This window comes from Paenibacillus anseongensis (assembly GCF_009757995.1).
In the GTDB taxonomy this organism is placed as follows: domain Bacteria; phylum Bacillota; class Bacilli; order Paenibacillales; family NBRC-103111; genus Paenibacillus_E; species Paenibacillus_E chondroitinus.
Map to the genome: position 1 here is coordinate 57,672 of NZ_WSEM01000012.1, position 57,671 is coordinate 115,342.

52 protein-coding genes (1 of these 52 only partly in view) are annotated in these 57,671 nt (G+C 46.9%); 10 read left to right on the forward strand and 42 right to left on the reverse strand.

Going from position 1 to position 57,671, the window contains the following annotated elements:
* The 3 genes in view from GON05_RS12665 to GON05_RS12675 are tightly spaced (at most 52 nt apart) and all read left to right on the forward strand, a layout consistent with a single transcriptional unit that may run on beyond the window.
* Positions 1-1,362 carry the 3' portion of a response regulator gene (locus GON05_RS12665; RefSeq protein ID WP_157319490.1) on the forward strand. It extends 267 nt beyond the left edge of the window, so 1,362 of the gene's 1,629 nt are visible here — the last part of the coding sequence; the start codon falls outside the window, past its left edge; the stop codon is at positions 1,360-1,362.
* Positions 1,363-1,414: 52 nt separating this feature from the next.
* On the forward strand, positions 1,415-1,846 hold the full coding sequence (locus GON05_RS12670) for a hypothetical protein (RefSeq protein WP_157319491.1): 432 nt from the start codon (positions 1,415-1,417) through the stop codon (positions 1,844-1,846).
* Entirely contained in the window at positions 1,846-2,913 is a 1,068-nt protein-coding gene (locus GON05_RS12675; RefSeq protein ID WP_157319492.1) for a phosphodiester glycosidase family protein, read from the forward strand. Before GON05_RS12670 ends, GON05_RS12675 begins: the two co-directional genes overlap by 1 nt.
* Positions 2,914-3,233: 320 nt before the next feature.
* On the opposite strand, the gene GON05_RS12680 is transcribed toward GON05_RS12675, so the two are convergent.
* Together GON05_RS12680 and trmL are read right to left on the reverse strand one after the other, a co-directional pair.
* Positions 3,234-3,488: an AbrB/MazE/SpoVT family DNA-binding domain-containing protein gene (locus GON05_RS12680; RefSeq protein ID WP_127457616.1), complete on the reverse strand. Its 255-nt coding sequence runs from the start codon at positions 3,486-3,488 to the stop codon at positions 3,234-3,236.
* A gap of 193 nt (positions 3,489-3,681) precedes the next feature.
* Positions 3,682-4,146: a tRNA (uridine(34)/cytosine(34)/5-carboxymethylaminomethyluridine(34)-2'-O)-methyltransferase TrmL gene (gene trmL / locus GON05_RS12685; RefSeq protein ID WP_157319747.1), complete on the reverse strand. Its 465-nt coding sequence runs from the start codon at positions 4,144-4,146 to the stop codon at positions 3,682-3,684.
* A 144-nt stretch (positions 4,147-4,290) separates the two neighbouring features.
* Here trmL and GON05_RS12690 point away from each other — a divergent pair, with 144 nt between their 5' ends.
* On the forward strand, positions 4,291-5,007 hold the full coding sequence (locus tag GON05_RS12690) for a response regulator transcription factor (RefSeq protein WP_127457576.1): 717 nt from the start codon (positions 4,291-4,293) through the stop codon (positions 5,005-5,007).
* A 46-nt stretch (positions 5,008-5,053) separates the two neighbouring features.
* Here the strand turns inward: GON05_RS12690 and GON05_RS12695 are convergent, their stop codons facing one another.
* The 8 genes from GON05_RS12695 to GON05_RS12730 all read right to left on the reverse strand — a co-directional run bounded on the left by GON05_RS12695 (position 5,054) and on the right by GON05_RS12730 (position 15,007).
* Positions 5,054-5,524 (reverse strand): RpiB/LacA/LacB family sugar-phosphate isomerase, encoded by a 471-nt coding sequence (locus GON05_RS12695; RefSeq protein WP_157319493.1) that lies wholly within the window; start codon positions 5,522-5,524, stop codon positions 5,054-5,056.
* Positions 5,525-5,565: 41 nt separating this feature from the next.
* Positions 5,566-6,651, reverse strand: coding sequence for a Gfo/Idh/MocA family protein (locus GON05_RS12700; protein WP_157319494.1), 1,086 nt, complete (start codon positions 6,649-6,651; stop codon positions 5,566-5,568).
* 15 nt (positions 6,652-6,666) lie between these two features.
* Positions 6,667-7,782, reverse strand: a complete 1,116-nt coding sequence (locus GON05_RS12705) for an ADP-ribosylglycohydrolase family protein (protein WP_157319495.1) — start codon at positions 7,780-7,782, stop codon at positions 6,667-6,669.
* A gap of 40 nt (positions 7,783-7,822) precedes the next feature.
* Entirely contained in the window at positions 7,823-8,890 is a 1,068-nt protein-coding gene (locus GON05_RS12710) for an ADP-ribosylglycohydrolase family protein (RefSeq protein WP_157319496.1), read from the reverse strand.
* Positions 8,891-9,064: 174 nt separating this feature from the next.
* Positions 9,065-11,521, reverse strand: coding sequence for a GH116 family glycosyl-hydrolase (locus tag GON05_RS12715; RefSeq protein WP_157319497.1), 2,457 nt, complete (start codon positions 11,519-11,521; stop codon positions 9,065-9,067).
* An 11-nt stretch (positions 11,522-11,532) separates the two neighbouring features.
* Positions 11,533-13,041: an extracellular solute-binding protein gene (locus tag GON05_RS12720; protein WP_157319498.1), complete on the reverse strand. Its 1,509-nt coding sequence runs from the start codon at positions 13,039-13,041 to the stop codon at positions 11,533-11,535.
* Between the two features lie 86 nt (positions 13,042-13,127).
* Entirely contained in the window at positions 13,128-14,051 is a 924-nt protein-coding gene (locus GON05_RS12725) for a carbohydrate ABC transporter permease (RefSeq protein ID WP_157319499.1), read from the reverse strand.
* Positions 14,051-15,007, reverse strand: coding sequence for an ABC transporter permease (locus GON05_RS12730; protein ID WP_246239077.1), 957 nt, complete (start codon positions 15,005-15,007; stop codon positions 14,051-14,053). Before GON05_RS12730 ends, GON05_RS12725 begins: the two co-directional genes overlap by 1 nt.
* Positions 15,008-15,318: 311 nt before the next feature.
* Between GON05_RS12730 and GON05_RS12735 the strand changes: the two genes are divergently transcribed.
* Both GON05_RS12735 and GON05_RS12740 read left to right on the forward strand, forming a co-directional pair.
* Positions 15,319-16,257, forward strand: coding sequence for a nucleoside hydrolase (locus GON05_RS12735; protein ID WP_157319500.1), 939 nt, complete (start codon positions 15,319-15,321; stop codon positions 16,255-16,257).
* Positions 16,258-16,319: 62 nt separating this feature from the next.
* Positions 16,320-17,360: a LacI family DNA-binding transcriptional regulator gene (locus tag GON05_RS12740; RefSeq protein ID WP_309491832.1), complete on the forward strand. Its 1,041-nt coding sequence runs from the start codon at positions 16,320-16,322 to the stop codon at positions 17,358-17,360.
* A gap of 86 nt (positions 17,361-17,446) precedes the next feature.
* On the opposite strand, the gene GON05_RS12745 is transcribed toward GON05_RS12740, so the two are convergent.
* Together GON05_RS12745 and GON05_RS12750 are read right to left on the reverse strand one after the other, a co-directional pair.
* Entirely contained in the window at positions 17,447-18,811 is a 1,365-nt protein-coding gene (locus tag GON05_RS12745; protein WP_157319502.1) for a hypothetical protein, read from the reverse strand.
* A gap of 43 nt (positions 18,812-18,854) precedes the next feature.
* A complete protein-coding gene (locus GON05_RS12750) occupies positions 18,855-19,670 on the reverse strand; it encodes a helix-turn-helix transcriptional regulator (protein ID WP_221435227.1) in 816 nt (271 codons plus the stop codon).
* Between the two features lie 275 nt (positions 19,671-19,945).
* Between GON05_RS12750 and GON05_RS12755 the strand changes: the two genes are divergently transcribed.
* Entirely contained in the window at positions 19,946-20,962 is a 1,017-nt protein-coding gene (locus GON05_RS12755) for a LacI family DNA-binding transcriptional regulator (RefSeq protein ID WP_309491834.1), read from the forward strand.
* A gap of 405 nt (positions 20,963-21,367) precedes the next feature.
* Here the strand turns inward: GON05_RS12755 and nrdF are convergent, their stop codons facing one another.
* The 4 genes from nrdF to serC form a co-directional block, all read right to left on the reverse strand.
* Positions 21,368-22,354: a class 1b ribonucleoside-diphosphate reductase subunit beta gene (nrdF, locus tag GON05_RS12760; protein ID WP_127457574.1), complete on the reverse strand. Its 987-nt coding sequence runs from the start codon at positions 22,352-22,354 to the stop codon at positions 21,368-21,370.
* Positions 22,355-22,376: 22 nt separating this feature from the next.
* Complete coding sequence (gene nrdE, locus GON05_RS12765; RefSeq protein ID WP_157319505.1) at positions 22,377-24,461, reverse strand: class 1b ribonucleoside-diphosphate reductase subunit alpha; 2,085 nt, start codon at positions 24,459-24,461, stop codon at positions 22,377-22,379.
* On the reverse strand, positions 24,448-24,807 hold the full coding sequence (gene nrdI, locus GON05_RS12770; RefSeq protein WP_127457572.1) for a class Ib ribonucleoside-diphosphate reductase assembly flavoprotein NrdI: 360 nt from the start codon (positions 24,805-24,807) through the stop codon (positions 24,448-24,450). Before nrdI ends, nrdE begins: the two co-directional genes overlap by 14 nt.
* A 649-nt stretch (positions 24,808-25,456) precedes the next feature.
* Positions 25,457-26,545, reverse strand: a complete 1,089-nt coding sequence (gene serC, locus GON05_RS12775) for a 3-phosphoserine/phosphohydroxythreonine transaminase (protein WP_127457571.1) — start codon at positions 26,543-26,545, stop codon at positions 25,457-25,459.
* 150 nt (positions 26,546-26,695) lie between these two features.
* Between serC and thpR the strand changes: the two genes are divergently transcribed.
* Both thpR and GON05_RS12785 read left to right on the forward strand, forming a co-directional pair.
* Positions 26,696-27,304, forward strand: a complete 609-nt coding sequence (gene thpR / locus GON05_RS12780; protein ID WP_157319506.1) for an RNA 2',3'-cyclic phosphodiesterase — start codon at positions 26,696-26,698, stop codon at positions 27,302-27,304.
* Between the two features lie 67 nt (positions 27,305-27,371).
* Positions 27,372-28,232, forward strand: a complete 861-nt coding sequence (locus GON05_RS12785) for a DUF421 domain-containing protein (RefSeq protein ID WP_157319507.1) — start codon at positions 27,372-27,374, stop codon at positions 28,230-28,232.
* Between the two features lie 47 nt (positions 28,233-28,279).
* On the opposite strand, the gene GON05_RS12790 is transcribed toward GON05_RS12785, so the two are convergent.
* The 22 genes from GON05_RS12790 to liaF all read right to left on the reverse strand — a co-directional run bounded on the left by GON05_RS12790 (position 28,280) and on the right by liaF (position 50,847).
* A complete protein-coding gene (locus GON05_RS12790) occupies positions 28,280-28,900 on the reverse strand; it encodes an NUDIX hydrolase (RefSeq protein ID WP_157319508.1) in 621 nt (206 codons plus the stop codon).
* Entirely contained in the window at positions 28,897-29,418 is a 522-nt protein-coding gene (locus GON05_RS12795) for a mismatch-specific DNA-glycosylase (RefSeq protein ID WP_181646405.1), read from the reverse strand. The genes GON05_RS12790 and GON05_RS12795 overlap by 4 nt, the downstream gene beginning before the upstream one ends.
* Before the next feature lie 82 nt (positions 29,419-29,500).
* Positions 29,501-30,733 carry a DUF1501 domain-containing protein gene (locus tag GON05_RS12800; protein ID WP_157319510.1) on the reverse strand — a complete coding sequence of 411 codons (1,233 nt, stop codon included), beginning with the start codon at positions 30,731-30,733 and terminating at the stop codon, positions 29,501-29,503.
* A 14-nt stretch (positions 30,734-30,747) separates the two neighbouring features.
* Positions 30,748-32,055 carry a DUF1800 domain-containing protein gene (locus tag GON05_RS12805; RefSeq protein WP_157319511.1) on the reverse strand — a complete coding sequence of 436 codons (1,308 nt, stop codon included), beginning with the start codon at positions 32,053-32,055 and terminating at the stop codon, positions 30,748-30,750.
* Positions 32,056-32,134: 79 nt separating this feature from the next.
* The gene (bioC, locus tag GON05_RS12810; RefSeq protein ID WP_157319512.1) at positions 32,135-33,010 is read right to left on the reverse strand and encodes a malonyl-ACP O-methyltransferase BioC; all 876 of its coding nucleotides are present in this window, start codon (positions 33,008-33,010) and stop codon (positions 32,135-32,137) included.
* A complete protein-coding gene (locus GON05_RS12815) occupies positions 32,988-33,740 on the reverse strand; it encodes an alpha/beta fold hydrolase (protein ID WP_246239078.1) in 753 nt (250 codons plus the stop codon). Before GON05_RS12815 ends, bioC begins: the two co-directional genes overlap by 23 nt.
* A complete protein-coding gene (gene bioF, locus GON05_RS12820) occupies positions 33,737-34,948 on the reverse strand; it encodes an 8-amino-7-oxononanoate synthase (RefSeq protein ID WP_246239079.1) in 1,212 nt (403 codons plus the stop codon). Before bioF ends, GON05_RS12815 begins: the two co-directional genes overlap by 4 nt.
* A gap of 13 nt (positions 34,949-34,961) precedes the next feature.
* Positions 34,962-35,960 carry a biotin synthase BioB gene (bioB, locus tag GON05_RS12825; protein WP_157319513.1) on the reverse strand — a complete coding sequence of 333 codons (999 nt, stop codon included), beginning with the start codon at positions 35,958-35,960 and terminating at the stop codon, positions 34,962-34,964.
* Complete coding sequence (gene bioD / locus GON05_RS12830) at positions 35,938-36,720, reverse strand: dethiobiotin synthase (protein WP_157319514.1); 783 nt, start codon at positions 36,718-36,720, stop codon at positions 35,938-35,940. Before bioD ends, bioB begins: the two co-directional genes overlap by 23 nt.
* 8 nt (positions 36,721-36,728) lie before the next feature.
* Positions 36,729-38,078: an adenosylmethionine--8-amino-7-oxononanoate transaminase gene (gene bioA, locus GON05_RS12835; protein WP_181646385.1), complete on the reverse strand. Its 1,350-nt coding sequence runs from the start codon at positions 38,076-38,078 to the stop codon at positions 36,729-36,731.
* 215 nt (positions 38,079-38,293) lie between these two features.
* Complete coding sequence (locus GON05_RS12840; protein WP_157319515.1) at positions 38,294-38,845, reverse strand: NADPH-dependent FMN reductase; 552 nt, start codon at positions 38,843-38,845, stop codon at positions 38,294-38,296.
* 202 nt (positions 38,846-39,047) lie between these two features.
* Complete coding sequence (gene glnA, locus GON05_RS12845) at positions 39,048-40,472, reverse strand: type I glutamate--ammonia ligase (protein ID WP_157319516.1); 1,425 nt, start codon at positions 40,470-40,472, stop codon at positions 39,048-39,050.
* Positions 40,473-40,708: 236 nt separating this feature from the next.
* A complete protein-coding gene (aroF, locus tag GON05_RS12850; RefSeq protein ID WP_157319517.1) occupies positions 40,709-41,752 on the reverse strand; it encodes a 3-deoxy-7-phosphoheptulonate synthase in 1,044 nt (347 codons plus the stop codon).
* A 130-nt stretch (positions 41,753-41,882) separates the two neighbouring features.
* The gene (locus GON05_RS12855) at positions 41,883-42,395 is read right to left on the reverse strand and encodes a DUF2062 domain-containing protein (RefSeq protein WP_246239081.1); all 513 of its coding nucleotides are present in this window, start codon (positions 42,393-42,395) and stop codon (positions 41,883-41,885) included.
* 63 nt (positions 42,396-42,458) lie between these two features.
* Positions 42,459-43,415: a 4-hydroxy-3-methylbut-2-enyl diphosphate reductase gene (locus GON05_RS12860; RefSeq protein WP_157319518.1), complete on the reverse strand. Its 957-nt coding sequence runs from the start codon at positions 43,413-43,415 to the stop codon at positions 42,459-42,461.
* A gap of 46 nt (positions 43,416-43,461) precedes the next feature.
* Positions 43,462-44,931 carry a sensor histidine kinase gene (locus GON05_RS12865; RefSeq protein ID WP_157319519.1) on the reverse strand — a complete coding sequence of 490 codons (1,470 nt, stop codon included), beginning with the start codon at positions 44,929-44,931 and terminating at the stop codon, positions 43,462-43,464.
* Position 44,932: 1 nt separating this feature from the next.
* Entirely contained in the window at positions 44,933-45,622 is a 690-nt protein-coding gene (locus tag GON05_RS12870) for a response regulator transcription factor (protein ID WP_157319520.1), read from the reverse strand.
* Positions 45,623-45,768: 146 nt separating this feature from the next.
* Complete coding sequence (locus GON05_RS12875) at positions 45,769-47,364, reverse strand: S1C family serine protease (protein WP_157319521.1); 1,596 nt, start codon at positions 47,362-47,364, stop codon at positions 45,769-45,771.
* Between the two features lie 145 nt (positions 47,365-47,509).
* On the reverse strand, positions 47,510-47,923 hold the full coding sequence (locus GON05_RS12880; RefSeq protein WP_157319522.1) for a YugN family protein: 414 nt from the start codon (positions 47,921-47,923) through the stop codon (positions 47,510-47,512).
* Positions 47,924-48,011: 88 nt separating this feature from the next.
* Positions 48,012-48,659 (reverse strand): response regulator, encoded by a 648-nt coding sequence (locus GON05_RS12885; RefSeq protein ID WP_127457786.1) that lies wholly within the window; start codon positions 48,657-48,659, stop codon positions 48,012-48,014.
* Positions 48,652-49,716, reverse strand: coding sequence for a sensor histidine kinase (locus tag GON05_RS12890; protein ID WP_157319523.1), 1,065 nt, complete (start codon positions 49,714-49,716; stop codon positions 48,652-48,654). Before GON05_RS12890 ends, GON05_RS12885 begins: the two co-directional genes overlap by 8 nt.
* A 9-nt stretch (positions 49,717-49,725) precedes the next feature.
* Entirely contained in the window at positions 49,726-50,847 is a 1,122-nt protein-coding gene (gene liaF / locus GON05_RS12895; protein ID WP_157319524.1) for a cell wall-active antibiotics response protein LiaF, read from the reverse strand.
* 271 nt (positions 50,848-51,118) lie between these two features.
* Here liaF and GON05_RS12900 point away from each other — a divergent pair, with 271 nt between their 5' ends.
* Positions 51,119-52,405, forward strand: coding sequence for an ammonium transporter (locus GON05_RS12900; protein WP_157319525.1), 1,287 nt, complete (start codon positions 51,119-51,121; stop codon positions 52,403-52,405).
* 46 nt (positions 52,406-52,451) lie between these two features.
* Here GON05_RS12900 and GON05_RS12905 read toward each other — a convergent pair whose 3' ends face one another.
* The 4 genes from GON05_RS12905 to thrS form a co-directional block, all read right to left on the reverse strand.
* Positions 52,452-52,835 carry a hypothetical protein gene (locus GON05_RS12905; protein ID WP_338114059.1) on the reverse strand — a complete coding sequence of 128 codons (384 nt, stop codon included), beginning with the start codon at positions 52,833-52,835 and terminating at the stop codon, positions 52,452-52,454.
* A 73-nt stretch (positions 52,836-52,908) separates the two neighbouring features.
* Complete coding sequence (locus tag GON05_RS12910) at positions 52,909-54,429, reverse strand: methyl-accepting chemotaxis protein (RefSeq protein ID WP_246239115.1); 1,521 nt, start codon at positions 54,427-54,429, stop codon at positions 52,909-52,911.
* Positions 54,430-54,755: 326 nt separating this feature from the next.
* The gene (locus GON05_RS12915) at positions 54,756-55,391 is read right to left on the reverse strand and encodes a 3D domain-containing protein (protein ID WP_276509498.1); all 636 of its coding nucleotides are present in this window, start codon (positions 55,389-55,391) and stop codon (positions 54,756-54,758) included.
* A gap of 179 nt (positions 55,392-55,570) precedes the next feature.
* Positions 55,571-57,505 (reverse strand): threonine--tRNA ligase, encoded by a 1,935-nt coding sequence (gene thrS / locus GON05_RS12920; RefSeq protein WP_157319527.1) that lies wholly within the window; start codon positions 57,503-57,505, stop codon positions 55,571-55,573.
* Positions 57,506-57,671 lie beyond the last annotated feature (166 nt).

Consider the following 57,671-nt stretch of genomic DNA (forward strand, 5'->3'; position numbering starts at 1 on the left):
CTGCGCCATACCTTGAAATATGGAGGAACAGACTACATCCTGAAACCCATTGATCCGGATCAACTGAATGAAGCGCTGGATAAAGCAATCCAGGCTTGGTCCAAGGATGAAGAGCTTCGTCAAACCAATCGCGAACTGAATATTGAAATGAATACGATTAAGCCGATGTATTGGGACAAGCTTCTTTCCGGCATCATCGCGGAACCTTCCACGTATGAGAGCGCCGCTGAGCAGCTCGATAAAGAACTTCAGTTAACGCGGAACATTAACGAATGCCGGGTTGCCATTTTATCGCTAGATACCATGGAGCGCAGTGTCAAAAATAAGTTCAGCCAGAACATGGACCTTTTATTTTTCTCGCTCATCAATATTTGTAATGAATTTCTCACGACGGATGGCCGCGGCTACGCTTTCCGCCATTGGCACAGCGACACGGAAATTGTTCTTCTATTATGGAAGGATCTCCTCGGGGCTGAAGCGTTTTTGGAAAAAATTAATGAAGGCATGCGCACTACCCTGCACACACGCGTTGATTTTGGAATCGGCCGCTTGCATGTTTTCCCTGCTGATGTGACCTTATCCTATCAAGAAGCGCGCGATGCGCTTCGCAAACGCAACCTGAAAGCTAGGGACACCTGGATACACAGCATGTTGAAGCCTGCCAAAGCCCCTCAAGCTGCGCTAACCTTCACCCAATATGAGGAGAAAATCAATCTGGCTATCCGCAGCGGCAGCATAGAGCAGATTGAGGAAGCTATCCAGCAATGGATGGACACCGTCAAGCTAAGCGAGGTCATTACGCTGGAACAGCTCGATCTGTGGTGGCGGGAGTACACCGTCATGAAACGTCGCTGGGTGCAGCAGTTCTTCTCCGGCATTAGTGAGGACAAAGTCAAGGAGATGCTCTCGGATGAGCCAACGAGCTTCATTGTACCGCTTGACGAGCAGGGGATTCTGTCTCTTTCGCAGTGGCAGCAGGAGCTTACACGGAGTATCGTGCACATATCCAAGATGCTGCTTGAGAATCAGCACAAGGACAAAAATGTGATTTTCGAAATTGCCGAATACCTCCAAAATCATTATCACGAAGATGTGACCTTGCAGGAAATAGCGAGTCGTTTTTTCCTGAGCCGCGAATATATCTCCCGCAAATTCAAGCAGGAATTCGAGGTGAACCTCTCGGATTATTTAGGCCAGATCCGCATGAGCAAAGCGAAGGTTCTGCTGCGCAATCCGCATCTTCGGATTTCCCAAGTGGCCGAAATGGTCGGTTATCAGGATGAGAAATATTTCAGCAAAGTTTTCAAAAAATTAGAGGGGATTACCCCCAATGAATATCGAAAAACATCGAATTCCATCTAAATTTCTGTATAAAATAGGGAATATGCTATACTAGGAGACAGAGGTGATTATCATGAGTATGCAAATCGAGACAACAACAGCGAATTCCTTCCCTCGCGCGGCCAAAGCCACAAAAGCTGGAAGAAAAACGTACGTTTACTTGTTTCTTGGTTGGGTCATGCTGATCGCAATCGGAGTGGCAGCAGCCATGCTGTATACAGAGCATTTAAGACAACAAATCGCAACCGATATCGCACAGCAAACCCAGCAGCAATTGCAAGTCGTGCAGGAAGATTATCAGAAGCAAGTGACTGACTTGAAAGACAACGTTTCAACAGAGATGAAAGCTTTACAGACCAAGGTAGACTCCTTGAATGAATTGCTTGCCTTCACGAAGGACAGCGCCAACAGCAAGACCGATAACAGCAACCAGCTCTACACCCAGTTGGCTGATGTGAAGAAGAAGCTCGATGAGCTGCAAAAGAACCTGGATGTGTTGAAATAATGACAACCATTCAAGGTATCAATCGCGTCTTTCTACTGGCTTGCGCCCCGTTCGTGGGCATGTTGATTTGGCTGCTTTTCGTTACCGCGAGTATCCCTATTCATCCATGGTCAACTGCTCCTGCAGTTCCGGTCTCCTTTCAGCAAGAATCCTCTACGCTTGACAGCTTGCTGACCAAAGCAACGACGGATGCAGCACAAACCAAGACGATTATTCAGAAATATTTTGAACTGTATGAGAAAAGCACAGCCGAAGTCACCGCTGCCCTTCAAAGTGCCACAGCCCAAGTCACTAAGCCCGGCATCATCTATGATGCGCGGATTACCGCGAAGCTTGGCAGTCCCATTCGCCAAGCCTCATCGGGGAATATCGACTTGAAACTGTTTGCTTTAAGTGAAAATAACTACAAAGGTTATGCGCTTAAAGTAAACCTTAAAAGCGATAAAGCCATTAAGCTTGTTCTGGGCAAGGATAAAATGGGCTCCAGCGAGACCACTTTGGAAGCTGTGTCACGCTACGGGGCTATTGCCGGGGTGAACGCAGGAGGTTTTGCCGATGACAGCAAAGGCAAACGCTACCCGCTCGACACGACAGTGATGAACGGCAAGTACTTAAACGGCTTCTTCCCGACGAAAAACGATACGATTTTCATCGGCTTGAATAAAGACCGCCAGCTGATTGGCGGCAAGTTCAGCTCCCAAGCTGACCTGGACAAGCTGAATCCGCTGATGGGTTCGACCTTCGTTCCGACGCTCCTCAAGAACGGAGCCAAAGCGACCATCCCGTATCAGTGGCAGAGCTCGCCGGCGCGTGCGGCCCGAACCGTGATGGCCAATTACAAGAACGACCAGCTGCTGTTCATCGTGACTGACGGATATGATGAAAGCGGCAACTCAGGAGCAACGCTGGCTGAGCTTCAGGACAAGATGCAGCAGCTAGGCATTGTTGACGCCTATAACCTTGACGGAGGCGGTTCTACTACACTAGTCATGGGTGGAAGCGTCATTAATCGCCCGTCCGATGGAAAGCTGAGACCGCTGGCTACGAACTTTTTATTTTTCAAATAACCGCATTTATTCACATTTTATTCAATATTTTTTTTAGAATGTTTGGGGTATAATAAAGGTTAACTATATGCTTCTACGTTCTTTAACCTATAGGGGGTGCAGCAATGTTTGGCTTATCAGCAACATTTTGGCTCGTTAATTCCGTTTTTGTGCTATTTCTCGTCGCAATGATGACGGCTTCCTATAACGAGGACAAAACTAAGGGCCTGTAAGTTTACCAAAGACCATCGGAATTTCTCATTCTGGTGGTCTTTTTACGTTCGGCTGAACGAAAAAAAAGCACCGCTTTCCATGTAGGAAAGACGATGCTTTTTTCACTATTAGGCTCTCACTTTAAGTACATTCATTTCTGTTACACAAGTACTGCAAATGTAACGTTCTTTGAATTCACTCACGCTCTCCATACTGCCGCAAAATACGCATTTCGGGCGGTATCTCTCCAAAATGATATGATCACCCTGTACCAAAATCTCGACAGGATCCCCTTCATTCATCTGATATCGTTTACGTAACGATTTAGGTAGAACAATACGTCCCAATTGATCGACTTTACGAACGACTCCGGCTGGTTTCATCATAGGACTTCACCTCTCTTCCGCTATCATTTTCTATGCTCGCGTGTGGGCTTAGCATATCTATACGGACTGATAGGGAATACTATTCGCCGTTGGTCAAGAAACTCCTTCTAATTAAAAGCCGAAATTTCTTTTATTGTCAATTTTGTCGACACAGACCTAAATAACGTTGTCATCCTACTAACCGGCCAATCTAGTCAAGCCCCTCAAAACCGGTCTGCCGCAATGCCTCATAGAGTATAATGGCAACCGAATTGGATAAATTGAGCGACCGGACGTTATCCGACATCGGAAGTCGAAGCAGCGTTTCCGGATGCTGACGCAAAAGATCCTCCGGAAGGCCTTTCGTCTCTTTGCCAAAAACTAAAAAGTCGCCATCCTGAAATGTAAATTCTGTGTAACGCTTTTTGGCCTTCGTCGTTGCAAAAAAGAAGCGATGTCCTTTATACATCTCCAGCACTTCGTCAAATGAATCGTGATACTCGAGTTTTACGGAGTGCCAATAATCCAAGCCAGCGCGCTTCAGCGTTTTGTCATCTGTCTGGAAGCCAAGCGGCCTGACCAAATGGAGATGCGTGCCTGTTGCCGCGCATGTCCTTGATATGTTTCCTGTATTTGCAGGAATTTCGGGTTCTACTAGTACAATATGAAAAGCCATCTCTGTCAAATTCACCTCATTCTCTATCCTATTATATGCGCCCAAGGATTGCAATTTTACACAGGGTTAACTTTATCTTAATATGTCGATGATAGAGCCCCCTCATAATAGAGTTATCCTTCTCGATAAAAGGAGTCAACCTAAATGCTGAAAAAAAAGATCCTCGTTGTCGATGACGAACCTTCAATCTCCATGCTTATAGAGTTCAACCTGAAGCTCGTGGGCTTCGAAGTATATTGCGTATTCGATGGTGAAGCTGTATTTGATGCGATTCAAACTTTTCGACCTGACCTCATTGTTCTAGACCTAATGCTGCCGAAAATGGACGGCTTTCAAGTATGCCGCAAACTGAGAAACCAGAACAACCTCGTTCCGATTATTATGCTCACAGCCATGCAGGACCTTACGGATAAAATTGCGGGGCTCGATAACGGGGCCGACGATTACATGACGAAGCCGTTTTCGCCGCAAGAACTCATTTCCCGTATTCATGCGATTCACCGTCGGATTCAAACGTTGCCGTCTGCATCCGAAAACACGCCGATTACAATTGGCCAGATTTCAATCAAAGCTGACCAACGCGAAGTTACGATGAACGGCGCACCGATCGAACTCACACCCAAAGAATTTGAACTGCTGCTATTCCTATGCAAACACCGCGGTAAAGTGCTAAGCAGACAACAGCTGCTTCATGGCGTCTGGGACTATCACTTCCTGGGCGATACCCGAATCGTTGATGTGCACATTTCCCATTTGCGCGATAAAATCGAACAAAATGCCCGCAATCCGGAATATATCATGACAATTCGCAATGTTGGTTACAAACTGACTGAGCCTGTCGTGAAAGAATCGTTAGCTTAAAAATGACAAAATCGCCGCCCACGTAAGAAGCAGGGGCGGCGATTATTTATTTACCGTTCATTAATTCTCTGGCGCCTTCTAACTCCAAAATATGAAGCTTATTTACACGTCTCCGGAAATGTTCATCTGTCCGAAATTCGGCTTGCAAAAATGAACGGACTAAATCCTCTGCCAGCCAAGGCCCGATGATCTGCGCACCTAGGCACATGATATTTACATCATCATGCTCCACACATTGATGCGCCGAATGGATATCATGGCATACCGAAGCCCGAATGCCCGGAATCTTATTGGCTGCAATCGCGGCACCTACGCCTGTACCGCAAACCATGATTCCCCGCTGAAACTCCCCACCCCGCACGGCGTTGCACACGGTTCTGGCCACATCTGGAAAATCAACCGGCTCAACCGAATGACAACCAAAGTCGGTAACTTCAACGCCCAGTTTAGCAAATAGCGGCTTCAGAGCTACCTTCAATTCATAACCGCAATGATCGCTTCCCAAAGCAATCTTCAAATGCCTTCCCTCCCTTAATACCTTGCGAGATGCCGACAAAGCTAGCTGTTTGGCTCATTTCCCCTCATAGCTTCGATCAACATTTGGAATAGCCGCAAGTCCTCTTTGGCATCCTCTGGCGTTGTTTTCGGTGTTAAATCATTCACGACTACTTCGTAAAAATATTCAAATTGACAAGTGTACGCATCCTTAAAGGTAGGACGAACAACCGTTTCGTTATACGCTTCCCCATTGGTTTCGTTAACCTGCAGTGTTGTAGGAAGATGGCGCATGTACGGTGTATTGTACTGAACTTTCAGCGATTTGTTGTTGCCGTAAACTTCGATGTGCGCATCAAACCGTCTTATATTGTCTATTCCCGTTTCATAAGTAACATGAAATCCGTCATATTCCAGTATCGCGCTCATAAATCGGCCGTTATTCCATTGCCTAGCGGAAACCACCCTTTTGGGGAATCCGATCACTTCCCGCATCGCGGATAGATCATGGCTGCCTAGCCCGCAAAGTAAACGATAGGCTGAACGCAAATCCGCGGGGGCTTCGCCAATGGCGTCCTTTACCAATTTGGCCGCCCGATCTGCGCGGTCTGACTTAGCATGCTCACTGATATCATCAAAACGATGGACTTTACTCGATTGGTCGATAAACAAATGATTTCCACCAATAATATCACGGACCCTCACATAGTTGATTGTATCTAGCTTCTTCACTTCTTCAACCAGTTGCACGAATGCCGGGGCGTACCTTCTCATATAACCGACCATCACCTTCACGCCCATCTCATCCCGGACACGAATGATGTCATCGGCTTCTTGCAAGGTTAAGCACATCGGTTTTTCGATTAACACATGCTTTTTGTTCTGGAGAGCGGCAATTACACAATCCGCATGATATTCATCACTGTTGCAGATGAGAACGGCATCCAACTCTGGAAGGCTCGCCATTTCGGCAGCATCAACAAAGCGGTTCGGCACGTGATACCTATCCCCGATAACCTCTAATAGCTTAGGTGAAATGTCGCAGATGGCGGCGATTTCATACCTCTCGGACAAAGATTCCAATACGGGAAAATGGATAATTTGGGCGACCTCGCCAAGACCGATAATGCCAATTTTTAACCTGGTCAATGAAACTTTCCCCCTTTAAACAGCCAACATGGTTTCCGTAAATGTATTAATTTTTTGTAATCTTGCGTGAAAGGCTCGATACAAACCATCCGCTTGTTCCTGAATTGTTCTTTGATTATTTGTGTACGGATTCAAACTTGTTGCATAATCCACCTGCTTAATCAATTCGGCGGAGATGGATCCCGCTCCTTTCAGCGTGCCAGCCAGTCCACCAGCAATTGCAGCTACAGCCCCTGTATCTCTTCCCATATTTACACCGGCAAGGATAGCTTCATACGCGTTTCCATTTACTAATCTTAGAATGCAGATCGCCTTTGTTAATGCTTCGTTCGCAAAGCTATTGCAGTAGGGAACTCCACAACCGTAATAAATTTTGTCAAAGGCCTCTCTCAATTCGCCGAAGTCCTTGCAGTGTGCAGTACGTTTCAAGCCGGAGTCCAGCTCCTGTATGACATTATCGCGAAGGTAGCCGTACTTGTTGCCGTCAATTTTGAGCGCAAGATCGGTATAATCGCAATATCTGAAAATGTCGCCAATGACGCTATCTACGGTTGCACCTGGTTTGGTAGCCGAAGCAATCGCTGCGGCGGAAACGCCTGCCCAGCGGACAGCGTAGCTTTTGGACGTCTGGTACAGCTGTCCGATTTCAAAGGCATCCGCAACCGCATTGCGAACATCGCCGGCGTTAATTAAACCGATCGGCTGGCAGGAGCCAGACGCACTGCTTAATCCCGCATAATCGCAATACTTGCCGATATCCCGCGCAGGAATACCGCTTTTGGCAACCGCCAGCAGCGTATTTTCAAACGGTTCCGTGATCATTCCGCCTGCGTCCTGCTTAATGTCCTTCACCCAGATGGAGCGGATATCTTCCGCATTTACACGATCTTGCTTGGCAAGGATGGCTGTCGTCATAAGCTTTTGTCTTTCCACTCCGTCTTCTGTTGTGCCTGCCTCACGTATCCAACCGTTGTTATTGCGCTCATAGGGCAAAAATGTATTCAAAACACCGTATTTCGCTTCAATCTCTTGATGGCTCAATCCCTCGACAGGAGCGCCCATGGCAGCACCCACATAAGTTCCCGCGATACAACCATAAAATTTTTCCTTCAAACTAATAGTTTCGCTCATTGAAAGAACTCTCCTCACATAGTTAGATTATGCGCATTAGTTAAATTGCAGACATTTGTTCCGAATACGCTTTCAGCTTCAGTAGTCTTGAGTGATAAGCCTGGTACAATCCTTCCGAATGTTCTTTCATCGTTCTGTGCGAATTACTTACAACGTGCAGCGAAGTTGCGTAATCAACTTGTTTAATCCATTCCTCAGGAATGGAACTCGTTCCGCTCAACGCACCAGAAATCCCAGCAGCAACCGCTGTAACGCAGTCCGTATCACGGCCCATATTAACAGCGGTAATCAAAGCATCCTTGACGTTGGCATTGACCATTCTGAATATGCATATCGCTTTGGTTACAACTTCGTTCGCATAACTTACCTCATATGGAATCCCTCTAATGCTGTAAGACTGATACAAGATATTGCGCAGTTCGCGAATATCCGTAATGTTCTGAGTTCGTTTAAGCTCACGGTCAATTTCCTTTACAACAACATCGGGGTCACAATAGTTATAGATCGCTCCAATTACGCTATCTACGGTTGCATTGGTTTTCGTAGCGGTTGCAATCGCTGTTGCCGTTACAGCCGCCCATTTTAACCCTCGTCCATTGGATGTTTGATACAGCTGTCCGACTTCGTTCACATCGTTAATGGCATTTTCCACGTCACCGGCGTTAATGAGTCCAATCGGATGGCAGGAACGTGAGAAACTGTTCAGTCCGGCGTAATCGCAATATTTACCGATATCCCTGGCTGGAATACCGCTTTTTGCCATCGCTAGCAGTACAGCTTCGAATGGCTCCGAGATCATGCCTGCTGACTCCGGCTTAATTTTCGCTATCCACTGTCTGCGGACTTCCTCTGCCGTAACTCGATCCTGTTTCTCAATAATGGCGGAGATCATCAGTTTCTGTCTCTCGACACCGTCCTCCGTCGTGCCCGCCTCACGCACCCAGCCATTATTGAAGTGCTCGTAAGATACCAATTTATCCAGGATGCCATACGTTTCTTCCGTTCGCTCAAAATCCCAGCCCTCTACAGGCGCACCCATCGCGGACCCAATATGAACACCAGCTATACAACCGTAAAATTTGTCTTTTAAGCTCACTTTTTCACTCATAGATTGTTCTCTCCTCAATTGTTCTATGGATTATTTACTAATAAATAGATCAACATGATGTTTCGCCTTCTCTTAAAACGGGACAAATAAACGAGTACCCATCACCCCTTTCAAGCATTCATCCCGCTCAAATCCCCAAATGGTATCGTTGCCATTTTTAAAGACACGGAGAAATTAGAGAATGTATTCCTTACCGCAAGCCATTACACGAACTCCTGTCATATCACCATAGAGCACCTTGATTTCTACTTCGTAATCCCCAGCCTGATTCATCCGTTGAGAATACGTCCCCCATGCCTTGCCTGTGCTCCAAAATGAGGCGAACCTGTCTGCATCGATGGTGGGAGCAAATGCCATTGTGCCCTGAACCATGTCATATCTGAACCCGCTTAACGCGATAAGCAGGCCCCAGCTGGCCATGGAGCGGACATAATGATGACCGCATTCCACCTCGTTCCATGGATTACGCCGGATCCCATCGTGCCGATTCCGAACTGTTTTGACAAGCTTCAGGCCCTCTTCAAGAAAACCTTCGTAAATCAGATGTGTGGCTACCTGGTATTCAATGCCGGTCCAAACTTCATCTGAGTACACAAATGGCAGCTTCGGACGACCGCCTTGCGGCCAGGAGCAAAGCAGCATACCTTGTTCGTCGTTAAGCGCATAGACACGCTGGCAGTTGGCATGCTTGTTAAAACTGTCTCTAAAATTATGTTTAAACACTGCACTCAAGGCACTCTTCACCTTATCTGGTGGAAGTAAATACCCAAGCCCATACAAATGAGCAAATTGTTGTCCCAGCAACTGATCAGACAGGCACCCTAAACCAAGCTGGTGCTTATATTGATCTACATCCTCTACCATTTGTACGTAGTACTCGCCATTCCACATTAATTCCTCGAGCCGGATGAGGCTTTTTTCATAGATGTCCCGATATCCCCTTGCTTTGTCACCTTCACCGAGATAGGCTGCTATTTCCTCCGCCGCCCGTAAAGCTCCTAAGAACATCGTTCCAGTCAGCGGGTTAGGGCCATGGAAATCAATATCATATGTGTTATGCTGCTGCCCATCCAGTACATAATCGCCGTCTGTATCCCAGTGTTCCAAGCCGTATTGTAAGGCTTTCTGAACGGAAGGCCACAGTTCCTTAACGAATTCCTCGTCTCCGCTAAGCTTCCATTCCCTAAACACCCGCATAATGGCGCCCATCTGACCATCCGCAGCGCCCGGCGCTATGAGATTGCCTGGCCATACGAACTCTGATTCGAACACTTTCGTAGCACGGTAGTTCATTTTGCCGTCTTCGTGCATTTCCAGCAAAAACTCCGTTTGCCTCATGCTGCGCTCCAACGCTGGAAACAAAAATGCGGCAGTTTGTGCATAATTCCATACATGCGTACAAGTTCCTTCACAACTACCCAAGTGATTCAAGCTGCCCTCAAAACCAAAAAACTTGCCGTTTTTCAGCCAGAAGCAGGTTGTACTGCGAAGAACGGTAATATTCGCGGACATCGCGTCAAGTACGTAATCAGGCAATGTACTGTTAAATAAAGCGTCTTGGAATAGATACGTTTCCCTTTCCAATCTTTCAAAATGCTGCATGATGTAAGCTGCTGCCGACCATGAACTGTCAAACCGAGTAGCATAATAATTTCGGGTGATTTCTCTACCTTCTGCTCTGACACGGAACTGCTCGCTCCAGCCATTTATACGATTCGGGAAATACCAGCTCAAGATAAACTGGAACTGCTTCGTTTCTCCTGGAGCCAACGTTTCAAAGATGCCTAAAGAACCAGTATCCGTTTTGCGATCGTCGGAAGGTGTCTCATAACCAAGATCGTTCAGTCGGCCATCTTCTGCGAAATCATCCCAAAATTCCTGAAGATAATCAAAATGGGCGCCTCGCAGCCAAACCCGCTTGCTCGTAACATTTGGATTCGTTGTGACAAGTGACATGTCGCCGTAAAGCAGATCGGTGTCAGCATGCTTATGGGAGTGAAAAAAAAGACCGCTAATTCCATCTTTCTGTACAAAGTCATTAACATTTCGGCCTGTGGTAGGCAGTTCCATACTGCCGAAAGCGTTAAAGCTAATCCCGCCTATAGGATTAATTAGCGAGCCCGCCACGGTCACATCTACAGGATGTTCCGATATATTTTTTACCCAGTAGGTCATAATCGCCCCAGGGATACCGGAGTCATCCGCATTCAAAGGAATGAAGGGCGTATAAGCCTCCAGTTCGACCTGCACCGGCAATTCAGAATCCTCGAACACGATTCGGCAGATCGGATACTCGCCTGACATGCGAGATGCCTCCATTCTCGGAAGCCCGCCTCCGGCATACGGGGAATATCCGTGCGGTTTGCTGTGCGGCGGTTTGAATTGCGACTGCAGCACCTTAGCGATGGAAGGCTCGCCCTCTTCCTTAGCCCATATCGCAAAATAGGAATTAGGAAAATGAAGCCCCTTATCGGGGTGATTGAAGAGCTCCCAATCTCTGAATTCACCCCGGCTGCCAAGCGATACGTTGCCAGTACCAATTCCCCCTAACAGGAATGCCGCCTCCGTCGCTTCATCAGTGAATGATCTGGCTGATCGGACATGTGATACCTTCTTATGGGATAACACCATGTTTTCTGCTCCTATTTTTTCGCTTTTTTCTCTTGATAAATTTTGTTAACTTCATCTGTCCACTCTTTACCGCCTCGTTTGTTGAATTCATCCACATATTTATCGAAATCAGACAAAGGTGTTTTACCGGTAATGAACCGAGCGTAGTAGTCAGCTGTCAATCCGCGTAAGTCGGCTTGGTATTTCAATTCTGCCTGTGAGTTCATCATATCAGCAGCATTCGTAATAACTTTCCAGTTGAAAGCATCTCGACGGGATTGAACCGCATAAGTTTCTACCTTTAACAAAGGAGCTTCATTTTCAAATAAGGAGTACCATTGAATCCACTTGCTGTCTTTATTCCATTGCTCTGTGGTGTAGATTTTGCCGTCCTTCTTCTCCCATTGCACGCCTTCAAGACCGGTATACGTCGTAAAACCGCCTTCTTCGGTATTAAAATAGTTCATAAACTTGACCGCAGCGGAAGGGTGTTTCGTATCCTTCAACACGACCACACCACGGGCAACCATCCCTGCACCGCGTAAGCCAGACTCACCTCGAGGTCCTATCGGCGGAGCGATGCGAAGCAGCTCGACATTCGGGTCGGTTTTCTTCATCGTGTTTTCCATATTCGATTCCCAAGTCCACCAGTTAGCTGATACACCATAACGATTTTTAACAAATTTCTCGTCTCTCACAGCCGAACTGTTCGTAAACATTTCTGGATCAATAAGTCCTTCTTTGTACCAGTTTGCTAACACCTGCAGAGCTTCCTTCGCTTCCGGGCGTGTTGTTTGGGGAATTAGCTTGCCGTCCTTTTCCACGAAATAGACGCTCGCTTTCGCTGTGCTTACCCAAGGTGCATCACCAGCTATAACGCCAAATGCTCCGAAAATGCCATCGAGTGAATCGAGTCCAAGGCCGCTAATGCCATAGGTGTCTTTCACGCCGTTGCCGTCTGGATCTTTCTCTACAAAAGCAACCAGCACATTGTGCAGCTCATCAAGTGTTTTTGGTACAGGCAGATTAACTTTTTTTAACCAATCTCCACGAATAACGAAATTGTAGCGCTGCGGATGAAGCCAAAGCGGAATCGCCCACAATTTACCATCTACCGTAAAATAATCTAACGCTTCCTTCGGAATATTCTTCTGAATATCCGGCATCAGGCTCAGATATGGCTTCAAATCTAGCAATGCGCCCTGCTTCGCATAGTCAAAAACCGCTTGACTCGTTGGCATCATGGCAACGTCCGGTTTATCTTTAGAAGCCATAATGACGGGTACCTGATCCGCATAGTTCGCTGAAGGCGGGGAAATTTGTTCAAATTTCACGCCAGTGGTTTTTTCAATCGTATCTTTGATGGGATTGTTGTCTGGTGCCTTTTCAAAACCGCCCTTTGTATATAGTAGTTTAATAGGGCCTGCATCAGCGTTTGAAACTTGTGCCGGTGGCGATGCATCGTTTTTGGTACAAGCGGTAACCAGTGATAGAAGCAATGCGGCGGATAGACCTAAGCTGACTTTCTGCTTTCCGTTCATTTTACATAACCTCCCATTGATTTGTTGTATTACAAACCTGCCGAATGGCGGGGCTTGCCGCTGCTTGGGAAACTGTTATCCATGGCTTATCCTTTAATAGAGCCGACCATCATACCCTGCACAAAATAGCGCTGCAAGAACGGATAGACGCACATGATCGGCAGCACCGCCACTACGATAGTGGAATTAATAAGCACCGATGCAGGCGGTCTGTTGTCAGACAACGAGCCGCCGAGGGCGAGTCCGCCGATATCATTCGCGACTAAAATTTCGCGTAAAAGCAGCTGCAGCGGCCATAACTGCCGATCGGTGATATACAATACTGCGTCGAAAAATGAGTTCCAGTGAGCCACTGCGTAAAACAAGCTTATCGTAGCCAGGGAAGGTAGCATGACGGGCAAAATAACTTTCAGCAACGTAGTCATTTCCGACGCGCCATCGATAATCGCTGACTCCTCCAATTCGACCGGGATAGTTTGGAAAAATGTCCGCATGATGATCAAATTGTACACGCTTAACGCGCTGGGAATAATCATTGCCCAAAACGTATTTGTCAAATACAAGCTGTTAACGACCAGGAAAGTTGGAATCATTCCACCGGAAAACAACATGGTGAAGAAAAAGATTCCCATAATGCCACCGCGCCCCGGCAAAAACTTCTTTGAAAGCGGATACGCTGTAAGAATGGTGATGACAAGGCTGACCGTTGTACCAATCAGCGTTCTTAGAATAGTAATTGTATACGCATCGATAATCTTGGAGCTGCCTCGAAATAACCAAGCATAATACTCAAATGTAAGGCTAGTCGGTAAAACGATAAATGCATTGGGTTGATTGATTACATCACTCATCGGTGTTATTGAACTTAGCAGAACGGTGATTACTGGAAGCAATGTCGCCAAAGTTATAACAGAAAGAATCAGCAGGTTAATGACTCCGAAAGCGCTGTCAGCATTGAGTCCAAAAACACGGCGGCGTGGTCTGACGGTATGCGAAAGTATCGGCTTCATCATTTATCCTCCACTTTTTCTAGGAAATAGTAGGTGGTAACGACCATGATGCACGCAATAACGGATTTGAACATGCCAGCAGCAGCAGAAATATGGAATTTATTTTCCAGAACTCCGATTCGGTAAACATAAGTATCGATAATATCGCCTACCCCATAAAGCATCGGGTTGTACAAGTTAAATACTTGCTCGAATCCTACATTAAGCACACTTCCCATTCGCAGCAGCAGCATGATCATAATAATAGGCATAATACTAGGAAGCGAAATCTTCATCATACACTGAAACCGTGTAGCACCATCCATCTTGGCCGCCTCATACAAATCTTGCGATACAACGGTCAGTGCCGCCAAGTAAATAATGGCGTTCCAACCCATCTCCTTCCAAATGTCGGATATAACCAATATGCTTCTGAAATAAACCTCATCGCTGAAGAAGTAAATGGCCTTCTCACCCGTCATCTTAATGAGTTTGTTAATCGGTCCTTGATCGGATAAGAAGTTAAACATTAAACCAGACATAACAATCCACGATAAAAAGTGAGGCAGATATAGAATGGTCTGGATACTGCGCTTAAAGATCAAAATACGAACTTCATTGATTAGTAGCGCTAGCAAAATCGGAACAGGAAAACCTAAGATTATTTTATATGCGCTGATAATAAACGTATTTTTCATAGCTGTGATAAACTGAGGGGCTTGAAATAAATACATGAAATTATCGAAGCCCACAAATTTACTGCCCCAAACCCCATTAAAAATTTGATAATCCTGAAAGGCAATGACCAAACCGAACATCGGTGCATAATGAAAAATGGCGATGTACAGAAGACCGGGGATTAACATCATATAGAAATACTTATAACGGACTAGATTTTTAAGCAATCTGGTCAGCGCCAGTGGTTGACGAGTGGATCTTACCAACCTCACAGTCTGCGAACCTGAATTTTCACTCATATGAACACCTCGCAATCTATGTACAGTAATTGGCAACATTTAAATTTCTGAATATTCAAACAATAACTATATTTATCCGACTATCGCTTCACTCCATTCAGCCCTTCCCGTTTGATACCTCTATCATAGCCCTCTCCTTATCCGGTAGTAAATACACAGTTAACATCTCAGATTGTGCAATTATGAAACAAATGTGCATTTATAAAATTGACACCTGTTAGATAATTGAATATTCCATAAATTCAACTAATTCACCTATAATACAACTTATCATTTCAAAATCCTGTTAACGATTGGAAGGGTGGCACAAAATGACTAAATCTACGTGGCCCAAACTGGATGACAGCACCATGCTGCAAAGACTTACATTTCCGGAAGGCCGAGTTCGCATGGTATTGGATACCGACACATTTAACGAAGTTGACGATCAATTTGCTTTAGCTTATGCGCTGCTTTCCCCGGAAAAAATTGATTTACTGGCCGTTACAGCCGCACCTTTCTTCAATTGGAACTCGGTCAGCCCGGCAGACGGCATGGAGAAAAGCTATAAGGAAATCCTGAATATTATGCAGTTGATGGATGTGAAGAATGCTCCTCCGGTCTATAAGGGTTCATCGCAATACATGACCAGTCATACGGAGCCAGTGCCGAGCGAAGCTGCAGATAAAATCATTGACCTGGCTCTTTCATCCAACGAACCGCTGTATGTGGTTGCCATTGGCGCCATTACGAATGTAGCATCAGCTATCGCAAAATGTCCTGAAATCATTCACAATATGGTCGTCGTGTGGCTTGGTCCGAATGCCTACTGGTGGCCCACTCAGAAAATCTTTAATGTGTCGCAAGACTATCAGGCCTCTTCGCTTATTTTTGACAGCGGCGTGCCTTTAGTCGTACTCCCATGTCATGGGGTAGCGTCCCATTTGCTGACTACGCCATATGAAATTGATGCCTGTTTGCGTGGGCAAAATAAGCTTGGCACCTACTTCAGCGATATGTTCCACGGTCGATTTACCCGGTTTGGACAAAATAAGATGGGATGGTCCAAGGTGCTCTGGGATGTTGCAGCTATAGCCTGGGTGCTTAACGAGCAATGGGTGCCTTCTATGGTAAGGCGGACTCCAGTTCTCAATCCCGGATTTACATATTCATTCGATGATTCTCGTCACTTTTATAAAGAAGCGATAGATATTGATCGGAGTCTAGTGTATATGGACCTGTTTGCCAAACTACGGGAGCTGCCTAACTAAATCGTCACGGTGTCAGTTATCGTTACTATGTTTAGGAGGGAAGTCCCATCAAAAAGCCAACCATTCTTGACGTTGCCGAAAAAGCAAACGTAACTCCCTCCACCGTATCCAGAGTTATGAATGCTTCCAGCCTCGTTAAACCTTGCACAAGGCAGCGGGTGCTGGAAGCCGCCAAGAGCCTCTGCTACATTCCAAACAAAACGGCTCGCGTGTTCAAATCCGGCAAAAGCCATATCCTAGGACTCGTGATTAGTACGCAGCATATTAGCGAACTCGTCTTAAATGCCGGATTCCAAGCAAGGTTTAAAGCGCTAACCGCCAAAGCGCACAACGAAGGATATAACATGCTCATTATCACTTCAACCGATGCTGAACCCAACTCCTACTTTGAAGTAATCAAAAATCAGGTAGCCGATGGATTTATCATATTAAGTCCGTCTATCAATGAGTCCTTGACCTCCCTGCTTGAGGAAGCCGGCATTCCCTATGTGTTCAATATGAAATATTCCAATAATCCCGAAGATAGTTACTATATCTCCTCGGATGATGTTGAGGGTGGATATATGGCGGCTAAATACTTGCTAGATTTGAACCATACGGATATTCGCTTTATTCTTGGTATTGTAAAAGGGACTATTATGCCTTTCAATGAAGATCGCGTGCTTGGTTTCAAAAAGGCACTCGACGAATACGGCATCGCGTTCAAACCGGAAATGATCGTCACCATTCCCGGTCAGATGGAAGAGAGCTACAATTTAATCCACCAATTGTTCCAAACGCAAAAGCCCTCGGCCCTGATGATTTCTAACGAAACAACGACGGTGGCCGCTTTAAATTATTTTTACGATTATGGTTACCGTATTCCGCAGGATGTGTCTGTCATCGGTTTCGGTCCATCGGAATTTTTCCGGCATCATCGGCCGAATTTAACGAATGTCAGCTATGACATTACATGGTCCAGCGACAAGCTGGTCGATCTGCTGTTGCAACGAATTGAAGGCAGGCCAGTGGCTCTTGAAAGACCGAAAAAACCCGAGCTGATCATTCGGGGGAGTACGGCAAGATATGTTCAGCCATCTGTCTTGGCAGTAAAAGAACACTGATGAAAAAACTCCGTACGAGTAAGGGCTGGTCTCCTAGACCTGCTGCTCAATACGGAGTTTTCATTTTTCATGTATCGCATGTTCACCTACCTGTCGAGAATCCGGTCCCGACCAGCTCGCATTTCGGCTAGAAACTCAGGCCACCATTGCTTTTGATCCGATCGTTCATCCAACTTAGCCCTCTCTTCCACAATTCGGGGCAATAACTCCTCCGCTTTCTTCTTCAGCTCCTCCAAGCCGCCGACCTCCGGTACAAGCCATTTTCTGCCGATTTGCGTGTGAAGCACCTCATCAGCCCAATCGTAATCCTGAAACGTGATAGCAAGCTCGTTGTACGACGATTTGGCAATCTCCCACTCTAGCCGTTTCCCTGTCTTTTTGGGCATTTGCCTTTGTTCGAAATACCACAGAATGATGTGCGCTTCCAACGGTTCGAACTTCGCGTTCAACGTTAAGCTTGTTCTAAAGTCAATGGGGTATTTATAAAATTCAACACCGTCTTGATACAAACCAACCTCACCGAGCATGGAATGACGGGCCTCATCCCACAGTTGTCTGCTCATATCCACATAATAGTCCCACGGTTTCCCCTTCGTCTTGTAAATAATTGGCCCCATCCACTCTGGCACCGTCATTTCCTTCAACCTTTTATAGATCAAGGCATATGTTCTCTCGTCTGAAGGGCGTGTCTCCTCCAGATAGTATTCGTCTATTTTTGCTGATGAGTTATACGCATCGGCAAATCGGGCATCCCGGCGTGGTTCAGCTTTCATGTCATAAGGTTTGCCATCCTGGGTACGAGGAGCGACAGGCGTCCAATTCGCTGATTTTTCCAAATCACCTGAGAAGCCTCCTGCCGCTTGCAAACAACATTGCAAATGATCTTGCCATTGTTGTGCCGCTATTCGATCCTCCTCTGTTATCATCAACGCTTGTATCGCCTGCTCCCCCCATAGCTGCATCTCTTCTTCTTCCACTAGGATGATTTTGAGCACTCGACACGTAGGATGATCCACTAACGGATTGGTTTCTACCAAATACTTGTTTAAACATCGAATAAGTTCCTTCTTGGCTACGCTATAAATACCAACCATAAGCTCCAGGGTCGTTTGCGACCGAATCAACTCTAGGAAAAACAATTCAATTCCTGCGTCTGGTGTTTTGTCCAAATCATGCGGAGGTTCGCGCATCTCCGTAATTCGCTTACGAAGCATAGCACTATGCTCGGCATCGAGCCACATATGCAAGCCCGAGGCACACTTCACTTCCCATTCAGGCACATGGGCAATATGTGCGGCGAAAATATTCGTCAGTTGAGTTTCTACGTACACATACCTTTTCAATAAACTCACCGAACGGTCAATGTCATAACCGACATTGCAGGCTTGTTCATAGCTGCAAATACCTGCTAAAGGAATTAAGCCCAGATTGTTATTTCTGACTCTTTCCATAGTTGCCCCCTTATCAAAAATAAGAATGGTACCGTTGCCATTTTTACTCAAGCTCCAAGGCGTTATAGAGAAGCAAGTCGCGATATTGCCCGGGTGTGATGCCTTCGCTTCGCTTAAAGGCACGTATAAAACTGTGCACATTATTGTAGCCAACTTTATTACTGATTTGACAAACCGTCCAATCATTCAAGGAAAGCAATTGCTTGGAGCTTACGATGCGCCTTGCAGTCAATAAGTTATAAAAAGTGCTTCCTGTGTACTGCTTCAATAAACGATTAATATAGGTAGAGGAGCACTTCATTAACTCAGATACATGCTCAAGTCCAAAGTCCTGGTTAAAGTGTTCATCGATGTAGGACTTGATTTCCCACACAATACGTTGGTTTTTGTCCACACGCAATGCAAGCATATGCTTACATATATGCAGGCAAATCTCTTCCAAATAGCGGTGAATCTCTTGCTTGGTTGCAAACTGCTCCACGCTGGCACATGGGTCAATATCACATTCCATCATGTCTCTGAGTGTAAAGCCAGCTTTATATACCGTTCGAATAATGGCGTGCGTCAAGTGGAGATACACACGCCTCGCTGCGCTCGTATCTTCAGGCTGAATAGCATCCATGCACAGCTTAATGTAGTCCAGCGTACTTTGCAGCTTCTTGACTGTGCTCCGCATAATCGTACTGCAGAGCCTTTCTTCTAGCTCAAAAAGTGTTGCGTACTCATAACTCTTATGTGTATTCCGATCATCAAATGGGAGGCTTTCCCCATTCCTCGAAGCCGTCGTTGGCATACGTGCAACATAATTCAAATTGTAAAAAGTGGTTCCTTTGTTTAAAAAATGATATGTACGCGTCATCTTCTTGGAAATTTGCAACGAATTATGCAAGGTCATACCCCTCTCTTTATTGAAATTTACATAAGAAATGGTACCGTTGCCATTTTACTTTACAAAGAACTGAAAGCACTTACAACATTATATTAGACCCGCTTTCAAAGGATGTCAACCTGAATTCCCACGTTTTTATTGAACAATTTACTGTAATTTTTTCAGATAAAATGATATAATGGCATCGTTATCATTATTTCATTCCACGCTTTCCAAAGGAGAGAGTCTCCATCAAAAAGCCTACTATCCGTGACGTCGCCTTGAAGGCGAATGTCACTGCTTCTACCGTCTCTAGAGTATTAAATGATTCTGACCTCGTGAAACCCCGAACAAGGCAAAAGGTTCTAGAGGTCATCGAAAGTCTCGGCTACATTCCAAACAAGACAGCTCGCATCTTCAAGTCCGGCAAAAGCTATATTCTTGGACTAGTAATTAGCCAGGCTCATATTAGCGAAGTCATGTCCAATGCCGGATTTCAAGCACAATTTAAGGGCTTGACCGAGAAGGCCCACAAAGAAGGTTACAACATTTTAATCATCACTTCCGCTGAAGGGGACGCTTATTCCTATTTTGAGGTAATCAAAAATCAACTCGCGGACGGCTTTATTATTTTCAGCCCCTCTCAAAATGATACGTTGACTTCCTTGCTAGACGAAGCTGAGATCCCTTACGTCTTCAATATGAAATACTCTGACAACCCTCAAGACCGTTACTACGTATCCTCGGACGACTTTGAAGGCGGGTATATCGCAGCTAAATATCTGCTCGATTTGAACCATACGGATATTCGTATGTTGGTTGGAAGTGTCAAAGGCAGTATGTTATCCTTCAATGTCGAAAGAATAAATGGCTTTAAGAAAGCCTTGGCCCAGTATGGTGTACCGTTCAAAGAAGAAATGATCGTCCCTATTATTGGACAAATGGATCAAAGCTATAATGCAATCTACCAGTTATTTCAGACGCAAAAACCTTCAGCACTCCTGATCTCGAATGAGATTACGACGGTCGCTGCCTTGAACTATTTCGCTGATCAGGGGTACAGAGTGCCACAGGATGTATCTATTATTGGCTTCGGGCCTTCCGAGTTTTTTCGCACGCTGCGTCCCAATTTAACAAATGTCGGCTACGATATATCCTGGACCAGCTCCAAGCTTGTAGATCTTCTGCTGCAGCGGATTGAAGGCAAGACACCGTCTTTTGAGATGCCTAAGAAACCGGAATTAGTCATCCGTGACAGCACTGCCCGATTACGGCAAGAGTGACACTTGGTCACTGTACAAGTTGCAACTCCCGCGGTGCAACGTGGCAAGTTCACGGTACTCTTCTTACTTTAAACGGCTTGCACGTCGCAAATAATGAACCTTATAAGGCAACATATCCTCGGAGGGAACTACAGGGCACTATTTTGGCAAATATCCGGCATGCCATGGAAGTAGAGGAACCACAGGGTCTTTTTTCCATGAAATAAGCAGAATTCCCCTAGAAATAGCCAAAATAACGTACCATAGTTCCCTCCAGTTCGCTTTGAAGTCACTTTCCGCTAGAATTGCGTCTCGTCATTCCCTTATGTTCCACCGTACCATACCGCCAAAGGGTAACTCCTCAACCACTCCAACCTTCTATAAGCCCAAAAAAAAGGCACCCAAAGGCACCTTTTTATCAAAACCTTAAAAAACAAAATCATCATCCGTCAAAGCTTCAACGTGAATCGTACGCACATACCCGTTCCCTTTTTTCGAGAAAAAGTCATGCTGTTTCGTCTTCGTGCTAAGTCCGTTCAGAACAATCGGGTTGATATCCTCTTCCGGGAACAACGGCTCTACCCCTAAGTTCATGAACGCTTTGTTCGCGTTGTAACGCAGGAATGCTTTCACATCATCCGCTAGCCCCAGAGGCCCATACAGGCTTTCCGTATAGCCTTCCTCGTTCGCATGAAGCTCCTTCAGCAGCGCAGACAACGTCTCGTAAGCCTCATCTTGCTCAGCAGGGCTAAGCTCTGCGTAAACTTCCTGAGCCAATACACCAATGTACAGACCGTGAATACTCTCATCGCGTAAAATCAAATCAATGATTTCCCCACTGCTTGTCATTTTACCCTGTCCGGCCAAATAAAGCGGGTAATAGAAGCCGCTGTAGAACAAGTAACTCTCCAGCAAAACCGACGATGCCATCGCTAAGTACAGCTCTTTGGTCGTCGTAATATTCTCATAATAATGGGAAATTTTATTCGCTTTGAACTGCAGATAAGGATTCTGCTCTACCCATGCAAATAATTCATTGATCTCTTCCGTAGTCGACAGTGTCGTGAAAATAGAGCTGTACGACTTCGCATGAATTTGCTCCATCATGCCCATGAAGCTGAGCACCGCTTTGCGCTGCAGCCCGTCAACATGCTCAAGAATCTTCGGCATGCCAACACCGCCTTGCATCGTATCAAGCAGCGTGAGGCCGCCCAGCACCTTCATGTAGAGCTCACGCTCAGCCCCGCTCAGCGTGATCCAGGACATTTTATCGTCAGACAATGGAATTTCCTCGTCCGTCCAGAACTGCATAATGTTCTGATTCCAGAATGTTATCGTGAAATCATCATCCGGCCGGTTCCAGTTCACCGCTTTTTTGACGATTGGCTGATTAATGGTAGTTGCCGTGCTCATCTATGTTCAATCCCCTTCCCAATTACACCGAACAGCTGACACATTCCTCAACGGATAGCTGATTCGTTCGCGTGTAGTAGAGCGATTTAAGTCCTTTGTGTGCCGCATACAGATACAATCTAGCAAGTTGTCTCGTAGATACATCACTATTTACGTGCAAAATAGTTGAAATGCCTTGATCCACATGCGTTTGAATTTCCGCAATCAGATCGAGAATTTTGAATTGATCCATTTGATACGCGGACTTATAGTAAAAATAATTGTCACGAGCCATGAATGGCATCGGGTAGTATGTCGTTGAGTTCGCATATGTACGAGTCTCGATCGGTTCTACAATCGGCATAACGCTCGAAGTGGAGTTTTGGATATATGAAATACTTTGTGTTGGCGCAACAGCCAAACGATAAGCATGATACAATCCGTGCTTCTGGACTTCTTCTTTCAGTTTGCTCCAATCGTCCCGTGATGGTATCTCCATACCTCCAAACAGTTCCTTCACTTTATCCGTAACCGGACGGTAATCGGTCTCTGTGTAACGGTTAAAATAAGCGCCGTTCGCATATTCAGACAGCTCAAAGCCCTCGAAGACCTGCCCTTTTGCTTTGGCAATTTCCATACTTTTTTCAATCGAATAGTAGTTCATCGCCATGAAGAACGTGCGGACGAAATCCTTCGCTTCTTCGCTCTCATAGCTAATTTTGTTTTTGGATAGATAGCCGTGCAGATTCATAACTCCCAGACCAACCGAGTGCAGCTCACGATTCGCTTTAGCCACGCCTGGCGCATTGCTGATCGTCGTCATGTCACTGACCGCTGTCAGAGCCGTCATACCTTCATGAACGGTTTCACGCAATTTCTTGTGCCCCATCACATTCGCAATGTTCATAGAAGCCAAGTTACAGCTGATATCACGCAGAATCACATCATCTTGACCGTAATCATTGATTTCCGATGTTTCTTGCAATTGGAAAATCTCTGTGCAGAGATTGGACATTTTGATCGTTCCGATACCTTTCAGGGCATGATCCTTGTTCGCATTCGTACGATTCATCATATAAGGATAACCGGATTCCAGTTGCGTTGTCGCAATTTTGATCAGCATGTCACGCGCGCTCATCACGACTTTTTTCTTCACTTTCGGGTTCGCTAACAGCTCATCATACATTTCATCAATATCCAGATCATCCAGATGCTTGCCATAAGCTTGCCACACCGTATAAGGCGCAAAAACATGAAGAGGTTTGTTCTCTTCCGCCAGTTTGTAAAACTTATTCGGTACGATAAGACCGATGGAAAGTGTTTTCAGACGCGATTTCTCATCTGCATTAATTTTCTTGCTATCCAGGAACTCCATAAGATCCCAGCCGAAAATGTTATAATAAGCCGCTCCGGAGCCTTTGCGCTGCCCCATTTGATCCGCGTAGGAGAACGCATCCTCCATTAGCTTAAGAACAGGCATAATCCCTTTGGCTGCGCGTTCTACGCCTTTGATAGACTCACCGCGCCCGCGAAGTTTGGACAAGTTAACGGCTACGCCGCCGCCAATTTTGGACAGCTGCATGCATGTCGCCAGCACGTAGTTAATCGAGTTGAGAGAGTCGTCCATCTCCAGAAGGAAGCAGGAAACCATCTCGCCACGGCGGCTTTTCCCTGCGTTCAGGAATGTCGGCGTCGCCGGCTGCAAACGCTGCTCCATCATCGATACAGCAAGCGTACTCGCAGTCTCAACGTTACCGCGTCCCAAGTAAAGCGCTACAATCGCAACGCGATCCGGGAAATGCTCCAGGTATAAGGATTTATCGTCACTGCGCAAAGCGTAATCTGTATAGAATTTCGAAGCTGCCATATAGGAGGCGAACTCGAACTGATGATCGTGGGCCACTTGATACACTTGATTTACTTCTTCTGTTGTGTAGTACTCATAGACATTCTCATAATAGTTGTTATCAATCATATAACGAACCTTTGAAGAAGTATCGGGGAAAGTGAGGCTTTTACTGTGAACATCCTGCATAAAAACTTCAACAGCTTCTTTATCCTTCTCTAGTTGAAAAAAACCATCCGCTCCGCGTTGCATTAATAAATTATTCAGCTCAATGTGCCGCAATTGCATGTACCCCCTGAACAAATCGTTCTACATCATTTTTGGTGCCGGATAACTCAAACTTCGTTAACACAGGCACATCATAAAGCTGTGAAATGGTGTCTGCGCTTTTGGCAAACCCGTCTCCCCAGTTGCGGTTGCCGCTTGCTGCTACTCCGATCAAATTGGAGGCATTCGTTTCCAGGAAGGAACTTACCTTCTCAGGAACTTGGCCAAATCCAGTTGTGTAGGTAACGAGCACGAAAGGCTCGTCCACTTTCAACGCTTCCTCGATTTGGATCGCCGGCATTTGAAGTTTGTTAATAAATCGGCGAACATTCCCCGTTTTCGAATCGTAAGCAATCAGCATGGGCTCCGTCTCCTAACATCTCTATCATTGGTTCAAGCATTCTCGTTCTTGTGTCTGTCTTATGTAGATAACCTATATGTAGTTAGTAATATAAATCTTACCGTCCATCCATATCTAGTATTGTCCTCTGTCTCCTCGACAAAATAAGCGAATTTCCGCAAGCAGGAAAACGGCTGAAAATAGCGCTAAATCGGGTATTTTCCCGGTATTACGCGGTATTTCCGCTGCGAATTCAGGAGTTGCCGAATTCGCTTTTTCCCACGACATCTAGTTGATAGATTCAAATTTATATCAATATATTGTGTTTGTCAACGTGTATTATGACACATTTCCGAGCCCAAAATAGGCAAACCCAGACGGGGCGTGGCTCGAGAGGATTTGAAAAAATATTTTCATTTTAGACTTGAAATTTTCACATTTGTCGAAAGGAACTTCGCTTGGAATCTCTTCTTTTCCCCTACTAGATCTAGTTCCGTCCCCCTCTCAAAAAAAGCCTCTCAAACCGTCTCAGAGGCCATCTTAAGACATTGTAAACAACAATCCGACCCTTCTATCCTGAGACATAAAAAAGCTATCCACGCGCACATGAGGGTGCCATGAATAGCTCATTGATTTAGCTCATTGATTTAGCACATAATTTCGTCCGTTACTAGCCGTTGCGTTTTTGGAAATCAATCATGAAATCTGCGAGCGCTTTGCAGGAAGCGTAAGGAACCGCATTGTAAGTAGATGCTCTCAAGCCGCCTACACTGCGATGGCCTTTCAACCCGACAAATCCGTTCTGCTCGGTTTCCTTGATGAATTTCTTCTCCAGCTCTTCATCCTGCAAACGGAACGTAATGTTCATGGCCGAACGGCTGCCTTTATCGACAGGACCACGGTAGAAACCGCCGCTTTGATCAATTGCGCTGTAGATCAAGCCTGATTTCTCCAAATTGTTTTTCTCGATAACAGCTAATCCGCCTTGTTCCTGAATCCATTTCAACACAAGGTTCACCATGTAGATGGAATACACCGGAGGCGTATTGTAGAGGGAATTGTTTTTGCCGTGAATGTCATAACGAAGCATGGTCGGGATTGTTTTCGGCAGGTCCTGCAGAAGATCTTCTTTGACGATGACAACCGTCACGCCGGATGGACCTAGATTTTTTTGGGCGCCGGCATAAATCATGCCGAATTTCGATACATCAACCGGACGGCTCAGGATATCGCTGGACATATCCCCGATAAGCGGCACATTGCCTGTGTCCGGGTAGCTTTGGAACTGAGCGCCTTCGATCGTTTCATTGGAAGTCAAGTGGAGGTAAGCGGAATCCGGATGAATGTTGATTTCACTGAGATCCGGAATTTTCATGAATTTGTTCTCTTTGGAGCTGGCAGCAATCGCTACTTCTCCGAAAAGGTTTGCTTCTTGTACCGCTTTCTCAGCCCAAGCACCGGTCAGCACATAGCTGCCCACTTTGCCTGGCTTCAAGAAATTCATAGGAATCATAGCGAACTGCGTACTTGCTCCGCCTTGTAAGAACTGTACTTGATAACCGTCAGGAATAGCAAAAATTTGCTTCAATAATTGCTGCGTTTCCGTATGTACTTGCTCGTACTCCGCGCTGCGATGCGAAATTTCCATGATCGACATGCCGATACCCTTAAATTCGACAAGTTCCTCTTGCGCTTTCTGCAAAACTTCGAGCGGTAATGCCGCAGGCCCTGCGTTAAAGTTATAGGCCCGATTTCCCATGAATGACCACACCTTTGCTTTTGTATTATGGCTATGATAGCAATATTCTCCTCATGCATCAAGTAAAACCTTAGTTGGCAATGCTAGTTGAAGCAGGAAACCGGAACCAGGCTACACGACATAAAAATCCAAAAAGGAGCCCACACTCACATGCATCCCTCCGCTCATTCGACAAAAGCGCTTTCAACACCGTCCGACACGTACCGGCTTTTTGTCGGCATCCAGCTCCCGCAAGAAGCGCAGCGGGAGCTGGCTCTCGTGGCCGCCGCCCTCAAGGAGCGGCTGGCTTTCCAGAAGTGGACGCATCCGCAGGACGTCCACGTCACGTTAAGCTTTCTCGGCGACGCATCCGCCGAGAAAGCTCAGGCGCTGGCGCACGACCTGCGCCAGCTTGCAGCAGCTGCGCTGCCGCTGACCCTGCACGCCGACGGGCTCGGCGTGTTCGGACCTCCGGCAGCGCCGTCGGTGCTGTGGGCGGGCGTCGCCGGCGACCTGGAAGCGCTGGCTGCGCTGCAGCGCGAGGTCGCAGGCGCCTGCGCCCGCCAAGGCTTTCCGGCCGAGGCTCGCGCCTACCGGCCGCATCTCACGCTAGCCCGCCGCTACCGGCTGGCGGCGGAACCGTTCTCGCGCGCCTCCTTGGCAGGCGCGCCTTCGCTGCCCACGTGGCGGGTAGAGGACATCGTCCTCTACCGCAGCCACTTGGGCCGGCAGCCTTCGTATGAGCCGCTGGGCGTTTTTCCTTTGGGCCCCGGCGTATAACTTCCATTATTTTCACAAATAATGTATAAACTTGCCTACTGTTTCTAACATGTAAGGAGGAAATCACATGCCCGATGCTTATGAAGTCATCGTACGCACCCTTTTAGCCGTAATCGTATTGTTCATCATGACCAAGATTCTTGGCAAAAGACAAGTGTCCCAATTATCTCTGTTCGAGTACATCACGGGTATTACCATCGGAAATCTGGCTGGAGCGATATCCTTGGATATCGATTCGAAATGGTACCTCGGCCTGATCTCGTTAACCGTTTGGATCGCGTGTTCGCTAGGCATTGAACTATTACAGCTTAAAAGCAAAAAAATGCGCGATTTTATTGACAGCAAAGCCACTGTACTCGTTAGGGACGGGAAGGTTTTAGAAGATAATTTAAAAAAAGAGCGGCTCACCACGGATGAACTTATGGAACAACTGCGCAAGCGTTCGGTTTTCAAAGTAGCGGATGTTGAATTTGCAATCATGGAGCCAAGCGGTGAAATTAACGTATTGCTGCATCGGGAGAATTTGCCGCTCACTGCAAAGCATTTGGGCATCAAGGTTGCACCGGAGAAAGAGCCGCAAGCCGTCATTATGGACGGTGAGATATTAGATGAAGCATTAGCAACCCTTTCATTTAACCGGGGATGGCTGAAAACGGAGTTGGACAAGGTCGGGGTAACCGTCGAAAATGTATTTCTAGGGCAAGTCGACTCTTACGGCGAGCTGTATCTTGACTTATTTGACGATAAGATCAATGTTCCCATACCGCAGGAAAAAGCTACTCTCTTCGCGACTCTGAAACAGTGCGAAGCAGACCTCATGCTGTACGGACTGACAACCAACAATAAACAAGCCAAAGCGATGTACGAGCAATGCTCCAAGCAAATGGAGGATATTCTCGATCAACTTAAGCCTATATTGACGCGATAATCAGAAAGCTCCCCGCCGTGGCTATACGACTGGGGAGCCTTCTTGTTTTAATCCAGCAGCACCTGTGAGGCCGGGCCGCCTGCAAGCTCTATCATCCGTTTGACCTGCTCGACCGTATTCCGCTCGATCGAGAGAGGCGGCAGCTCATGTTCGCCGAAAAAGCCGACTTCGGTCGTTTCCAAGCTGACTTCTAGCGCCTCACCGCCAACCAATTCGCATAAGATAAATATTTTGTAGACATAGTTGGGGGCAGGCGGGTGTGCGTGGCACTTCTTGTCCAGAACCGCCAGCAAACGCACAGGCTTGACTTGGTAACCAGCTTCCTCGCGTGTCTCTTTGACTGCAACTTCGCTCGGTGTGTAGCCAATATCCGCCCAACCACCCGGCAGAGCCCATGCACCGTCGGCTCTTTCCTTCACAAGGAGCACTTTGTTCTCCTTTAGGACAACCGCTCGAATATCAACCTTCGGCGTCTGATACCCCGTATCGCTGGCGAATAATTCCGTCACTTTGTCAATCGGAGTGTCCGTGAAGTGGCTCATCATCTCCACACTGATCTTGCGCAGCGCCTCGTAGCGCTCCAAATCATAGCCGTTCTCACCGTAGGCAAGCCCGGCTTGACTAATCGCTTGAATTTCTTTAGCCCATTGCAGCCATGGAATATTCATCCCTTACCCAACTCCATCCCGATAAATGTTTTAATTCCGGTATAGATAGCGACCATTTCTTCCAATTTCATGCGAACGAGCCCGCTGGAAGAGGGACATACGTACTCTACTACGCCTGGTACGATGGGATCTGGCTGGCTGCCCCAAGCCATCCCTCTGTGTCCGCTATACTGCTCGTAAACCCCTTTGCCTACAAAACATACAACCCTTGGCTGCATGTTTTGAATCTTCTCTCTGAGAATAATTCGGCCTTGTCGGTACTCCTCAGGCGTTATTTCAGCTGCCGTTAGTGAGGGTCTCGCCACGATATTCGTAAACCCGTAGCCAAGTTCAAGCAGGTCTTGATCTTCTTGCGGCTTATAGAGCCGTGGCGTTAATCCTGCTTGAAACAATATGCGATAAAAGCGATTGTTCGGATTCGCATAGTGATGGCCGGTTTCTCCCGATCGAATACTAGGGTTATATCCCACAAAAAGGATAGACAAATGCTCTTTCAGATGATCCGAGATCGGTTTTATATCCACCATCCTTCAGCCCTCCTTCCATGCTTGTATCACATATTTAAATATTTTTACTCCTTTAATCAGGTTACCACTTTCCCTATATAAACTTCAACGATTCATAAGGTTTCCCAAGAACAGTCGAAGCATCACCTTTTAACCACCGATCCACCAGCGTACTGTACACAGAGCGGAAATCAACCTCATATTTCAAATCCCCGTTATCCAAATTGCTTAAACTCGGGTAAGCGCCATAGAGACCGCCTTTCACTTTCCCGCCAATCACAAACATCGGTGCTGCCGTGCCGTGATCCGTGCCGCCGCTCCCATTTTCCTTCACACGACGCCCAAATTCGGAAAACATCATAATCGCAACCCGATCCTGCAATCCCTGCGCTTCCAAATCCTTATAGAAAGCCGTCAGACCCTGATCGACCTGTGTCAAAACCCTTGCATGCTGCTCCTTCTCATCGGCATGATCATCGAAACCGCCAACTTGGACATTGAATACGCGCGTTCCCGACTTTCCCGCCAGCAGCTTGGCAACGAGTTGGAGACCACTGGCAAAATTCGTTTTGGGATACTCAACTTTGTCCGTATAAGAGGCTGTTAAAGATTGTATGGCTTCAACGCTTTTATAAGCTTCATACCCGCGCCCCGAAACGACCCGCAGCTGTTCCATCTGGCTCTGATCACTATACATGTCCAAAAAAGCTTTGGTTATCCGATTCTTATCCATCATCGGCGTTTTGGGATCGATCACATGATACGATTCCAGCGATTGAATGACGGGAAAGCTCATCTTCTCCGAGGCAAAAGCTTTGCTGCCCGCCGCACCGATCTGAACCGCTTTAAGCGGGTTCGCATTATCGCGCAGCGAAGACTCTGCATAGCGGGCTAACCAGCCGCTCCGGCTAATTTGGGCAGGCTCTGCGGTCTGCCAAATTTCCATAGAACGGAAATGGGAATGATTCGGCTCCGGGTAACCGACGCCTTGAATGATCGCCATATTCCCATTTTTGAAAAGGGCAGCGAGCCCTGCCAGACTAGGATGCAAGCCCACTTGAGAATCAAGGGCAAGCACATCCTTTTGCTGATACGCTAGTGTCGGCCTCGAATCATAATAGACGCCTTGCCCATAGGGAATCAGCGTATTAATGCCGTCATTGCCCCCGCTAAGCTGCACAACAACCAGCACCGGCTCGTCGACATCGTCACTGGCTCCCCCGGCGAAGATCGATCTGCCCGTTTCCGTGAACAAGATGCCGCCTAAGCTTAAAGTAGCAAACATTGCGGTCCCTTTCAGCAGAAATTCCCTTCTTGTCATTTTCATGCCCTTCACCCCCATTATTTCATTTGCGCTTCCGGACTAATCAAAAGGAGTTGCACCAAGCCTCGTAAACCGGCATTTTTCTGCTTTGTATGTAAAATGGTATCTTCCACATAAGCGCTTAAACCTTGCATCGTCTTATCAGACAGTTGAGTGATTCCAAGACGCTGACTCCACAACTTCACCCATTCCTCCGGCCGTTCCGCCTGCTTCGGCGACGTGTCCGCCAGCTTTTTGTTCATTTGCATGGCAATGGACTCAGCGAATTGATACCTCGCGAGCAGCAAATTGGTGTTCAGCCATGATACGCCGCCTCTCCAGCCTGCAACGTCCGGCGGCGAAAACAGTTCCTGCCCCATCTTCCTCATCGCTTGCACATGCCCTTTGGCCACATGCAGCTGCATGGTTCTGAGAATGCCAGCAACATAATCAGCCGGTGTTTTAATAAGGGATAACCGCAAATCAGGGTTATAGAAGTCATCCGACATGAACAGCTCGTGAAGCACTTCGCCAATCGTCACCTTCTCAGTGATCAGCTTTGCCACTTGCTGTACCCAGCTGTCTGATGGATTGTCTGTGGCGAAGTATTTGAGCAATTTCAAGGCCAGAAAGGTAGATAACGACTTTTGATGAAAAATAATGTCAATAGCGCTATCGCCGTCGAGATTCCCCTTCTCACCGAGCAGCGTTTTCGAATCATTGTCATGCTGTTTGGGATTAAACGCCACTTTGTTCTCCTTTTCATTATAGGTCCAGCCTGTGAAAGCCCTTGCCGCTTCCTTCACATCCGTTTCGGTATATTGACCAATTCCTAGTGTAAAAAGCTCCATCACTTCACGCGCGTAGTTTTCATTCGGTTTGTTTTTCTTATTGCGATTCACATCAAGCCAGATCATCATTGCCGGATCTTTGCCGATAGCAAGTACTAGCTCCTTATAATTGCCTAATGCATACTTCCGGAACAGCTCATTTTGCTGAACCATCAATGTGACATTCTTAACTTTGTAATTTGCTGTTGCAAAATGTCCATGCCAAAACAACGTCATCTTCTCAATCAACGGCGCGCTGGAATTCACCATCCGGTATAACCAGTACATTTGCTGATCGCCAAGCTGTAACGGATCCAGAGCTTTTTTGCTGTCTGCGCTTAATTGATCAAAAGGTGTCAGCGCCGCCGTTTCGGTCAATGCTTCTCCTGCGATAAGCCGTCGCACCGTCTCCTCGCGCCCCAGCGCCACACAAGCGTTAACTTCACTCTCTCCCCCTCCAAATCCGGCCCGAAGCAATAAATGAACAGCTTCTGCGTTCGTCCAAGTTACTCCCATGATTTCCCTCCCCGCCTAATTTTCCATACCTTAGCACATAAATGTGTCAAAAGTATGTAGGAACAAAAAAGATAGAGACTCAGAACTTGTCTGAATCTCTATCTTTATAAGGAACCCTCGCTTGCATCATCAAAAGCTCATAGGTAGCCGAAACGCCTCCTAATACGCTAAACTTCGTCTCATACGTTTTGTACATATCGACGAACAAACGCCGTCTGCCGATGCCCGGTGTCACCGCTGCTTCTGATGTGCTGGCTCCCATTGCTTTAACTGTATGCAAAAAATTCTTTGGAGTCGGATACGTCTCCACATGAAGCAAGCGCTCTTCTTGAATGTTCGTGTGCGTAAAGCCGCTGTCAACAAGCATATCTCTCCATCCTGCGCCGGATTGAAAAGTCAGCCCATGCCGCTGCGGTTGCTGTCCGTACTGTCGGTACACTTCCCTGAATGACTCATGCAGCTCATAAAATGTTGCCGGCCCGAATGTCGTAAACGCCAACAGGCCTCCCGGGCGAAGAAGACGCCGAAGGTGCTGAAGCGTCTGTTTCGGATTCTGCAGCCACTGAAAGCAGGCGCCGGAGACGATCAGATCGAAGGAAGCCAGCGATGCGGCTGCCGACCACTTTTCCACATCGCCATGGATAAACCGTATGTCCCTGACAGCTGGCTGACTGCCTCGAACACGCTGCTCAGCCGCCTGAAGCATGCCAGGTGCAATGTCCAGAGCGGTGATCGACGCTTTGGGGTATTTTTCAACTAACCCGCTCGTCACAATACCTGTGCCACATCCAATCTCAAGAATGCTGCCTACTCGCGTTGACGTACTCTCTCTTGCGCTTTCTTTGAGAGCTGCTGCAAGCTGCTCAGCCATCATTTTCTGCACATTGGCATGTTCATCGTAGGATCCCGCCGAGCTCCGATTAAATTGACGTTCAATTTCCATGGAGCTGTTCATCACGCCACCGCCTCATTTCCACTGCGATCTCTTCTTCCCTTCCCAGAAACGGTACATGACCGCAATCAGAAATGGCAAATAAATGGGCGCGAGACAGTCCCGCTGCAAGCTCTTCCGCCCCTTTGTAAGGACATATCCGATCTTCCCTGCCATGGAACAGAAGTACTGGACACACAATTTCCGAGAGTACAGCGCTGACTTCCACCTTACGCAAAACTTGAAGTCCTGTCAGCAGAGCGGGCGCTGTCCAACTGCCTATTGGAGGAAGTTTGTCGCCGATCCCTGACTCCCGCTCTGTTTCCGTCCATAACATTTGGCGAAAATTGGTTTCAACAGCAAGCGCATTTTGCGCAATAGCTTTCATCATCTGCCTCACATTAGCATCGGGCTGTCCTAGATGGGCCTCGTCTCTAGAACGAATGAAACGTGCCGTCGCCGCGAATAAGATGAGACCGTCCGCAAGACCTTTTGCTGCTAAATGGAGCGCCAGCAATCCGCCAAGCGACCATCCTCCAATAAAAAGTGGTAGATGCAGCGCCGATATTTTCCACCTTCTAACCATTTCCTCCGTGTACGTCAACAAATCTTCATGGGTTTCAGCCTCGCTATAATTGAGATACACATGATGATATTCAGGCAGCGCCTTACAGAGCTGATCGAACACCTCGGGCGGCATACTCCACCCAGGCAACCATACAATCGTTCCGTTCTTCTCTGGTGTCATCTTCATCGTCCCATCACTCCAAGCTGCAGCCCCACTTCACGAATGCACGCCGCTGCATCCCGCAGTTCTTTATCTGTATGGGCTGCGGATAAGGAGAAGCGGATACGCGACGTCCCTTCTTGAACCGTCGGCGGCCGGATCGCCACCGCAGCGATGCCTTTCTCTTCCAGCGCAGCGCTGAAATGCAAGGCTTTCTCATTATCGCCGACAATCATCGGCACGATAGGAGAATCGCCGATCCCGAGGACAAAGCCGGACTTTTGCAAATAAGATCGAAAAGAACGGATATTTGTATGCAGCCGTTCGCGCCGCCAGTGTTCCTGCTGCACCAGCACTAGAGCTTGAGCAATGCCTGCGACCAACGCAGGGGGCATGGCCGTTGAATAAATAAGCGTTCGCGCCTTGTTTACGAGAAAATCAATGAGCGTCCGGCTCCCACACACATACGCTCCATAGGCTCCGAAGGCTTTGCTGAACGTTCCCATATGGATGTCCACCTCGTCCTTGACCCCACGTACATGGCATAATCCCTCCCCATGTCTTCCATAAATTCCTCCGCTGTGCGCTTCGTCCACCATCAACATCGCTCCATACTCATGCTTGAGCAGGATCAGATCTTCCAAGCGGGCCTGATCTCCGTCCATGGAGAAGACCGCATCCGTCACGATCAGCTTTCGCTTCCTGTCGCGGTGTTTATGCAATAACGCTGACAAATGCTCCATATCGTTATGCCGATAACGCGCCAACTCTGCACGGCTCATTAGAATACCGTCAACAATGCTGGCATGATTCAGTTGATCACTAAACACCACATCATCCCGGCCAACCACGGCACGGATAACTCCTGTATTAGCCATATACCCATTGGCAAATACAAGGGCTGCTTCGCAGCTCTGCCAATCGGCAATGGCTTCTTCCAGTTCTGTATAAGCCGGCCGATTGCCAGTCACAAGGCGGGATGCCCCCGCGCCAACCCCTTCTTGAAGCAGCACCTCCCGCATCGCCTCGATCATCGCAGGATGCTGGGACAGCCCAAGATAGTCGTTTCCCGACAAGTTGAGCAGGTTGGGCAGGTTATTCGCCCCTGTCCCGCGAAACATGCGCCCAGGAAGCCCTGCTATCGCTGAACTTGCCCGCAAAGATCGTTTCAAGGAAGCCCCTTCCAGAGAGACAAGTTCCTGTTCCATCCATTTCAATGAAGATTCCGTATTCATTGTTCGTACCACCTTACAAAGCGTTAAGTTCAATCTCAAAACCCAAATCTTCAATCATTTGGTGATCCACGCCAATCGATTGACCTGCCGTTGTTAGATAATCACCGACAAATAGCGAATTCGCCGCGTACAGCGACATTGGCTGCAGCGTACGTAGATTCACTTCACGGCCTCCTGCTACACGAATTTCTTTGGACGGACAGATAAAGCGGAATAATGCGAGTACTTTCAAAGCCTTCATCGCCGGAGTGCGGCCTGCGTGCTCCAATGGCGTTCCAGGGATGGCATTGAGGAAATTAATTGGAATCGAATCGCTGTCCAGTTCACGCAGCGCATAGGCCATTTCTATAATTTCTTGATTGGTTTCGCCCATCCCGATAATGACGCCGGAGCAGGGGGACATGCCGTACGTTTTTACTTTTTCCACCGTTTCAACACGCTGATCGTACGTATGCGTCGTCGTTATCGACGGGTAGTTCGCTTTGCTCGTATTGAGATTATGGTTGTACCGATGTACTCCTGCTTCTGCAAGCCGCTGCGCTTGCTCATCCTTCAAAATGCCTAAACAAGCGCAAATTTTTAGTGGCATCGTTTCACGGATTTCTTTTACGGCATCCACGACTTGCGCCAATTCCTTGTCTGTCGGTCCCTTGCCTGCCGCTACAATGCAGTAGGTTCCTGCTTTACGCGTCATAGCTTCACGTGCGCCGGCAAGCAGCGTGTCTTTATCAAGCAAGGTATATTTATTTACCGGCGCCGTAGAAACAATCGATTGTGAGCAATAGCCGCAGTCCTCGGGGCAGAGGCCGCTTTTCGCATTAATAATCATGTTCAATTTGACCTTTTTGCCGTAATAGTGTTTTCTTACTTGAAAAGCGGCTTGCAGCAGCGGCAACACCTCATCATCGCTTGCTTCGAGTACAGCCAGCCCTTCTTCTTCCGTCAAACGTTCGCCGTTTAATGCTTTTTGGGCCAACAAAGGCCACTCCTTACAAGTTGAAAGGTTGTTCATGTTTTCCTCCTAAGCCTTCATTGGACACAATGTTTAGCGCTTTTTTGATTGGCGCAAGTTGTATGGACTTCCTGGCTGTATGTATGAAAAGATCTATATGAACCTCATCAGCAGGCAAAAAAGGAAACCGACCGAGAACGGGAAGACCGCTATACTGCTCGATAAGCTCCGCGTTTGTGACAGCGCTCGGATCGTTTTGAATGTCTGGATCATCCCCATCATTTAAGATGACGCCTATAATCGGGATTTTATAATGCCGTAAAAAAGCTGCTGTCAAAATCGTATGGTTAATTGTGCCTAAACCGGAACGGGCAACAATCAGCGCAGGTATTTGAAGCTCTGCGATCAAATCCACCATCAAGGCATCATCGTTCAGCGGAACGGCTACGCCTCCTGCGCCCTCTACCAGCAGGGCATCGTATCGCTCCATAAGCGGTTTGCCCGCGGCGATCAGCTCCTGCATCGTCAAAGTCACGCCGGCTTGCCTGGCAGCAAGCATTGGAGCCAGCGGCGCTTCAAACGTGAATGGCGCAACGTTGTCCGGCCGCTCATTTATCCCCGTCAGCTGCAGCAGCCGTTCGGCATCCGTTTCACCGCTGCCCAGAAGCGCGCCTGATTGTACAGGCTTCCACACGCCTGCTTGGCAGCCGTCCGCACGAAGCGCCGCTGCAATGGCAGCTGTCACCATCGTTTTACCGACTCCGGTATCCGTCCCTGTGACGAACAGTCCCCGTATCGGCTCCTCGTTGTCTTTGTCCATCGTCCACCTCATCCTTCCGTGACCTGAATAATGGATGCCGCCAAAATCTCCGTCATCTCTCCAAGCTCGGCTTCCGTGCTGGCTAATGGCGGAATGAAGACAATCACATTGCCGAGCGGCCGCGTCAGCATGCCAAGCTCTCTAGCCTTCTGGCTCGTTCGCACGCCAATTCGTTCTCCCCACTCGTACGGTTCTCGTGTACCTTTATCACTTACAAGCTCGATTCCGATCATCAGCCCTTTCTGGCGGATTTCACCGACGTGCGGTCTGTCTTTGAGCGTCGCTAGTTTATTTGCAGTGAAAATTGCCTTCGAACGAACACCCTCCAACATGTTTCTCTCCTCAAAAAGCCTTAAGCTGGCTAAAGCTACCGCACAACCTAGGGGGTTCCCCGTGTAAGAGTGTCCATGGAAAAAGGTTTTCTGCTCCTCATAGTCCGCATAAAAGGCGCCATAAACCTCATCCGTCGCCAGCGTTGCCGCTACAGGCAAGTAGCCGCCTGTGAGTCCTTTTCCCACCACCATCAGATCCGGTGTTACGTTTTCCAAATCACAGGCAAACATCTCCCCCGTGCGACCGAAACCGGTCGCTACCTCGTCCGCGATGAGCAGCACGTCATGCACACGGCAAAGCTCAGCCATCTCGCGCAAGCAGCCGTCCGGCATCACGATGATTCCACTGGCTCCTTGGACAATTGGCTCCACGATAAGTGCAGCAATCTCATCTGCCTTTGTTTCCAGCAGATCTCGCAAAGCACGGATAGTCGCTTCTTTGGCTCCCTCTGCCCCCCCTTCATGCCGATAAGCATAGGGGTAAGGGATGATATGCGACTGGAACAACATTGGGCGAAACACATCATGATAGAGAGGAATCGCCCCAACGCTCACAGCCCCAATGGTATCTCCGTGGTACGCATGCCCCATTGTGATAAAAGATTTTTTATGGCGATGCCCCTTGTTATGCCAATACTGGAAAGCCATTTTAATCGCGATCTCCACTCCGGTTGCTCCAGAATCCGAATAAAACACTTTGTTTAATCCATGTGGCGTGATGTCTACAAGCCGCTTCGCCAGTTCAATGGCGGGGATATTAGCCATACCTAGCAAAGTTGAATGAGCAACAAGCTCCAATTGGTTCGAAATGGCTTGGTTCAGCTCCGGTACATGATGTCCATGAACGTTTAGCCAAACAGATGAAAATCCATCGTAATATGCGCGTCCTTGGACATCATAAAGTCTAACGCCCTCTCCACGCTCAATGATGAGAGGATCCTCGTTATTGTAGTCTTTCATTTGTGTAAAAGGATGCCAGACATGCGACTTGTTGAGGGCCGCAAGTCGTTCGTAGGACTTTGACACGGCATTCCCTCCTAAATTGAATTTATTGTTAACCTGAAATTAGTTTTTCAGGTTAACAATAGATAGTGGTCAGTTTAGCAGATCACTGCATTATTGTAAACACATTTCACCATCCACAGGTTAACAATAAAAAAAAAGAGCAATGCCAAGCGCCTGAACGCTTACATTACTCTTTTTTTAAAAATGTAGAATTTACTTATTTCTTGTCGAACAAGCTATTGTCGAACTTTCAATACGGTTGTCAAATCCAGGAAGGAATTTACGACACGTCTCACGCGTTTATCGACATCCGGATGAATATCGCTGTAAGCCACTCCTGTTTGAAAACTTTTCCGCTGATCGCCGCCAATGGAAATCCATTCCGGGCAGTTAATGCCATGAAGGTTGCGAACGATTGTTTGCAGCTGAGTCAGCGAGCTGACAGCTACGGCACCGCCCGCTGAACTGACGGAAAGCACGGCTTTATTATTAAAATGATCTTGTCCCAGATGATCCAGTGCATTTTTCAGAACACCTGAGATTCCGCTATGATATTCAGGCGTCGAGAGCACGATGCCATCCGCTTCGTGCATAGCACGCTTCAGATTTTCAAGTGCTTCATGACCGCCATGAGCATCGTCCGGTGAATAAAACGGTACCGGTGTTTTGTTCAGATCAAAAAGTGTAGCTTGATGCCCAAGTGATTGAACCAAGTGCTGAATGTACTCCATGAGTCTTGTACTTGTAGCTGCTTGTTGGTTGCTTCCTGCAATTAGGGTGATTCTCATTACATATCTTCCTTCCCAGCATTGGAATAATAAAGAATAAGAACTGATTGATGATTTCATTATACATGGTTTTCATTAAATTTCCAGACCCAGATTATAATAATTATTAAATAGGTTTTATTATCAATTAAAAAAACTGCCCCCACCATGGAAGACCATGATAGAAGCAGCTCATCTTTATAAACGATATAAGGGCTAAGAATTAGCAATCGAAGTACAGGTTGTACTCGTGCGGGTGAATGCGGATTGCAACTTGTTTCGCTTCGCCACGTTTCAATTCGATGTAGTTATCGATGAAATCTTGTGTGAATACGCCGCCTTCAGTCAAGAATTCGGAATCAGCTGCAAGAGCATCAAGAGCTTCGTCCAATGTACCTGGAACGCTGCGGATTTCAGCTTTCTCAGCATCAGACATTTCATAGATGTTTGTATCGAAAGGACCGTATCCAAGTGCACGTGGATCGATTTTCTTTTTGATACCGTCAAGACCAGCCATCAACATTGCTGCGAAAGCAAGGTATGGGTTAGCTGTGCTATCCGGTGTACGGAATTCGATACGACAGCCTTTAGGTGTCACAGCCGCGATTGGAATACGAACTGCTGCAGAACGGTTACCTTTGGAGAATACAAGGTTAACTGGAGCTTCGTAACCAGGAACTAGACGTTTAAAGGAGTTTGTGCTTGGGTTCGTCAAAGCGATCAAAGCTGGTGCGTGGTAAAGGATACCACCGATATAGTTAATTGCCATTTCACTTAAGTTTGCATATGCTCCTTTTTCATAGAACAAAGGCTCGCTTCCGTCGAAGATGGACATATGAACGTGCATACCGCTACCATTGTCGCCAAACAGCGGCTTAGGCATGAAAGTAGCAACTTTACCATATTCTCTAGCAGTGTTAGCAACGATGTATTTGTATTTGAGCAGGTTATCTGCTGTTTTAGTTAAAGTGTCAAAACGGAAGTTGATTTCAGCTTGACCAGCTGTTGCCACTTCGTGATGGTGACGTTCGATACGAAGACCTGCATCAGCAAGTTTGTTACACATTTCGGAACGAATGTCTTGTTGAGAATCGATTGGAGCTACTGGAACGTAACCGCCTTTAACTGGAACTTTATAAGCAAGGTTACCGCCTTCTTCTTTGCGGCCTGTGTTCCAACCTGCTTCTTCGGAGTCAACTTCGAAGTAGGATTTGTTCATGCCATTTTCGAAACGAACATCATCAAAGATGAAGAATTCGGATTCTGGTGCGAAGAATGCTGTCGTACCAACACCAGTTGTTTGAAGATATTCTTCAGCTTTTTGTGCGATACTACGTGGGTCACGATCATAACGTTCGCCTTCTGGCGTATGGATGTTGCTCATAATGATCAATGTTGGGTGCGCTGTGAAAGGATCTACGTATGCAGTTTCCGTATCTGGCATCATTACCATGTCAGATTGTTCAATACCACGGAATCCTGGGATGGACGAACCGTCAAAAGCTACGCCGTTTACAAATGTTTCTTCATCTACTTCAGAAGCTGGCAAAGAGATATGCTGTGCTTTACCGGAAAGACCTACGAAACGAAAATCTACCCACTCAATATTTTTTTCCTTGATAAGGTTCAACACGTTTTGAACTGACATTTAAAAAACCCTCCCATTTCCGTACATTCAACGTACTTTACATGATTAATGTTCAACTTTTTGTTGTTATCTTGCACATATTATATAGCGATTAAGCTTTCACAGTCAATACTTATGTCAGGTATTTTTTATTTATGTGTAAGCTATGCTTACACTATTTCACAGACTTTTCTTATATACAAATAAAGGAAACGAGTTTCTTCTAATAGAAGAAACTCGTTTCCTTGAACATAATATTATGCCAGAATAGCTTCTTTCTTCGTGTCGAACTTTTTGCCAAGCAATGGTGCAAGCTTCTCTAAATCTACGAGCAAGTTTGCGAATTGGTCCGGGAACAGGGATTGTACGCCGTCACCGGTCATGGAGTTGTCCGGATCTGTATGCATTTCGATGATCAAACCGTCCGCGCCTGCAGCAACGGAAGCTTTCGTCATCGGAACGACAAGTTCTCTGCGACCTGTACCATGACTTGGATCAGAAATGACAGGAAGATGGCTAAGCTGTTTAAGTACTGGAATGGCAGATAAATCCAATGTGTTACGTGTGTAAGTTTCGAATGTTCGGATTCCGCGTTCGCAGAGCATAACATTCGGGTTGCCGCCGGCAAGAATGTATTCGGCTGCATTCAGGAATTCGTCATACGTGGAGCTGAATCCGCGTTTCAGCAGAACCGGCGTTTGAATCGTACCTAGTTTACGCAAAAGGTCAAAGTTTTGCATATTGCGTGTGCCAACTTGCAGGATATCTGCATATTGAGCGCACACATCCACGTATTCAGGAGTCATAACTTCTGTAATCGTTAGAAGTCCATGCTTTTTGCCCGCTTCAGCCATCATGATCAAACCTTCAACGCCTACACCTTGGAAGCTGTAAGGTCCTGTTCTTGGCTTGAATGCGCCGCCGCGCAGCACTTGCCCCCCAGCTGCTTTCACCAAACGCGCGATTTCATCGATTTGTTCAGGTGTTTCCACGGCGCAAGGTCCGCCCATAACGACCAACTGCTCGCCGCCAATTTCCACACCTTTAATATTGATAACGGTATCTGCCGGATGGAAGTCACGGCTTGCTAATTTGTATGATTTCGAAATTTTCACGACTTGTTCCACTCCTGACATTTGGCGCAGTTGTTCTGCTAATTTGGGATCTGCTTGACCGATAATACCGATAACCGTGCGATCTTCGCCTTTGGAAACATGTGCTTGCACACCTTGCTTCTCGATAAATTGGACGATTTCTTGAATACGCTCGTCAGACGTTTTGTTGGAAGTAATGGCGATCATGATATACACGCTCCTCATTTATATGGGTTGTTCCACTTAATCACTTCAACGCTTGTTCGCTTCTACGCTTTTAATCACTAAAGTAAATATACAACGCTTGACGAAGATTCGTCAAGCGTTAATTTATTTGCTATTCTTCTTGCTTAGAAGGTGCTAGCTGATCCTTGCGGAGTCTGCGTTTTTCTTTGCGACGATTTGTATGGTGTTTGAGAAAGAGCACAACAGGGAAATAAGCAATAATACCGAGAATGGTTCCAACCACCATCCCACCCACAATCAAGTCCAAACCGCTTCGGATAATATTGGATAAGATATGAGGCAGATGATGAATCAGATACACCTTGACATGCTTCGGTACCAACCAATCTCCGACCTGCTTATTGAGTATTGAGAACGGGAGATAAATCACCTTGCCGAATACAAACCCAATTAATGCCGCAGGCAGATTAGCTCTTAACAAATAGACCAAAGGAAAAATAAGAACGAATGCAAATCCAGCTGTAGGCAGAGTAAACATTTCTATAGCCAGACCAATTGAAAAGCCGCGCGCTACCTTAGAAGGGCCGCCTTTGGCACGTAAAAGAAGTAAATATTTGTACCTAAACCAGCGTTTGCTGCTTTTCCAATCGTAGCGAGTTTTCATCATTTTCACCTTCTGAGTGCTCTGCATGCTGGTCACAATCCCGCCCTGTGGAATAAATACGAATTACTCACTGCTGGCTGCTTTGGACTTCATAGCCGGGATGAGCTTCTTCATATTAATAGTACGTATAACTGCCCAAGTGGTTTCATCTTTCGGATCGTAACTTTCCAGGTAAGATATGACTTCTTTGGTAATCGGAGTCGGCGTTGAAGCCCCTGAAGTCACCCCAACTTTTCGGACATGGGTTAACCATTCCCGATTCAATTCAGTGATATCAGCTATTCTATACGCCCTGACTCCAGCAATTTCCTCTGAGACTTGCGCTAAGCGGTTGGAGTTATTGCTTTTCGGATCTCCGACGACGATAACCAGATCAGATTCTTTGGCTTGTTCGGCCACAGCTTCCTGCCGCACCTGCGTTGCAAGACAGATCTCATTATGAATTTCGGCCTTAGGGAACAGCTCTAAGAGACGATTCATGATGTGCCTGATATCCCATTGGCTCATCGTTGTTTGATTCGTAATGATAATTCGCTCTGACTTAACGTTAAGACGATCCGCCTCTTCCAGCTTCTCAATAAGATGCACAAGGCCAGGGGCAACCCCAACGGCGCCTTCCGGCTCCGGATGCCCCTTTTTACCAATATAGATAACTTCATAGCCGTCTGCTACTTTTTCGCGAATTAAATCGTGCGTTTTTGTCACATCTGGGCACGTTGCGTCGACAACCGTCAAACCTTTGTCTCTTGCCCGTCTTCGAACCTCGGGAGAAACGCCGTGTGCCGTGAAAATGATAGTACCTTTTTCAATTTGCTCCAAAATTTCGAGACGGTTCTCACCGTCCAGTGTAATGACGCCCTCTTCTTTGAAGAAATCGGTGACGTGCGCATTGTGCACAATCATACCTAATATATAAATCGGTCTTGGAAGATTTAAATTTTTTGCAGTTTGCATAGCCAATGCCATCGCGTCTACGACACCATAACAGTAGCCTCTTGGAGAAATTCGTACGACTTCCATGCCTTCCACCTGCCTACATCATCTGTTTTCCTTTTATTATAACGGATTACACAGGTAGAGGAAAGTTAGCCGGCAACCATATCATAAATGTACTGCCTTCATCTTTGCGTGTCGTCACTTCAACGGACCCGCCATGCTCATCAATAATCCATTTGGCAATCGATAAGCCTAGTCCTGTACCCGTAGTTAACCCTCTAGATAAATCGGCACGATAGAATCTGTCGAAGATATGCGGAATATCTTCTTTGTCCATCCCAATCCCCGTATCTGCAATTTGAATGCCGACAAAATCATTCGTCCGCGACACATGAATCGACACCGTCCCGACCGGCGTATACTTAAATGCATTTTCAATGAAAATAAACAGCAGCTGCTGTAAATAGTCACGATTCCCCTGTACGATGGCATGGTCCAGAACTTCCAGATCACCCACCTGCCATTCCGCCGTATGCTCTAACAACTGCGCCCTTCTCACAACCTCCTGCACGAGCGGCAGCATTTCGACAGGTTGCTTCTCCATAACAACTCCAGCATCTGCTCTGGCAAGCGCGAGAAGATCGTTCACGAGCCTGCTCATCCGCTGGGCTTCTCCGGCAATGTCGTGCATCGCTTCCAGCGACATTTGCATCTGTTCCGGTGTGGCGAGCTCCGTTCCTGACGTCTTTTTCCACATTTTTTCCAAAAGATCCACATTCCCTCGAATCGTCGTCAGCGGTGTTCTCAGCTCGTGAGAAGCGTCTGATACGAATCTGCGCTGCGCACGGTAGGCTTCATCCAGCTCCAGATAAGTAATCTGGATGCGTGAAAGCATGCCGTTGATCGTTTGGGTAAGCCGTCCGATTTCATCAAGCGGTCCTTGGTACTCTATTCGTTTCTCCAAATCGTCTCCGCTTCCAATTTGATTGGCAGCATCAATCACGCGTTCAATCGGTTGAAGCGCCTTGCGCGATAAAAACCATCCCAGCGAAGCAGCAACGATAATCGTAAACAATGCCCAGAACATGAGCGTATACTTAAGGGTAACGGCCGTTCTCTCATAACTGCCAATGGGGACGGCAGCTTGGAGAATACCGATCAGATTATTCGCTTGGTCGTAGATGCCTTGATAATAGATGAGAAAATCCTGCTCAAGCACTTTGGTTTTTTGAAAAAAACCATCGTCATCGCCCTTCAACTTATCGATGCTGGAAGTATCCAATGGCAGAGCTACATTATAAAATTGCAGATTCGCCGAGCGATTAAAGGTTTTGAGATTCACATTATATAATTGCAGGAACGTATTTGTAGAATAGAAATCTCTGTTCTCCAATTCTAATTCCACGACAAGCCCCTTTTGTGAAAGGGCGATGCTTTTCTGAATCCGCAGGGAGGTGTTCCCCGCTTCCCGTTTCAAGTCCTGACGGATCTGATCATACAAAAAATAATTCAAGAAAACGTACAGCACGATCCCGAAAAGCAGCATCGTTAATGCCAAAACACCGGAATACCAAAGCGTCAGCCGCAACCGAAGCGACATATCAGGATTCCCCTCTCAATACATACCCCGCTCCCCGGACGGTTTGAATCAAGCGTTTATGGCCAAACTCTTCGGTTTTTTGACGCAGCAGTGCTATGTATACCTCGAGAACATTGGATTCTCCGCTGTAATCGTAACCCCATATTTTCTCCATAATAATGTCGCGTGAAAGGACACGCTTCGGATTCTGCATGAACAGGTGAAGCAAATCAAACTCTTTGGTCGTAAGTTCAATCAATTTATCGTCACGGAATACTTCACGCGTATCCAGATCAAGAGTCGTATCCTCATAGGTCAAACGGTTGGTCGGCTGCTCCGTCCGCTCCGTCCGACGGCGCAATAGTACTCGCACCCTAGCGAGCAGTTCCTCGAGAGCAAAGGGCTTGACCAAATAATCGTCAGCTCCAAGATCCAAGCCTTTCACACGATCGCTAATTTCATCTTTGGCCGTTAACATCAAGATCGGCACCTCGCTGCCGCTTTCACGGATGCGTCGCACAACCTCCCAGCCATCAATATGCGGCATCATCACGTCCAAGATTAGTAAATTGGGTTCCGACCTCAGCATTTGCTTAAGTCCTTCAGCGCCATTGCTCGCCGTTTCAACGGAATATCCTTCAAAAGCCAGGCCACGTCTCAACATAGACGTAATTTTCTCATCATCATCGATCACCATAATATTTTCCCTCATCGGTTGGCCCCCCTTCTTCCTTTTCATTGTATCAAAATCAGCTCGGCAAGCAAAAAGAAGCAGAGCCTGCAAGCTTGCGGCCCGCGGGTCTCCACTTCCTTTTAACCGTACGCATGAATCTTTGTTTATAACTAAGCGGCTTCCTCTTATTCAGCAGGCGTCTCAGCTAACGTATTTTTGTCTCCGACTGTAAGCGGCACATCCATCCGTTTGCCGTCACGAATCACACCTAACGTTACTTTATCGCCGACTTTTGTAGCTTGAACTTTCGTGATCAACTCTTGAGAGTTCTTGATCTTCGTACCGTTAATATCAACAATTACATCGTATTGGCGAAGGCCAGCTTGGAAAGCAGGACTTTTACGTTGAACGCTGCCAACCAATGCTCCGTCCGTATTGGAAAGCTTCAATTCGCTAACCCAGTCTTTACCGATATCTTGCAAGCCTACACCCAAGTAAGGAACTGGTTCTTTAGGAATTTGAACGTTGTTTTTCAGGTTCTCCAAGACGGAAGAGATGGTGCTTGTCGGAATGGCAAATCCTATACCTTGGGCTTGCGAGCTTACCGCCGTGTTAATCCCGATAACCTCACCGTTCAGGTTGAGCAGAGGTCCGCCGGAGTTACCAGGGTTAATGGAAGCGTCTGTTTGAAGCAAATGCTTATACTCGCGTGTTCCTTTGGTATCTGGAATAGAGATCGGACGTTCTTTCGCACTCAGCACACCAACCGTTACCGTATGATCAAAACCGTAAGGGTTACCGATGGCAACAACCCAATCTCCAACATTCACATCTTCTGCTTTGCCAAGAGGGAGAATCGGGAAATCTTTGTCGCCTTCAATTTTGAGGACAGCCAAGTCTAAGTCATAGCTGTTACCAAGCAATTTGGCTTTAAACGGTTTATCGTAGCCCTCAACCGTAATTTGCACTTCATCAGCGCCGTCAACCACGTGTTCGTTCGTTAAAATATAGCCGGTTTTCTCGAAAATAAACCCTGTTCCCATCCCTGCCGGCTGAAGCTCGCCGCTGCCTGAATCTTGCGTACCGCTTTTTGGTGCGGTATTGCCGCCGCCGTTATCTCCGAAGAATTGACGGAAGAACGGATCATCGAAAAGCGAGTTGCCGCCGCGCGTCGACTGCTTCGGTTTCACCAAAGATTCGACCTTCACGATAGCTGGGCCGGCATTTTGCGCGATCGCGGAAATATTACCAGGGCGAACAACGTCAAGCCCTACATTTTTCACTTCGCCGTTATCGCTGGAACTCTTCGTCGTAGCCGTCGTCGTGCTGCCCGAAGCCAGCGGCTGGTTGCCTGTGAACAAGTTCATTTTGTCAGCGGTGAACATGAGTCCTCCTACAACCAAGGCTCCTGCCATGAAAGCAGCGAAAACGCTTTTTACAGAAGAAGAACGTTTTCTAGTATGCGAATCCCAAGGACCAGGTCCTTGTGCAGAACTTACATCCGGTCCGAAACTGAATGGGCGCAAGTTCTTAGGCGGGGTAACCTCGACGCTGGACGTTCCCTCTGTACCTGATGCGGAGGTTGTAAGTGCTTCCTGTTCGTTATTCTCGTTAAAAGCGGACTTGTAAGGTCCATAAGAATAATAGTAGGAAGGTCTTTCTTTGTTCGGGTCCTGCGGTTCTTCAGGGTTCGTTTCTTTACGGTTCATGGAGTCGTTCGAATCGCTATTGTTATTCTGCGACTTGAAGAAGTCGCTATAGTCTTTTTTGTTGTCTTCCATATTTCTTACCTCCATTTGTTTATACGAGTTATAAAGTGCATGTTTGTTAGTTGGATGATGTCTTGTTGTCTATGGTACTATCATGCACTCACAACCTTAAACGAATATTAAAAAACAATAAAATGGAGGTAAAAAAAGGACAATTCTATTGTATCCAAGCTTGTTCGACTTTTTTGAGCAGACCTGCGGCTTCTTTTACCCACTTGTCGTCTACGGCAGCATCCGGATCGAGCGGTGCCTGAAACTGATCAATCATCGCTCCATAGGTTTCCGCCTCTGCTTCTTGATCAAGGCCTTCATTATAGACATGTTTCAGTACAAATGGAGTTCCCACCTCTACGATGGCATCCGTCGCCTCTGTATCGCCATCAATTCTTCCCGTCACCACTTGAAAGGGGATACGCAACCACACTTTATTGGCTTCATCTAAAGAGCGGTCAAAATACCCATGGTCATAATCCCAATTACCGCCCAACGTAAAATCAAACTCCTGCAGGTGGTCTCTGACACTGTCGAAGGACTCTTTGACCTGTTCTAATGAAGAAGATATTGTTTTCATTCCGACACTCCTTAAGCGCTCATATTAATTTCCTTACGCATAGAGTGTTCCAAAATGTAGTTTTTATGTGTCATGAGGGCTTACTTCCTTAAACCCAACCTTTCCGGTGTGCAAAAATAGCCAATTGTGTACGATCATCCAATTCACACTTCATCAGCAGATTGCTGACGTGTGTTTTAACCGTTTTTATACTAATAAAAAGCTCCTCAGAAATGTCTTTATTGCTTTTCCCTTCGGCAATCAATAGCAACACTTCCTTCTCACGGGAAGTCAAGCCTTCTTCCTCCGGCATGGCATTCCGTTGTCTAACCCCTCTCGTCAGTGCCATAGATACCTCCGAGTTCATCACAGGCATGCCGCGGTATGCGCTCTGGATGGCGTGAATCAATTGATCGGACGAGACGGTTTTCAGCATGTAGCTGATAGCTCCCGACTCTACGGCCTCAAGCACCTTGGCTTCTTCCAGAAAGCTGGTTAACATAATGATTTTGACCTGCGGAAATTTGGCGTAAATTAATTTGGTTGCTCCTATCCCGTCTAGAACAGGCATCGTGAGATCCATCAAAATGACATCAGGGAGCCCTTGGGACAGCTCACCGTTTAACTTATCGAACGCTTCTTGCCCATTACCGGCTTCCCCCACAACTTCCAGACCAGGTTCCATCGAAATATAAGTCCTTAAGCCAACACGAACCATATCGTGATCATCAACAATCATTACCCTAATGTTACTCATGGCTTTCTCCCTCTCTTTCCTTTGTAACCATGCCAATCTGACCTGTAAAACGCGGAATGCGGACCCTGACACGGGTGCCTGAGCCTAATTTACTGTCGATCTCCACATCTCCGCCCAGCTTTTGCGCTCGTTCTCTCATCGTGGATAAACCATGGGAAGCTGAAGAAATATCCTTTCGCTCGAATCCTTGGCCATCGTCTTGCAGCTGAAGCACATACTGATGCTCTCTTTCATAAATAGCCAGCCTTACTCCTTGGGCAGAAGCATGCTTCACCACATTCGCAAGACCTTCTTGGATAATCAGGAAAAACTGATGCTCAATCGCTTCTGAAATCGGATCACGCAAAGAAACGTCAAGCTGGCCCTGCAGCTCATGGGTCCGGCAATATTCCGGAAACCACTTCTCCAGGGCTTCTTGAAGGCTCATATCATTTAATTCAATTGGTCTAAGCTGTGAAATCAAACCTCTCATCTGCTTCTGGGCATGGTGCGACATTTGAATCAGCTGATTCATAACTGCCCCCGCTGCATCCGGGTTTCTTTCCAGTATTTTGGGCAGAGAGGACGCTGACATATGAATAGCGAAAAGCTCCTGGCTCACCGTGTCGTGCAAATCGCGCGCAAGCCGGCGCCGTTCTTCCATAACGGCATTCTCTGTAAGCTCTTGATCGCGAATCGCCTCGGCCTCGCCAAGTTTTTGCAAGAGCTGAACACGCTCTTCGACAGAAGCCGCCATCTTATTAAAAGCATCATATAAGTACATGAACGGTTCAACAGGCTCAAGCTCAATACGGCTGGCGAAATTCCCTTTGGATAGTTCGAGCATAGCCACATGAAGTTCATCGACCTTACGCTGCCATCTCTTGGTTGCTACATAACCTACTGTTAAACAGACCGCTAAAATGGCAATGAGAAACCACATCCGGAACTCCCATGAGGCAAGCTCCCGGCTGTAGTATTCCAGCACAATAAAAATACTTGAGACAGTGAGTAAACTCGAAATCAGAAAGTAATTCAGCAGCTGCCACTTCATATTGAACATTCGCAATTTGTACATGCTCCATCCTTAACCTATCTTTTTGATTGTTATATCACCAATAAACATGCTTGTCGTGACGATAAGCTTTCGTTCGGCTTCATCATAATGAGAGGTCTGTGTTCTCACGCTGCGCAGAAACCCACTCTCACGGCGATCAAGAACTTTCATGTCCCCTATAAAAGAACTTGCCATCACACGGACTTCTACATCCAGATCGTTAGGAATAAAAATTTTCACGTCCCCGATAAAAGCAGTTACATGGATCGTTGTTTCTCCAAGCGGAATGGCGGCACGGGTCAAGTCAATAACAGAATCTCCAATGAAGTGAGAGATTTGAATCGGCTTCAGCTCCCAAGCTTCCTGCCCAAGATGAACATCCCCAATGAAGCCGTGGCGATGAAGAACATCACCTGAATCAAAATTGCGCACGAAGTCATCGTAGCGATGACCGTGACTGTGGCCGTGACTGTGCCTGTGAAGATTCTGCGTTTTCGGCTGACCATGCGATTCCGATTGAGCTGTAGGTGCCTTCGCGGGTGAATCCCCGGAGCCAAGCCATTCGTCCGCATGCTTTTGATGAAATTCGCCATGAATATCTTTGAGAACTTCTTTTTCCTCGTCGCTCAGTGTATGCTTGGTTTCGCTTCCTGTGAAAAGGTCCCGCTCTACTTTCTCCTTATGGTTCCAGCCCGCGGAGTCCCAAGGATTACTATGTCTCTCGTGCTCCTTGCGTCTTGCTTCCCGTCTCTCTCTTCTTGCTTGCTCTTTCGCTTCTTTCATCGAAAGCCAGTCCGGCGACTCTCTGCGGCCAGGGCGGAAGATAACGTTCAGCCCGAATAAGATTAAGGCAACAGGGGCCAAAATTTTAAACATTTCTCCCAGCGAGCGATCAGTGAGATTCAGATTCTTAAGAAGGAAAATCGTTCCGACACCGCAAACGAGTAAGCTCCAAATCGAACCTCCCCAATGATACTTACGCTGCCATAGGAATCCGACGAGCCCGTAAAAGATGAGAATGACAGGCCAATACGTGGAAAACATATAAGCAAGGTCAATATGAATGAACCCCAGTTGATTAAGTAAAAATAGGATACCTGCCGTCACAAGGACAAGCCCCCAAATCATGCGTTGAAACATATGCGGATTCATACGTTCTTCCTCCATTTGTGTACATCGTTGTTAAGCTACTTCTAGTCTATAAGATACAAGCAAGATTGAAAAGAGACGAGGGATTGAAGGCCGCCTCGGTCTAGAGACTGAGTTTTTCGAGCACAAACACAAAATAACTGACATGGATTTGGAAGATACGAACAATACGTTCTATATGTTATGTATTCTTACGTATTTCGTTGACATGCTTATCATGAGAACCGTATAATTGTTCCATTAGAACGCTTCGAATATAAGGGAGAGATTAGAAATGGATCAAATCCAACAGCTTTCCAGCGGTCTAGATACCATATGGGTGGTACTAACAGCTGCCATGATTTTATTGATGGAAGGGGGCTTCGCGTTACTGGAAGCAGGCTTTGTCAGGCAGAAAAATGCCGTAAGCATCATTATGAAAGTGTTTGTTGATATCGCTTTCGGAGCACTTATTTTCTATTTCATCGGTTTCGCACTCATGTACGGCAAAGACGCAGGGGGAATCATCGGCACGAGCGGCTTTTTCATGGGAGGAGATTTGACACACATTGCGCTTAACATCTCACATGAAACCTACTGGCTATTCCAATGCGCTTTCGTTATCGCCGTTATCTCCATCGTATCGGGCGCAGTGGCCGAACGCATCAACTTCCGAGCTTACATCCTTTACACCATTGCCATGACAGGTTTAATTTATCCCATTGCCGGTCACTGGGTGTGGTCAGTTGGCGGTTGGCTCGGCAAGCTCGGCATGGTTGATTTCGCCGGATCAGCTGTCATCCATGCACTTGGCGGCTTCTCGGCACTCGCTGCTGCGGTGATCATCGGCCCGCGGATCGGTAAATTCTCAGCGAATGGAACGGCCAACATCGTGCCACCCTCCAATTTGCCGCTAGCTTCCGTAGGCGCATTCATCCTATGGTTTGGCTGGTTCGGCTTCAACTCCGGCAGTACGCTAAGCGCTACCAATACATCGATCGGCCATATTGCCGTGACAACTATGTTAGCTGCAGCAGCAGGCTGCGCAACCTGCATCCTGTTTACAATGTTACGCTATCGCAAAGCTGACCCGCCAATGGTTATCAACGGCGCGCTTGCAGGGCTCGTCGGCATTACCGCCGGCTGCGCATTCGTTAGTGATATTGCCGCCATTTTCATTGGAGCTGTTTGCGGCATCGCGATGGTCTACGCTACTGAAATGCTGGAAGCCAGACAAATCGATGACCCTGTCGGAGCGTTCCCCGTGCACGGCATCAGCGGCAGCATCGGAACATTGGCTGTAGGCTTGTTCGCGCAGCCTGACGCTATCCGTGAAGGTACAGCCGGTTTATTTTATGGCGGTGGATTCGGTCTGTTAGGTGTTCAAGCATTAGGTCTTGTTACGGTTTGTATTTGGGGCTTCGCCCTCACATGGGGGGTCATGAAGCTCATTAATCTCATCGTACCTCTGCGTGTAAGCAGTGACGAAGAGCTCGTAGGCTTAGATGTAGGGATCCATGGGGTTCCCGCTTACAGCCAGGAGGACGGTTTTTTGGACTTGGAACAACTGAAAAAAGGATAAATCAACAGCAAAAAACCCTTCCAGACGGAAGGGTTTTAATTTGTTATTAGTTAAGCAGCTCTTCGAAATCATCTGGAATAGTGATGTCCTCGCCAGGCTTGGATTCGTTCATAATCTGTCTGGCACGCGCAATTTCGGCACGCAGCTTGTTCACTTGCTCCATCGGCTTCTTCACATAATGGATATACTCAACGGCCAGATGATGGTCAGGTTTCTTCCCCGTAAACATGCGACGAAGTGAAGACATTGCCTGATAAGCCCGCTCTTCCTTCATTCTCTTCATTTCGTAACGCTCCACTACCTGCTCGATCTCTAGAGCCTGCTGCTCCTTGCGGGCAATGTAAGCTTCCAGGAAAGGAAATACCTCCGCGGCTTTCCTTGATGTCTTTTGAGAATTACCGTCCAGTCGCATAGCATTCAGCACAGTCACTTCACCTATCTCTCCATGTTAACATTCATTACAGTAATCTTATTTTACACTAAAATAATGGTTTTGAGAACCATTATTTCAAGATTAAATCGATTCCTACGACACCAATCGGGGTTCCCGTGTCACCTATTATCGCTTTAGATAAAGTAATACACGGTTTTTTCGTAATAGCTGACACGTATTCCTCCGAAATGAAGAGTTCACCGGTCATCGCCCGCTTCCACCACTCTCTTCCTTTCCCATTCACAAGACCGGCTTCAGGCAGCGAAAAGACGAAGGTCCCGTCTGCCCGGTTCGACCAGATCGCCTCAATCCCGTCAGTTTTCTTCAAAACTGCGCTTAATTGGGCGGCATGATTCCCATCGATCAGGGAAGTGATGTCAGGTTTGAGGACAAGAGCGCTGAGCAGCTGCTTCATTTCTTGGATATTAACGTTGGTGGTCCCTTTCGTATTTTGCAAACCAACGGCCTGAATAGCTTGGATAAGCTCTGTCGAGGAGCGATCAAGATTTTGATTGATGTGCTGGAGCATCGAAACTTCCTGGCGCTGCTTTTTCATTTGCATAAGCGTGTTCTCCACGCTGTTCATGGTTTCGTTCATCAAATCTACCACTTGACCGAGCGAAGACCTCGTGCCTGTGACTAAGGTAGACTGCGTCTTGGTTGAGGTTGTCGTACTTGCAACGAGATTGTTGACATGCAGGATAAGCGAGAAAATCGTATCGATCTTTTCCTTCATCACTTTCATTTCACTAATTCCTAGTGCAACCGACTTCTTTTCTTCTGCAACTGCTGCGACAACTTGTGCAACGCCGCTCTCAATAGATGTCAAAATTTCCGAAGATGTTGTCACCGCTTCATGGCTTTGCGCCGCCAGCTTCTTGATCTCCTGTGCGACAACCGAAAACCCGCGCCCTTGCTCACCCGCTCTAGCGGCCTCGATGGAAGCATTAAGAGCAAGCAACGACGTTTGATTGACCACTTCGGCAATGAACGTATTGATTTCTTCGATTTTAGAAGTATGTGAGGTAAGATCCTGAATCTTGCGCTGCATCGTATCATTATTGATATGCAGATCGCTCATGACTTCGTCTGTGGCATTCAGGGAGCGGCATACATCAACAACCGTGTCTTTGGTCTGTTCGCTCTCTTTGTGCATATGTAACGATGAATCTAAAATATGATCGGCTGCAGCCGCTACCTGCTGAATCGCTGCGAACGCTTCCTGCAGCTGTCCTACCGCTTGATCGCTGCGTGCCTTGAGATCCTCTTCGCCTTGAATGGACGCATCGGCAATGTGCAGTAGTTGACTAATCGAGCGGTTCACTTCTTCTACCGCCGCTGCCAAGCGGTCCGCCACGACTTGCGATTCCTGAATAAAGGTTCGGAATTGCTCCTGCTGCTGCTTTTCAGAGTGAAGTGAAGCGCTCGATGACCTATTCATAACGGTAATCAATATCCCTAGAAACAAAAAAACAGCCAAACTCGCAGCCGTAAACCAATAAGATGTTGAAAATAAAGCCACTACATTTAAGGCAATACCGATGAGAATAAGACCATACAACCAAGCTTTCAGTTTCGTCTCTGCCTGCATAAGCAATTGGCACTCCTCCCAGATGGGCAAATGTTAGATTTTGCTACATTATATCGAAAATAGGCGACGATGAAAAGAAATAAAAAAACAGAGACCCCGAAGGATCCCTGCTCTTTTTTAACATCGCTATGGTTATTCGTTATTTGTTTTGGTTTTGTGTGTTCGTTTGTTGCTGCTTGTTAGGTACCGCAGTTTCCGTAGCGAATTCTACGTCTTGTGCTGCTTTCTTGTTGTTTTTGTTCTTAGCCATGTTCAATCACCTCCTGTATGTATATCGTTTCCCAAACAGGATTTTTTATGATGAAAAAATTTAGCTCGAACCATTTTTATAGCGATTTGGTAGGAGACAAGATCTCGTCCTTCAATTGATTCCAAATGAGCTCCGTCACCTTGCCGCTCCCCTGCTTGACGATAAAAACTTTGACGGTTTTCTTGCCCCATTCCTTGTAGACCTGATCTTTCGTGTCAAAATACAAGTCAATTTTCTTCCCTTTAATCGCGCTTCCCGTGTCGGCAACTACCCCGTAACCGTATCCCGGGATAAACAAAACCGTGCCTAACGGAAAAACTTTCGTGTCTGCAGCGATGGTCGATAGTGCTTTGTCGTCCCGCTTTACTTTGATCCCTGAAAAGGTAATGCCGTATTCAGGATGATCGGGATTTTTACCCGTGGATTCTTTACCCGCATAATAACCGGTAGCCGTCACTTCAACCGACTTAAGCTTGGACAAATCGGAGTCCAGCTTCGGCACATAGCGATAATTAACTTGCTGCCCACGATCTTGTGTTACTGGCACAGAAACAGGTTCCGAATTGCTCGGAGCATCCATTTGGTGCGGCACTTGTATATGGCTTACGGTTTCTGCCGTGTTTCTTGTTTCTTGTCCGAAAAGCGCAATCAAAACGTTCATGATCATCCAGGTTCCAAGCCATTTGGGCTTCGTAAATAACGCAGTAAACATTGTTTTGATACCTCCCCTACTATTGCAGGTTGTCCAGTTCATTCCAGAATTAAACCTCCATATGCAGACTCACTGATTAAAATGCCCCCTTTGCGTTCCCTTATACATACCAAAATGCCTAATTTTGAAAACAAAAAAAGCAGAGAAGAATGACTCTTCTCTGCTTTCGTTGTATACGATTATAGTTTTTTGCTTATTTCTTCATTGATCATGCCGATCACTTGATCAATCGGATGTGTACCCAGATCCCCTTGACCGCGTTTGCGGACAGATAGGCTTTCATTCGTTACTTCATTTTCCCCGACAACGAGCATGAACGGAATTTTCTCCAGCTGCGCCTCGCGAATCTTGTAACCCAGCTTTTCATTGCGGTTATCCGCTTCAACACGAATACCTGCAGCCAACAGACGCTCAGTTACCTTGTTTGAGAATTCCTCAAAAGCAGGCGATACTGGAATGACTTTAGCTTGTACCGGCATTAACCAAGTTGGCAAAGCACCTGCGAAATTTTCCAGCAAGAACGCTGTCATCCTTTCCATAGTCGAGATAATCCCTCTATGAATAACAACTGGACGATGCTTCTGGCCATCTTCGCCTGTATACTCAAGCTGGAAGCGCTCTGGCAGCAAGAAATCGATTTGCGCAGTGGAAAGAGTTTCCTCTTTCTTAAGAGCTGTTTTGATTTGAACGTCAAGTTTAGGACCGTAGAAAGCAGCTTCCCCTTCAGCTTCGTAGAATGGAAGACCTAGCTCTTCTACAACTTCACGCAGCATGCGTTGGGAAGTTTCCCACATTTGATCATCTTGGAAGTACTTTTCAGTATCCTTAGGATCGCGGTAGGAAAGGCGGAAACGGTAGTCTGTAATGCCAAAATCAGCATAAACTTGACGGATCAAAGTAACTACACGTGAGAACTCTTCTTTGATTTGATCCAAACGACAGAAGATATGAGCGTCATTCAGCGTCATAGCACGAACACGGTGTAAACCGGTTAATGCGCCTGACATTTCATAACGGTGCATCGTGCCAAGCTCTGCGATACGAACCGGCAGATCACGGTAACTGCGCATGTCGCTCTTATAAACCATCATATGATGCGGACAGTTCATCGGACGAAGGACTAGTTCTTCATTGTCCATGACCATTTTCGGGAACATATCTTCGCTATAGTGGTCCCAGTGACCGGAAGTTTTGTATAGGTCCACGTTGGCAAGAACCGGTGTATATACGTGCTGGTAGCCTAAACGCTCTTCCAAGTCCACAATGTAGCGTTCCATTGTACGTCGCAATTTAGCACCGTTTGGCAGCCAAAGCGGTAAACCTTGACCAACCTCGCGGGAGAACGCGAACATTTTCAGTTCTTTACCCAGCTTGCGGTGGTCACGTTTTTTTGCTTCTTCAAGCAAATGCAAGTGCTCATCCAGCTGCGCTTTTTTAGGGAACGCAGTTCCGTAAATACGCTGCAGCATTTTGTTTTTCGCGTCTCCGCGCCAGTATGCGCCCGCTACGCTCAACAGTTTGAAAGCTTTGATCTTGCCAGTGGATGGCAAATGCGGTCCGCGGCACAGGTCGAAGAACTCACCTTGATCATAAATCGTGAGCACGGAATCTTCCGGCAAATCACGGATTAACTCAAGTTTGTACGGATCTTCCAGCTCAGTGAAGATGCGAATCGCTTCCTCACGGGAAACCACGCGGCGAGTAATCGCCAGGTTTTCATTAGAGATGCGTTCCATTTCCTTCTCGATTTTCACCAAATCCTCTGGATTCAGCGGCGTTTCCAAATCGATGTCGTAATAGAATCCGTCTTCGATGACAGGTCCGATTCCTAATTTTACAGCCTTGTCGCCATATATGCGTTTAATAGCTTGTGCCATTAAATGTGCCGTACTGTGACGATACATTTCCAATCCCGCTTCATTGTCGAGTGTCAAAATCTCAACGTCAGCATCATTTTCCAAAGCGAACGACAAATCAACCGATTTTCCGTTCACTTTACCGCCTACCGCATTTTTCTTTAATCCGGAAGAAATGGACTCCGCCACTTGCTCAATGGTCGTTCCAACTGCGTACTCTCTCACTGCGCCATCTGGTAATTTCACTTGTACAACCATCTTCGTTCCTCCTGTATATGTGATTGAACGCAAAAAAGCACACTGCATCCCATAAGGGACGAGTGCGCTCAGCTCGTGGTTCCACCCTAGTTCGATTCGCTGCATCTCTTATCAAGTATGGCGAATCCTCATCAGCATTCGATAACGGGAATGATTCCGGTGTTGT

Excerpts from the sequence above, each read along its gene's own strand:
- GON05_RS12785 (WP_157319507.1), top strand. The coding sequence starts at position 27,372 with ATGCCCGATGCTTATGAAGTCATCGTACGCACCCTTTTAGCCGTAATC.
- nrdI (WP_127457572.1), bottom strand. The coding sequence starts at position 24,807 with ATGCTGATTGCTTACGATTCGAAAACGGGGAATGTTCGCCGATTTATT.
- GON05_RS12730 (WP_246239077.1), bottom strand. The coding sequence starts at position 15,007 with ATGAGTGAAAATTCAGGTTCGCAGACTGTGAGGTTGGTAAGATCCACT.
- thpR (WP_157319506.1), top strand. The coding sequence starts at position 26,696 with ATGCATCCCTCCGCTCATTCGACAAAAGCGCTTTCAACACCGTCCGAC.
- GON05_RS12675 (WP_157319492.1), top strand. The coding sequence starts at position 1,846 with ATGACAACCATTCAAGGTATCAATCGCGTCTTTCTACTGGCTTGCGCC.
- GON05_RS12805 (WP_157319511.1), bottom strand. The coding sequence starts at position 32,055 with ATGGGAGTAACTTGGACGAACGCAGAAGCTGTTCATTTATTGCTTCGG.
- liaF (WP_157319524.1), bottom strand. The coding sequence starts at position 50,847 with ATGAATCCGCATATGTTTCAACGCATGATTTGGGGGCTTGTCCTTGTG.
- GON05_RS12865 (WP_157319519.1), bottom strand. The coding sequence starts at position 44,931 with ATGTCGCTTCGGTTGCGGCTGACGCTTTGGTATTCCGGTGTTTTGGCA.
- nrdF (WP_127457574.1), bottom strand. The coding sequence starts at position 22,354 with ATGAGCACGGCAACTACCATTAATCAGCCAATCGTCAAAAAAGCGGTG.
- GON05_RS12900 (WP_157319525.1), top strand. The coding sequence starts at position 51,119 with ATGGATCAAATCCAACAGCTTTCCAGCGGTCTAGATACCATATGGGTG.
- GON05_RS12710 (WP_157319496.1), bottom strand. The coding sequence starts at position 8,890 with ATGAGTGAAAAAGTGAGCTTAAAAGACAAATTTTACGGTTGTATAGCT.
- bioC (WP_157319512.1), bottom strand. The coding sequence starts at position 33,010 with ATGAACAGCTCCATGGAAATTGAACGTCAATTTAATCGGAGCTCGGCG.
- GON05_RS12860 (WP_157319518.1), bottom strand. The coding sequence starts at position 43,415 with ATGGAAGTCGTACGAATTTCTCCAAGAGGCTACTGTTATGGTGTCGTA.
- GON05_RS12855 (WP_246239081.1), bottom strand. The coding sequence starts at position 42,395 with ATGAAAACTCGCTACGATTGGAAAAGCAGCAAACGCTGGTTTAGGTAC.
- GON05_RS12725 (WP_157319499.1), bottom strand. The coding sequence starts at position 14,051 with ATGAAGCCGATACTTTCGCATACCGTCAGACCACGCCGCCGTGTTTTT.
- GON05_RS12705 (WP_157319495.1), bottom strand. The coding sequence starts at position 7,782 with ATGAGCGAAACTATTAGTTTGAAGGAAAAATTTTATGGTTGTATCGCG.
- trmL (WP_157319747.1), bottom strand. The coding sequence starts at position 4,146 with ATGGCTTTTCATATTGTACTAGTAGAACCCGAAATTCCTGCAAATACA.
- GON05_RS12840 (WP_157319515.1), bottom strand. The coding sequence starts at position 38,845 with ATGAGAATCACCCTAATTGCAGGAAGCAACCAACAAGCAGCTACAAGT.
- GON05_RS12885 (WP_127457786.1), bottom strand. The coding sequence starts at position 48,659 with ATGAGTAACATTAGGGTAATGATTGTTGATGATCACGATATGGTTCGT.
- GON05_RS12915 (WP_276509498.1), bottom strand. The coding sequence starts at position 55,391 with ATGTTTACTGCGTTATTTACGAAGCCCAAATGGCTTGGAACCTGGATG.
- GON05_RS12715 (WP_157319497.1), bottom strand. The coding sequence starts at position 11,521 with ATGGTGTTATCCCATAAGAAGGTATCACATGTCCGATCAGCCAGATCA.
- GON05_RS12875 (WP_157319521.1), bottom strand. The coding sequence starts at position 47,364 with ATGGAAGACAACAAAAAAGACTATAGCGACTTCTTCAAGTCGCAGAAT.
- GON05_RS12815 (WP_246239078.1), bottom strand. The coding sequence starts at position 33,740 with ATGAAGATGACACCAGAGAAGAACGGAACGATTGTATGGTTGCCTGGG.
- bioF (WP_246239079.1), bottom strand. The coding sequence starts at position 34,948 with ATGAATACGGAATCTTCATTGAAATGGATGGAACAGGAACTTGTCTCT.
- GON05_RS12880 (WP_157319522.1), bottom strand. The coding sequence starts at position 47,923 with ATGAAAACAATATCTTCTTCATTAGAACAGGTCAAAGAGTCCTTCGAC.
- GON05_RS12745 (WP_157319502.1), bottom strand. The coding sequence starts at position 18,811 with ATGGAAAGAGTCAGAAATAACAATCTGGGCTTAATTCCTTTAGCAGGT.
- GON05_RS12690 (WP_127457576.1), top strand. The coding sequence starts at position 4,291 with ATGCTGAAAAAAAAGATCCTCGTTGTCGATGACGAACCTTCAATCTCC.
- GON05_RS12680 (WP_127457616.1), bottom strand. The coding sequence starts at position 3,488 with ATGAAACCAGCCGGAGTCGTTCGTAAAGTCGATCAATTGGGACGTATT.
- GON05_RS12790 (WP_157319508.1), bottom strand. The coding sequence starts at position 28,900 with ATGAATATTCCATGGCTGCAATGGGCTAAAGAAATTCAAGCGATTAGT.
- GON05_RS12910 (WP_246239115.1), bottom strand. The coding sequence starts at position 54,429 with ATGCAGGCAGAGACGAAACTGAAAGCTTGGTTGTATGGTCTTATTCTC.
- bioD (WP_157319514.1), bottom strand. The coding sequence starts at position 36,720 with ATGGACAAAGACAACGAGGAGCCGATACGGGGACTGTTCGTCACAGGG.
- glnA (WP_157319516.1), bottom strand. The coding sequence starts at position 40,472 with ATGTCAGTTCAAAACGTGTTGAACCTTATCAAGGAAAAAAATATTGAG.
- GON05_RS12800 (WP_157319510.1), bottom strand. The coding sequence starts at position 30,733 with ATGAAAATGACAAGAAGGGAATTTCTGCTGAAAGGGACCGCAATGTTT.
- GON05_RS12750 (WP_221435227.1), bottom strand. The coding sequence starts at position 19,670 with ATGACGCGTACATATCATTTTTTAAACAAAGGAACCACTTTTTACAAT.
- serC (WP_127457571.1), bottom strand. The coding sequence starts at position 26,545 with ATGGGAAATCGGGCCTATAACTTTAACGCAGGGCCTGCGGCATTACCG.
- bioB (WP_157319513.1), bottom strand. The coding sequence starts at position 35,960 with ATGAACAACCTTTCAACTTGTAAGGAGTGGCCTTTGTTGGCCCAAAAA.
- GON05_RS12735 (WP_157319500.1), top strand. The coding sequence starts at position 15,319 with ATGACTAAATCTACGTGGCCCAAACTGGATGACAGCACCATGCTGCAA.
- GON05_RS12870 (WP_157319520.1), bottom strand. The coding sequence starts at position 45,622 with ATGAGGGAAAATATTATGGTGATCGATGATGATGAGAAAATTACGTCT.
- thrS (WP_157319527.1), bottom strand. The coding sequence starts at position 57,505 with ATGGTTGTACAAGTGAAATTACCAGATGGCGCAGTGAGAGAGTACGCA.
- GON05_RS12890 (WP_157319523.1), bottom strand. The coding sequence starts at position 49,716 with ATGTACAAATTGCGAATGTTCAATATGAAGTGGCAGCTGCTGAATTAC.
- GON05_RS12670 (WP_157319491.1), top strand. The coding sequence starts at position 1,415 with ATGAGTATGCAAATCGAGACAACAACAGCGAATTCCTTCCCTCGCGCG.
- GON05_RS12720 (WP_157319498.1), bottom strand. The coding sequence starts at position 13,041 with ATGAACGGAAAGCAGAAAGTCAGCTTAGGTCTATCCGCCGCATTGCTT.
- aroF (WP_157319517.1), bottom strand. The coding sequence starts at position 41,752 with ATGATCGCCATTACTTCCAACAAAACGTCTGACGAGCGTATTCAAGAA.